At 65.0% G+C, this 56025-nt stretch carries 55 protein-coding genes and 2 pseudogenes (2 of these 57 running past the window's edge); 23 read left to right on the plus strand and 34 right to left on the minus strand.

Features of this window, described 5'->3' with window-relative positions:
• Nucleotides 1-190 carry the final stretch of a DUF1415 domain-containing protein gene (locus Q0319_RS09725; protein WP_296464594.1) on the plus strand. The gene continues 371 nt to the left of window position 1, outside the view, so only the last 190 of its 561 coding nucleotides appear in the window; its start codon lies beyond the left edge, outside the window; its stop codon occupies nt 188-190.
• Nucleotides 191-193: 3 nt separating this feature from the next.
• On the opposite strand, the gene bioB is transcribed toward Q0319_RS09725, so the two are convergent.
• Nucleotides 194-1189, minus strand: a complete 996-nt coding sequence (gene bioB / locus Q0319_RS09730; RefSeq protein ID WP_299452020.1) for a biotin synthase BioB — start codon at nt 1187-1189, stop codon at nt 194-196.
• A 363-nt stretch (nt 1190-1552) separates the two neighbouring features.
• Between bioB and Q0319_RS09735 the strand changes: the two genes are divergently transcribed.
• From Q0319_RS09735 to Q0319_RS09750, 4 genes are all read left to right on the plus strand, one after another.
• Complete coding sequence (locus tag Q0319_RS09735; protein ID WP_296464600.1) at nt 1553-1834, plus strand: HU family DNA-binding protein; 282 nt, start codon at nt 1553-1555, stop codon at nt 1832-1834.
• Nucleotides 1835-1942: 108 nt separating this feature from the next.
• Nucleotides 1943-2407 carry a MarR family transcriptional regulator gene (locus tag Q0319_RS09740; protein ID WP_299452022.1) on the plus strand — a complete coding sequence of 155 codons (465 nt, stop codon included), beginning with the start codon at nt 1943-1945 and terminating at the stop codon, nt 2405-2407.
• 136 nt (nt 2408-2543) lie between these two features.
• The gene (locus tag Q0319_RS09745; protein WP_299452024.1) at nt 2544-3545 is read left to right on the plus strand and encodes a tripartite tricarboxylate transporter substrate binding protein; all 1002 of its coding nucleotides are present in this window, start codon (nt 2544-2546) and stop codon (nt 3543-3545) included.
• A 4-nt stretch (nt 3546-3549) separates the two neighbouring features.
• Entirely contained in the window at nt 3550-4734 is a 1185-nt protein-coding gene (locus Q0319_RS09750) for an FAD-dependent monooxygenase (protein ID WP_296464609.1), read from the plus strand.
• Nucleotides 4735-4758: 24 nt separating this feature from the next.
• Here the strand turns inward: Q0319_RS09750 and Q0319_RS09755 are convergent, their stop codons facing one another.
• The 3 genes from Q0319_RS09755 to Q0319_RS09765 form a co-directional block, all read right to left on the minus strand.
• Nucleotides 4759-5664, minus strand: a complete 906-nt coding sequence (locus tag Q0319_RS09755; protein ID WP_296464611.1) for a LysR family transcriptional regulator — start codon at nt 5662-5664, stop codon at nt 4759-4761.
• 25 nt (nt 5665-5689) lie between these two features.
• Complete coding sequence (locus Q0319_RS09760; protein ID WP_296464613.1) at nt 5690-6664, minus strand: tripartite tricarboxylate transporter substrate binding protein; 975 nt, start codon at nt 6662-6664, stop codon at nt 5690-5692.
• A 95-nt stretch (nt 6665-6759) separates the two neighbouring features.
• Nucleotides 6760-7590, minus strand: coding sequence for an alpha/beta hydrolase (locus tag Q0319_RS09765; RefSeq protein WP_299452027.1), 831 nt, complete (start codon nt 7588-7590; stop codon nt 6760-6762).
• A 161-nt stretch (nt 7591-7751) separates the two neighbouring features.
• On the opposite strand from Q0319_RS09765, the gene Q0319_RS09770 reads away from it, so the two are divergent.
• The gene (locus Q0319_RS09770; RefSeq protein WP_296464619.1) at nt 7752-8441 is read left to right on the plus strand and encodes a TetR/AcrR family transcriptional regulator; all 690 of its coding nucleotides are present in this window, start codon (nt 7752-7754) and stop codon (nt 8439-8441) included.
• Here Q0319_RS09770 and Q0319_RS09775 read toward each other — a convergent pair.
• The 23 genes from Q0319_RS09775 to Q0319_RS09885 all read right to left on the minus strand — a co-directional run bounded on the left by Q0319_RS09775 (nt 8438) and on the right by Q0319_RS09885 (nt 32618).
• The gene (locus Q0319_RS09775) at nt 8438-8851 is read right to left on the minus strand and encodes a hypothetical protein (protein WP_296464623.1); all 414 of its coding nucleotides are present in this window, start codon (nt 8849-8851) and stop codon (nt 8438-8440) included. The two genes, Q0319_RS09770 and Q0319_RS09775, sit on opposite strands and share 4 nt — an antisense overlap.
• Nucleotides 8852-8862: 11 nt before the next feature.
• Nucleotides 8863-9594: an SDR family oxidoreductase gene (locus Q0319_RS09780; protein WP_299452030.1), complete on the minus strand. Its 732-nt coding sequence runs from the start codon at nt 9592-9594 to the stop codon at nt 8863-8865.
• A gap of 57 nt (nt 9595-9651) precedes the next feature.
• The gene (locus Q0319_RS09785; RefSeq protein ID WP_296464629.1) at nt 9652-10620 is read right to left on the minus strand and encodes a tripartite tricarboxylate transporter substrate binding protein; all 969 of its coding nucleotides are present in this window, start codon (nt 10618-10620) and stop codon (nt 9652-9654) included.
• Nucleotides 10621-10676: 56 nt separating this feature from the next.
• Nucleotides 10677-11405 (minus strand): enoyl-CoA hydratase/isomerase family protein, encoded by a 729-nt coding sequence (locus tag Q0319_RS09790; protein ID WP_296464632.1) that lies wholly within the window; start codon nt 11403-11405, stop codon nt 10677-10679.
• Nucleotides 11402-13771: a xanthine dehydrogenase family protein molybdopterin-binding subunit gene (locus Q0319_RS09795; RefSeq protein ID WP_296464636.1), complete on the minus strand. Its 2370-nt coding sequence runs from the start codon at nt 13769-13771 to the stop codon at nt 11402-11404. Before Q0319_RS09795 ends, Q0319_RS09790 begins: the two co-directional genes overlap by 4 nt.
• Entirely contained in the window at nt 13764-14264 is a 501-nt protein-coding gene (locus tag Q0319_RS09800; RefSeq protein ID WP_296464638.1) for a (2Fe-2S)-binding protein, read from the minus strand. The genes Q0319_RS09795 and Q0319_RS09800 overlap by 8 nt, the downstream gene beginning before the upstream one ends.
• The gene (locus tag Q0319_RS09805) at nt 14261-14713 is read right to left on the minus strand and encodes a carbon monoxide dehydrogenase subunit G (RefSeq protein ID WP_296464641.1); all 453 of its coding nucleotides are present in this window, start codon (nt 14711-14713) and stop codon (nt 14261-14263) included. The genes Q0319_RS09800 and Q0319_RS09805 overlap by 4 nt, the downstream gene beginning before the upstream one ends.
• Before the next feature lie 54 nt (nt 14714-14767).
• Entirely contained in the window at nt 14768-15562 is a 795-nt protein-coding gene (locus Q0319_RS09810; protein WP_296464644.1) for a xanthine dehydrogenase family protein subunit M, read from the minus strand.
• 127 nt (nt 15563-15689) lie between these two features.
• Nucleotides 15690-16853, minus strand: coding sequence for an acyl-CoA dehydrogenase family protein (locus tag Q0319_RS09815; protein WP_296464647.1), 1164 nt, complete (start codon nt 16851-16853; stop codon nt 15690-15692).
• Nucleotides 16854-16868: 15 nt separating this feature from the next.
• Nucleotides 16869-18971 carry an acetate--CoA ligase family protein gene (locus tag Q0319_RS09820; protein ID WP_299452035.1) on the minus strand — a complete coding sequence of 701 codons (2103 nt, stop codon included), beginning with the start codon at nt 18969-18971 and terminating at the stop codon, nt 16869-16871.
• A 17-nt stretch (nt 18972-18988) separates the two neighbouring features.
• Nucleotides 18989-19834 carry a p-hydroxycinnamoyl CoA hydratase/lyase gene (locus Q0319_RS09825; RefSeq protein ID WP_299452038.1) on the minus strand — a complete coding sequence of 282 codons (846 nt, stop codon included), beginning with the start codon at nt 19832-19834 and terminating at the stop codon, nt 18989-18991.
• 174 nt (nt 19835-20008) lie between these two features.
• A complete protein-coding gene (locus Q0319_RS09830) occupies nt 20009-21139 on the minus strand; it encodes an enoyl-CoA hydratase/isomerase family protein (RefSeq protein WP_299452041.1) in 1131 nt (376 codons plus the stop codon).
• 18 nt (nt 21140-21157) lie between these two features.
• Nucleotides 21158-21673, minus strand: coding sequence for a disulfide bond formation protein B (locus Q0319_RS09835; protein WP_299452044.1), 516 nt, complete (start codon nt 21671-21673; stop codon nt 21158-21160).
• Between the two features lie 18 nt (nt 21674-21691).
• Nucleotides 21692-22396: a MarC family protein gene (locus tag Q0319_RS09840; protein WP_296470118.1), complete on the minus strand. Its 705-nt coding sequence runs from the start codon at nt 22394-22396 to the stop codon at nt 21692-21694.
• 24 nt (nt 22397-22420) lie between these two features.
• Nucleotides 22421-23185: a uroporphyrinogen-III C-methyltransferase gene (cobA, locus tag Q0319_RS09845; RefSeq protein WP_296470120.1), complete on the minus strand. Its 765-nt coding sequence runs from the start codon at nt 23183-23185 to the stop codon at nt 22421-22423.
• Nucleotides 23186-23243: 58 nt separating this feature from the next.
• On the minus strand, nt 23244-23756 hold the full coding sequence (locus tag Q0319_RS09850) for a DUF934 domain-containing protein (protein ID WP_296470122.1): 513 nt from the start codon (nt 23754-23756) through the stop codon (nt 23244-23246).
• Nucleotides 23749-25479: a nitrite/sulfite reductase gene (locus Q0319_RS09855; protein WP_299452049.1), complete on the minus strand. Its 1731-nt coding sequence runs from the start codon at nt 25477-25479 to the stop codon at nt 23749-23751. The genes Q0319_RS09850 and Q0319_RS09855 overlap by 8 nt, the downstream gene beginning before the upstream one ends.
• 302 nt (nt 25480-25781) lie before the next feature.
• Nucleotides 25782-27299 (minus strand): amidophosphoribosyltransferase, encoded by a 1518-nt coding sequence (gene purF, locus Q0319_RS09860; RefSeq protein ID WP_296466868.1) that lies wholly within the window; start codon nt 27297-27299, stop codon nt 25782-25784.
• 26 nt (nt 27300-27325) lie between these two features.
• Entirely contained in the window at nt 27326-27814 is a 489-nt protein-coding gene (locus tag Q0319_RS09865) for a CvpA family protein (protein ID WP_296466871.1), read from the minus strand.
• On the minus strand, nt 27811-28566 hold the full coding sequence (locus Q0319_RS09870; RefSeq protein WP_296466874.1) for an SPOR domain-containing protein: 756 nt from the start codon (nt 28564-28566) through the stop codon (nt 27811-27813). The genes Q0319_RS09865 and Q0319_RS09870 overlap by 4 nt, the downstream gene beginning before the upstream one ends.
• Nucleotides 28567-28623: 57 nt before the next feature.
• Nucleotides 28624-29949, minus strand: a complete 1326-nt coding sequence (folC, locus tag Q0319_RS09875) for a bifunctional tetrahydrofolate synthase/dihydrofolate synthase (RefSeq protein ID WP_299452053.1) — start codon at nt 29947-29949, stop codon at nt 28624-28626.
• Between the two features lie 33 nt (nt 29950-29982).
• A complete protein-coding gene (gene map / locus Q0319_RS09880) occupies nt 29983-30756 on the minus strand; it encodes a type I methionyl aminopeptidase (RefSeq protein WP_296466880.1) in 774 nt (257 codons plus the stop codon).
• Between the two features lie 26 nt (nt 30757-30782).
• Nucleotides 30783-32618: a DUF2207 domain-containing protein gene (locus Q0319_RS09885; RefSeq protein WP_299452056.1), complete on the minus strand. Its 1836-nt coding sequence runs from the start codon at nt 32616-32618 to the stop codon at nt 30783-30785.
• Nucleotides 32619-32971: 353 nt separating this feature from the next.
• On the opposite strand from Q0319_RS09885, the gene Q0319_RS09890 reads away from it, so the two are divergent.
• A complete protein-coding gene (locus Q0319_RS09890) occupies nt 32972-34099 on the plus strand; it encodes an FAD-dependent monooxygenase (RefSeq protein WP_296466886.1) in 1128 nt (375 codons plus the stop codon).
• 5 nt (nt 34100-34104) lie between these two features.
• Nucleotides 34105-34908 carry an IclR family transcriptional regulator gene (locus Q0319_RS09895; RefSeq protein ID WP_296466943.1) on the plus strand — a complete coding sequence of 268 codons (804 nt, stop codon included), beginning with the start codon at nt 34105-34107 and terminating at the stop codon, nt 34906-34908.
• On the opposite strand, the gene Q0319_RS09900 is transcribed toward Q0319_RS09895, so the two are convergent.
• A complete protein-coding gene (locus Q0319_RS09900) occupies nt 34870-35619 on the minus strand; it encodes a GntR family transcriptional regulator (RefSeq protein WP_296466946.1) in 750 nt (249 codons plus the stop codon). The genes Q0319_RS09895 and Q0319_RS09900 overlap by 39 nt on opposite strands.
• Nucleotides 35620-35762: 143 nt before the next feature.
• On the opposite strand from Q0319_RS09900, the gene Q0319_RS09905 reads away from it, so the two are divergent.
• Genes Q0319_RS09905 through Q0319_RS09915 form a run of 3 tightly spaced genes read left to right on the plus strand, consistent with a single transcriptional unit; the run spans nt 35763 to nt 38118 of the window.
• Complete coding sequence (locus Q0319_RS09905; RefSeq protein ID WP_296466949.1) at nt 35763-36206, plus strand: carboxymuconolactone decarboxylase family protein; 444 nt, start codon at nt 35763-35765, stop codon at nt 36204-36206.
• A gap of 16 nt (nt 36207-36222) precedes the next feature.
• Nucleotides 36223-37104 (plus strand): amidohydrolase family protein, encoded by an 882-nt coding sequence (locus Q0319_RS09910; RefSeq protein ID WP_299452060.1) that lies wholly within the window; start codon nt 36223-36225, stop codon nt 37102-37104.
• Nucleotides 37105-37155: 51 nt separating this feature from the next.
• Nucleotides 37156-38118, plus strand: coding sequence for a tripartite tricarboxylate transporter substrate binding protein (locus Q0319_RS09915; RefSeq protein ID WP_296466955.1), 963 nt, complete (start codon nt 37156-37158; stop codon nt 38116-38118).
• Between the two features lie 31 nt (nt 38119-38149).
• Here the strand turns inward: Q0319_RS09915 and Q0319_RS09920 are convergent, their stop codons facing one another.
• Both Q0319_RS09920 and gor read right to left on the minus strand, forming a co-directional pair.
• Nucleotides 38150-38995, minus strand: a complete 846-nt coding sequence (locus Q0319_RS09920; RefSeq protein WP_299452063.1) for a 3-keto-5-aminohexanoate cleavage protein — start codon at nt 38993-38995, stop codon at nt 38150-38152.
• Nucleotides 38996-39005: 10 nt separating this feature from the next.
• Complete coding sequence (gor, locus tag Q0319_RS09925) at nt 39006-40361, minus strand: glutathione-disulfide reductase (RefSeq protein WP_296466960.1); 1356 nt, start codon at nt 40359-40361, stop codon at nt 39006-39008.
• A gap of 133 nt (nt 40362-40494) precedes the next feature.
• Here gor and Q0319_RS09930 point away from each other — a divergent pair, with 133 nt between their 5' ends.
• The 4 genes and pseudogenes from Q0319_RS09930 to Q0319_RS09945 all read left to right on the plus strand — a co-directional run.
• The gene (locus Q0319_RS09930; RefSeq protein ID WP_296466963.1) at nt 40495-41616 is read left to right on the plus strand and encodes a class I SAM-dependent methyltransferase; all 1122 of its coding nucleotides are present in this window, start codon (nt 40495-40497) and stop codon (nt 41614-41616) included.
• A gap of 46 nt (nt 41617-41662) precedes the next feature.
• A complete protein-coding gene (locus Q0319_RS09935) occupies nt 41663-41965 on the plus strand; it encodes a Dabb family protein (RefSeq protein ID WP_296466966.1) in 303 nt (100 codons plus the stop codon).
• Nucleotides 41966-42217: 252 nt separating this feature from the next.
• On the plus strand, nt 42218-43480 hold the full coding sequence (locus tag Q0319_RS09940; protein WP_299452068.1) for a VWA domain-containing protein: 1263 nt from the start codon (nt 42218-42220) through the stop codon (nt 43478-43480).
• A 75-nt stretch (nt 43481-43555) separates the two neighbouring features.
• A pseudogene (locus Q0319_RS09945) lies at nt 43556-43933 on the plus strand (aminotransferase class I/II-fold pyridoxal phosphate-dependent enzyme); the annotation flags it as partial.
• 33 nt (nt 43934-43966) lie between these two features.
• Here the strand turns inward: Q0319_RS09945 and Q0319_RS09950 are convergent.
• Nucleotides 43967-44797 carry an IclR family transcriptional regulator gene (locus Q0319_RS09950; protein WP_296468892.1) on the minus strand — a complete coding sequence of 277 codons (831 nt, stop codon included), beginning with the start codon at nt 44795-44797 and terminating at the stop codon, nt 43967-43969.
• Between the two features lie 147 nt (nt 44798-44944).
• Here Q0319_RS09950 and hmgA point away from each other — a divergent pair, with 147 nt between their 5' ends.
• The 3 genes from hmgA to Q0319_RS09965 are packed head-to-tail and all read left to right on the plus strand — an operon-like array spanning nt 44945 to nt 48589.
• Entirely contained in the window at nt 44945-46270 is a 1326-nt protein-coding gene (hmgA, locus tag Q0319_RS09955; RefSeq protein WP_296468890.1) for a homogentisate 1,2-dioxygenase, read from the plus strand.
• Nucleotides 46267-47556, plus strand: a complete 1290-nt coding sequence (gene fahA / locus Q0319_RS09960; RefSeq protein WP_296468888.1) for a fumarylacetoacetase — start codon at nt 46267-46269, stop codon at nt 47554-47556. The genes hmgA and fahA overlap by 4 nt, the downstream gene beginning before the upstream one ends.
• A 58-nt stretch (nt 47557-47614) precedes the next feature.
• Nucleotides 47615-48589, plus strand: coding sequence for a tripartite tricarboxylate transporter substrate binding protein (locus Q0319_RS09965; RefSeq protein WP_299452072.1), 975 nt, complete (start codon nt 47615-47617; stop codon nt 48587-48589).
• Nucleotides 48590-48651: 62 nt separating this feature from the next.
• On the opposite strand, the gene Q0319_RS09970 is transcribed toward Q0319_RS09965, so the two are convergent.
• Nucleotides 48652-49593 carry a LysR family transcriptional regulator gene (locus Q0319_RS09970; RefSeq protein WP_299452075.1) on the minus strand — a complete coding sequence of 314 codons (942 nt, stop codon included), beginning with the start codon at nt 49591-49593 and terminating at the stop codon, nt 48652-48654.
• A 191-nt stretch (nt 49594-49784) separates the two neighbouring features.
• On the opposite strand from Q0319_RS09970, the gene Q0319_RS09975 reads away from it, so the two are divergent.
• The 5 genes from Q0319_RS09975 to Q0319_RS09995 all read left to right on the plus strand — a co-directional run bounded on the left by Q0319_RS09975 (nt 49785) and on the right by Q0319_RS09995 (nt 53960).
• Nucleotides 49785-50750: a tripartite tricarboxylate transporter substrate-binding protein gene (locus tag Q0319_RS09975; protein ID WP_299452077.1), complete on the plus strand. Its 966-nt coding sequence runs from the start codon at nt 49785-49787 to the stop codon at nt 50748-50750.
• Nucleotides 50751-50766: 16 nt separating this feature from the next.
• Nucleotides 50767-51387: a cupin domain-containing protein gene (locus Q0319_RS09980; RefSeq protein ID WP_296468883.1), complete on the plus strand. Its 621-nt coding sequence runs from the start codon at nt 50767-50769 to the stop codon at nt 51385-51387.
• Nucleotides 51384-52352, plus strand: a complete 969-nt coding sequence (locus tag Q0319_RS09985) for an alpha/beta hydrolase (RefSeq protein WP_299452081.1) — start codon at nt 51384-51386, stop codon at nt 52350-52352. Before Q0319_RS09980 ends, Q0319_RS09985 begins: the two co-directional genes overlap by 4 nt.
• A gap of 93 nt (nt 52353-52445) precedes the next feature.
• Nucleotides 52446-53408: a tripartite tricarboxylate transporter substrate binding protein gene (locus Q0319_RS09990; RefSeq protein WP_296467322.1), complete on the plus strand. Its 963-nt coding sequence runs from the start codon at nt 52446-52448 to the stop codon at nt 53406-53408.
• A 261-nt stretch (nt 53409-53669) separates the two neighbouring features.
• The gene (locus Q0319_RS09995) at nt 53670-53960 is read left to right on the plus strand and encodes an RcnB family protein (protein ID WP_296467319.1); all 291 of its coding nucleotides are present in this window, start codon (nt 53670-53672) and stop codon (nt 53958-53960) included.
• A gap of 132 nt (nt 53961-54092) precedes the next feature.
• Here the strand turns inward: Q0319_RS09995 and Q0319_RS10000 are convergent.
• Together Q0319_RS10000 and Q0319_RS10005 are read right to left on the minus strand one after the other, a co-directional pair.
• Nucleotides 54093-54821 (minus strand): annotated as a pseudogene (locus Q0319_RS10000) (YoaK family protein); the annotation flags it as partial.
• A gap of 92 nt (nt 54822-54913) precedes the next feature.
• On the minus strand, nt 54914-56025 hold the 3' portion of the coding sequence (locus Q0319_RS10005) for an amylo-alpha-1,6-glucosidase (protein WP_299452086.1). Its footprint extends 1105 nt past the window's final position; 1112 of the gene's 2217 nt are visible here — the last part of the coding sequence; the start codon falls outside the window, past its right edge; the stop codon is at nt 54914-54916.

A 56025-nucleotide genomic window follows, 5' to 3' on the forward strand; every position in this document is an offset into this window, starting at 1 on the left:
CGCCGACACTGATCCCGACGACATCGCAAACTACACCAACCGTTCCCCCTACCCCATTCTTCACCTGTTGCGCGAGGCCAGCGTGGAACGCGCGGTGGAAGCGTTTCCCGAGGCTGAGCGGATTTACGAGCGCAACATCGCCACCCTGCGCGCATTGGGGCACGAAGGCTGGAAGAAACTCGGGATATGAGGCCTACCCTGCATCCACCCGCATGCCCAGGCGGTGCAGCAGGTTGCGGTCGGCTTCTATTTGCGGGTTGCCAGTCGTCAACAGGCGGTCGCCATAAAACATCGAGTTCGCGCCTGCCAAGAAGCACAACGCCTGCAATGCCTCGTTCATTTCCTCCCTGCCGGCCGACAACCTGACCCTGGCCTCGGGCATCGTGATGCGGGCCACTGCAATGGTGCGCACGAATTCGAACGCATCCAGGGGCGGAGCGTCCGCGAGCGGGGTGCCTTGGACGCGGACGAGATGGTTGATGGGTACGGACTCCGGATACGGGTCCAGGTTCGCCAGCTGGACGATGAGGCCCGCGCGCTCCCGGCGCGACTCGCCCATGCCGACGATCCCCCCGCAGCAGACCTTGATGCCAGCCTCGCGGACGCGCTCCAGCGTATCCAGCCGGTCCTGGTAGGTCCGCGTGGTGATGATCCTTCCGTAAAACTCCGGCGCCGTGTCGAGGTTGTGGTTGTAATAGTCCAGTCCGGCCTCGCGCAGCTGCTGGGCCTGCGCGTCTTTCAACATGCCTAGCGTGACGCAGGTTTCGAGCCCCAGTTGTTTGACGGCCTGGACCATCTCGCATACGGCCTCGACCTGGTGCGCCTTGGGGCTGCGCCAAGCCGCCCCCATGCAGAAGCGGGTCGCACCGTTGTCTTTGGCCGCCTGCGCCGCCGTGAGCACGTCATCCAACGGCAAGAGCTTCCCAGACTCGACACCGGCATCGTACCGGGCGGATTGCGGACAGTAGCCGCAGTCCTCCGGGCACCCCCCTGTCTTGATCGATAGCAAGGTGGACAGCTGGATCGCATTGGCGTCGAAATGCCGCCGGTGGACGTCCTGGGCCCGGAAAAGCAGGTCGGCGAAAGGCATCTCGAACAACGCCATCACCTCGTCCACATTCCAGGCCGAGCCATTGCGGCGGGATGGAACAGCAGAGGAAGCCGGGACAGGGACGGGATCGATTTGCATGAAGCACTCCTCGAGTGACGCATGAGGCAAAGCCGGAAGCGACACATGGTAAGCAAAGCCAGCCGGGGCTTCAAACGGAAACCCTCCGTCTTTTTCTGCGAAGATCGGCGATCTTGCCTCCAACCCCGCGAATTTTGGCCAAGCAGCAGCTATTTCGACGTTAAACCGTCGTTGCAATTTTGTTCACCAGATGTATCGAGGGCGCGTTACCCTCCCGGGGAACGTGCCCTTGCGCGCGCTGCGCAAGACGACGTCTCCCCCGTGCCGGACTTGCATTTCTTCTCCAAGATTGCTTGAATGCCGGCTCTGTGCATTGGCAGCGGTCCATCGGTCCGGTCTGCCATAATTTTTTAAGGAGTACGCATGCGCACCAAGAAGGAACTGATCGACGCTCTGGCCGAGCGCACCCAACAACCCAAGAATGTTTCCGAGGCCTTCATCGATGCGCTGGGCGATGCCCTGCGCGAGTCGCTGGCCAAGGGCAATGAGGTCGTGCTGCCGGGCGTCGGGAAGTTCTCGGTCAAGGAAAAGGCCGCCAAGACCGGCCGCAACCCCCGTACGGGCGAGGCCATCCAGATCGCCGCCCGCAAGGCTCCCGCCTTTACCGCTGCCAAAGTCCTGAAGGACGCCGTCGACGTCAAGTAAGCGTCGGAACATTGCATCGAAGCCTGCCGGCTTCGGTGCTCTCCGCTGGTCCGCATATATAAGTCTGCCTTACACTGGCGGCAATTCGTCGTTCCACGGAGTCATTTCTTGTCCACCGAGGCTTCATCCGACCCTTTCGGCGGTCCGAGCACCACCTACCTGATTTCTCAGGTTCACCACCCCCTGCGCAATTTCAGCGACGCGCTCCTGAGGCGCTACGGCGTCACCGGCCTCCAGTTCACGGTGCTTTCCGTCGTCGCGCATCGGGAAGGGTTGTCGTCTGCAGATCTTTCCCGCCGGTTTTACGTGACCCCGCAATCCATGGGGCAGCTTCTGACGACGCTCGAAGAGCGCGGCCTGCTCGAACGCCGGGAAGACAGCAACAACCGGCGCATCCTGCGCATCACCCTCACGCCTGCGGGCCGCGAGGTGGTCGAGACCGGCACCCGCGACATGGCCAAGCTGGAGGAAGATGCCTTCCGCAGCCTAAGTCCCAAGGAACTGAAGACCCTGCGCAGCCTGCTGCGCACCGTCATCAGCGACCTGCGCAGCCGATGGGACGAGCTGCCATGACCGTCCGGCGCGCGGTTTCGCGGGGCCGCCATTTTTCTATCGAAAACGGTTGTGATTCCATAATTATTATGTGATTCATTTAGCTCCGCGCTTCATCCTATAGTGCCCCTCGGCAAGAACAACCGAGGAGACCCTGATGAACGCACGGACTAAAGCGGCATCTCCGTCCCGCCGCATGTACCTGGGCGCACTGGCTGCCGCGACGCTGGCCGTCACTTGCGCCTCTGCGCCTGCCCGCGCGGCCGAGTTCCCGACCGGGCCCATTACCATCGTCGTCCCCTTCCCGCCCGGGGGCCCCACCGACACGACGGCGCGGTTGGTGGGCAAGGCGCTTGCCAAGCAGCTCGGACAGCCCGTCGTGGTCGAGAACCGGGCCGGCGCCGGCGGCACGGTCGGATCCACACACGTGGCGCGCTCCAAGCCCGACGGCTATACCTTGCTTTGGGCGAGCACGAGTAGCCTGGCCGTGGCGCCCGGCCTGTACCGCAATCTCTCCTACTCGCCCCTGGAATCCTTCGAACACATTGGCCTCGTCGCGCGCAGCCCCATTCTCCTGGTCGTGCGCTCGTCCCTCGAGGTCGATTCGCTGCAGGCGCTGACAGCCTACTCGGCCAAGAACAAGGTGTCTTACGGCTCGGCCGGGAACGGCTCGATCAATCACCTGACCGGCGAATGGTTCAAGGAGGTTTCGGGTGCCAAGCTGCTGCACGTGCCCTATAAAGGCGGCGCGCCGGCCTTGGCGGACATGCTGGGCGGACAAATCGAGATGACGCTGGAAACGATTACCGTCGTGCGTCCCTACCTCGAGTCAGGCCGCGCCAAGGTCTTGGCCACGGGAGGCGCCACGCGTTCCCCGGACATGCCGGACGTTCCCACCGTACGGGAAATTTACGGGCACGACTTCGAGTCCTATTCCTGGACGGGGCTCGTCGCACCGGCTGGCACGCCTGCCGACGTGGTCCGCAAGCTCAATGCCGCGCTGCACGCCGCCCAGGATGACCCCGAACTTGTCGGCCAAATGAAAGCCGGAGGACAGGACGTCATCAAGACCACCCCCGCCGAATTCAAGCAGTTCCTCACCAACGACACGCGTCGCTGGGCCGAGCTGATCAAACGCACCAACACTTCTGTGGATTGAACTCATGCGCATCGTCATCGCCGGGGGCGGCCTGGGCGGACTCACCGCCGGCCTCTCCCTCCTCAAACAAGGTTTTCAGGTACGCATCCTCGAGCAGGCGCCCGAACTCAAGGAAGTCGGTGCCGGCATCCAGCTCGGGCCCAACGCGGTCCACGTCCTGTTCGCGCTAGGGCTGGAAAACGACCTCATGCCGCTGGCGTGCGAACCCGAAGGCAAGATCGTGCGCCTGTGGAACACGGGCCAGACGTGGACGCTTTTCAACTTGGGCGATGTTTCGCGCGAGCTCTACGGCTATCCGTACCTGACCGTGCACCGTGCCGACCTGCACAGCGCCATCGCCGCGGGCGTGCGGCGCGCCGACCCCGACGCGATCGTCCTAGGCGCGAAGTTCGTGCGCTATGAAGAACGTGGCAAGGACATCGTGGTTCACACTGCGGACGGTCGCAGCTTCGAATGCGACGTCCTGGTGGGCGCCGACGGGGTCCATTCCCAGGTCCGCCAGCAGCTATTCGGGGCCGACAGCCCGCGCTTCTCGGGCCTCGTGGCCTGGCGCGGCGTAATCCAGGCCGAGAAGCTGCCCGAACGGCTGCGCAGGCCATTGGGCGTGAACTGGGTGGGACCGGGTGCGCACGTTATTCACTATCCCCTGCATGCCTTCAAGTTGGTCAACTTCGTGGCTGCCGTGGAGCGTTCGGACTGGCAGGTCGAGTCGTGGACCCAGCAAGGCACGACGGAAGAATGCCTGAACGACTTGAAGGGCTGGAACGAGGACGTGCACATCCTGGTACGGGCCATCGACATCCCCTACAAATGGGCGCTGATGGTGCGCGACCCCATGCAAACGTGGCGCCGCGGCCGCGTCACGCTCTTGGGCGATGCCTGCCACCCGACCCTGCCCTTCCTGGCCCAAGGGGCAGGCATGGCCCTGGAGGATGGCTACATCCTGGCGCGCGCGCTACGCACCTATGGCGATCCGGAAGAAGCGTTGCAGCGCTACGAAGACGCCCGGAAAGACCGCACCGCGGCCGTCATCAACGGCTCGAATGCCAACGCCGTGCGCTTCCACAACCGGGAACTGGCCCATGCCGAGGGCGCCGCGGCCTACGTAGACCGCGAATGGAGCGAAGATCGCGTCAAGGAGCGCTACGAATGGCTCTTCACGTATGACGTGGAGACCGTGCCCGTATAAGCGAGCAACTCAGCCGCGGGGGAATCACTCCCCCTCCATCACGACCTTGAAGATCGAGGCGAAGCGGGCCAGCGTTTCCGGAAGCGGGGCGCCGGCCCGCATCACATAGCTGAAGTCAAACGACACCTCCGGCGTAATGCGGCGCGATTCGACCGCATAACGCGCGCACGCGCTTTGCGAAAATGCCGGAACGATGGCAATGCCGAACCCCTGTTCGGCCATCCCGAGGGCGGTATCGAGGTGTTGCACCGCCATCCGCGAACCGACGTCGATCTGGCGCTTGTATAGCGCGTTCTCGGTCAATTGATGGATCGGGCTGTCCTCGGTGAGCCCGATGTAGGGTTGGCCGCGCAGGATCTCCCAGGTCGTATCGTCCGCGCCGGGGGTGGAGGGAACGGGTTGGTACCGCCCCGGCGCGTACACCGCCAGCAGCCCGGATGAGGTCAAGGGCTTGCGCACCAGGCCCGATACCTTGGTGAAGAATGCGCCGAACGCCGCATCGGCTTCGCCCGTTTCTGCCAGTTGCTGGATTTCGAGCGGGCTGCCAGCCACGATTTCGATTTCCACGCCGGGATATTCGGCAAGAAAGCGCTTGAGCGTTTCCGGCACGACGTTGGCGGCCATGAGGGGGGTGAAGGCCAGCCGCAGCGTAGTGCCCTCCTGGCGCCCCATTTCCTTCAAGCGGGCGGCGGCAGCAGTCAGTTCACGCTCGACCAGCTCGGCAGAAGGCAAGAACGCCTTGCCGGCCTCGGTCAGCACCACGGCCCGCGTGGTGCGTTCGAACAAGCGGGTATTGAGCTGCGATTCCAGTTCGCGGATGGTGGCGCTCAGCCCCGCCTGGCTCAGGTGCAGCCGCTGGGCGGTACGGGTGAAATTTCCGGATGCCGCAACGCCCAGGAAGGCTCGTAATTGGCGCAATGAAATATTCATGCGCCAATTATTTCACTTTTTCACATCAGTCCAGCTTGATCCCCGCCCGCTGGACGATCTTGCCCCATTTCTCCATGTCCCGTGCAATGAGGTCCCGCAGGCCCTGGGGAGTGGTCGGCGTCGCATCGGCGCCCGCCGCGCGGGCCTTCGCGATCACCTCGGGGTCTTTCAGCGCGGCCGTGATCGCCTCGTTCAGCCGCTTGATGATGGGCTCCGGGGTGCCGGCCGGCGCGGCAATGCCGAACCATCCCATGGCTTCATACCCCTTGATCCCGACCTCTTCCAGCGTGGGCACGTCAGGCAGCGAGAACGAGCGCTCCGTGGTCGTGACCGCGAGGGCCTTGAGCCGCCCCTCTTTGATCAGGTGCACGGAGCTCGGCGTATCGCTCATTGCCAGCGGAATCTGGCCGGCCATGGCGTCGTTCGTGGCCGGGCCCGTGCCCTTGTAGGGGACCAGTACGGTCTTGACGCCCGCCAGTTCGTTGAAGAGTTCGCTCGCCAAGTGCATGACGGTGCCTTGCCCACCGTGGCCGATGGACAGCTTGCCGGGATTGGCCTTGGCGTCGGCCACCACCTCCCGGATATCCTTGTAGGGAGAGTTGGCCGGTGCGACCAGCACGAACGGCGAGGAGGCGACCAGGCTAACGGGTGTGAGGTCCTTGACGGGATCGAACGACAGGTTGCGGTACAGCACGCTATTGATGCCAAGCGCGCCGGCCCCACTGAAGACGACCGTGTAACCGTCCGGGGCAGACCTTGCCACGTACTCCACGGCGATGTTGCCGCCCGCGCCGCCCTTGTTCTCTACGACCACCTGCTGCCCCAAATGCTTGGTCATGATGGGAGCCATGACGCGCGCGATGAGGTCGGTACTGCCACCGGGTGGGAACGACACCACCATCCTGATCGGTTTATTAGGAAAATCGCTTTGCGCCTGAACGCCCGATGCGGCGAACGCCGCCGCGACGGCCGCGGCCAAAAGAATGCTCTTTTTCACCATTGTCTCCTTGTAGAACTAGAGGCCTCATCCGGCAGCATGCCGCCGAGACTCTCCCTTTATCTTGATCAAGCTCAACTTTGAGCAACCATGATGAATCATCCCTGCAGATTACGCATTAGGGCATTTACCATCATCGCATTGACTTCATCGGCTGCCTCGTAGATCGCCCAGTGCCCGGCGCCGCGCACCATGTCGAAGGTGGCATGCGGCAGGATTTCCCGCAGCGCCCGCCCCTGCGCCTCCACGTCGCCGCCCCCGTACACGTCGTGCTCGCCGGCGATTCCATGCACGGCACAGCGCAGCGCGGAAAAGGCTTCGAGCTGGCGGCTGGCAAGCAACGGCCGCGCATCCAGCCGGCATCGCTCCACATTGTTGGCCTGGATCGCCACGGCTTCGTCGTCGATCCGGTCAGGATTCCCGAACATCGAGACAGCCAAGTTGTGCCGGTGAATGTGAGCTCGTTCGACGGGATCGTCGATGCCGCGCCAACGCAGCAGCTCCGGCCCCTTGGGCACCATGGGCCGGAAGGTCCCGCGCAGGAGCGTGATCTGCCGCACGCGCTCGGGCTGCTGCAGCACCATGCTTTCACCCAGCACCGACCCGAGGGAAAATCCGGCAATCGCGACCGGCCCTTCTCCGGCCAGTTGATCGATGCCTTCCCACAGCAGCGCCGCGAAGCGTGCGCAGGAAACCTCTCCCTCCGGCAATTCGGAATCGCCGTGGCCGGGTAGGTCGGGCGCCAATACGGTGAAATGCCGGGCAAGCGCCGACACATTGCGCTTCCAGTGGGTCCACGAACCAGCCGTGCCGTGTATCAGCACGAGCACAGGGCCCGTTCCCCATTGCCGCCATGTCATCCGCCTTCCACCGCACATTACCTCGTGGACGGTAGCCAGGGACTCCGGGTCTACGACGCTTGCATCCAAATCAGCCTCCTCCGGCCATTGACCTCTTGATTTAATCATTTAACCTTATATAAGGTTGCCTTACTTAGTCAAGTCCCCATAGGGGCCGCGCGCACCTTTTCTTCTAGAATAAGCGGCCGTTTACACATGCCTTTGGCTTCCCACGTCGCGTCCTTTTCTTCATGAAAAACCCGTCTGTAGCGCCCGCAACTGCTTCCGAACTCGGCCTGCGAGAACGCGGCAAACTCGACAAGCTTCGTCGCATCAAGCAGGCCGCGCGGGACGTATTCCTGGAAAAGGGATATGAGGCCGCCACCACGCGAGAGATTGCACAACGGGCCGAGGTCGCCATCGGCACCATCTTCGTGTACGCGGAGGACAAGCGCGATCTGTTGATGATGATCGTCAACAACGACCTGGACGCGATCACCGAGAAAGGGGCCAAGCTATTGCGGCGGGACGAACCGTTGATCGACCTGCTCATGGCGTTTTTCGGCCTGCGCTACCGCTATTGGGCGAAGCATCCGCAAATATCGCGGCCGGCCGTCCAGGCCACGTCGGACTTCCTCTCGACCAATCCCGACCGGGGGGACGAGACCCGCCGGTTTTACGCGCGCCGGGCCAATATTTACGCCTTGCTGGCCGACGTCGTGCGCCGCAAGCAGGAACAACGTGACATCGGCAGCCAAGCCGACCCGGACCTGATTGCCGCGCTGTTCGTCACAATCTACCTGACCGAGGTTCGGCGGTGGCTCAGCCAGCCCGCTCCCAAGCCCTCGGCGGGATTGGCGTCGCTGCGGTCCCTGCTGACACTGGCGATCGAAGGATTGAGCCCTGCCGACGCCGAACGTCGGGCGCTACAACAGACTTAGGGTGCGAGCTGCCCGCCGCCCAGGAGGTCGTAGGAGTCCAGCAGCGCATAGACGATCTCAGGCTTTCTTTCGAAGCAGCGGCGTATGGCGGCCGGGATCGCTTCTCGCGTCTTGCGGCAAAGCCCCGGTTGCGCCTCGACTTCGATACTGATCCCGCGCACGGTGCGCACGCCGCGGACGCTCGGGGTGATATGGAGCACGATGCCCAATAGCGCGTGCATGCGCGCTTCCATGTGCTTGAGGTCTTCGAAGCTGGAGATGCTCTCCAGCCTCGCCACCAGGCGCTTTTCCTCCTCCCGGGTCAAGCGCAGGATGCGGATGTCTGCATTCGGATCGGCCAGCAGTCGATCGCGGTCGCAGATGCATGCGCCCGGCGGACACTCTTTGCGGATGGGGAACGGGGCGTTCATGCCCCCGAATTTTATCCCCTCCCCAGCAACGGCATGGAGAGCGGAAACATCGTGCTCTCGTACAAATTGACGTCGTGGGGCAACGTCGCCATCACCGCGGCCACGCGCGCCACGTCTTCAGCCTTCATCAGGTCGCCCGGTTCGAACTTGCGGCCGGACTTGGCAGCCAACGCCGATTCGGTCACCCCGGGATGAAGAATGCTGACCGCGATGCCATGGTCGCGGCCGTCGAGCGCCAGGGCGTGGGTCATGCCCGACAGGCCGTGCTTGGTCGTAGTGTACGGAACCGAATTGGGCCGGGGTACCTTGGCGGCGACGCTGCCGATGTTGATGATGCGCCCACCTCCCTGAGGCTTCATGATGCGGAAGGCCTCTCGGCTGCAGAGGAAGGTTCCCGTGAGGTTCACGTCCACCACCTGGCGCCACGTCTCCAGGCTCATCTCCTCGATGGGCTGGCTGGTCGTCACCCCCGCGTTGTTCACGAGCACGTCCAGGCGGCCATGCGCCTCCATCGCGCTCGCGAACAAGCGCCGCACGTCATCTTCGCGGCTGATGTCCGCGACGCAGACCAATGCCTCGCCCCCCGCTTCCCGCACCCGGTTGGCGGTTTCCTCCAGCGCCTCCCGTTGACGGGCGGCCACCACGACTTTGGCGCCGAGCTCTCCAAATGCGATGGCGATCGCTCGGCCTATACCCGAGCTGGCGCCAGTCACGAGGGTCACCTTGCCTTCGAGGCTTACCATGACGAAGTCTCTCCCCATGCAAAAAAACGGCGTGCAGACTTGCACGCCGAAGGTCATTCATTCCGCGGTCATGCCGGCGGCGCGTATGATCTTGCCCCACTTCTCGGTGTCGACCGCCACCACGCGCGCGAGCTCGTCCGGCCCGCCCGGATAGGGTTCGGCTCCGATGCCGCGCAGGAAGCTCGCCATCTGCGGGCTGGAAATCACCTTGTGCAGGGAGGTGCTCAACTTGTCGCGCACGCTGTCAGGCGCATTGGCCGGCAAGAAGATGCCGAACCAGCCGGAGAGGTCGTAGCCTTCCACGCCGGCCTCGGCCATGGTCGGAACGTCCGGCAGGGAGGTCAAGCGCTTGCTGCCCGTCACGGCCAGGGCCTTGATGCGTCCGCCCTTGACCTGCGGAACAGCCAGCGTCGCGTCGGCGAAGATGAAGGTGGTGCGCCCGCCGATCAGGTCCGTCATGGCCGGCGGCACGCCTTTATAAGGGACGTTGACCGCGTCGACCTTGGCCAGCGTCTTGTACAGCTCGCCCGCAACCTGCCCCGTCGCATTGCCGCTGCCCCACGAGTACTTGCCCGGCGCGGCCTTGAGCATGGCCGTCAGCTCGGCCACGGAATTGACCTTGGTGTGTTCCGGCGCGATCACGAGCACGAAACCCAGGCTGGCCACCGTCCCGACCGGAATGAAATCCTTGATCGGGTCGAACGGCAGTTTCTTGAAAAGGTGAATATTGGCCGCGTGCGTGGAATTCGGCGTGAACAGGATGGTGTAGCCATCCGGCGTGGACTTCGCGACGAAATCCGCCGCCAGGTTCCCGAGCGCGCCGGCCTTGTTCTCGACAACCACCGGCTGCCCCAGTTCTTTCTCCAGGCCGGCCGCCACCTGGCGCGCGACGTTATCGATGCCGCTACCGGCGGGATAGCCGAGCAACATGCGCACCGGCCGCGTCGGATACTCGGCGGCGGCAGCCGGCATGGCCGCTCCGAAAGCACAAATCATAGCCAGCGAGGCCAAGGTCTTTTTCACCATAGATATCGTCTCCTTGTTGTGTCTCGTTGCCATGCGGGGCGCGCCCCGCACGCGACTCAGCGTTCAAACTTTGCCGACAGCGCCGTCCCCGAGAGATGACCGGCAAGGCTGCTCGACGCAGCGGGGGACAGTCCCGGCGCCAGTTCCAGGAATTGCTTGACGGCCCGTACCGTGACAGCGCTGCAGCCGAGCACGGTCGCCGCGATCGCATCGGCGCGTCCTTGCAGGGCATCGCGCGGCACCACCTCGCTCGCGAGCCCAGCCTGCAGCGCCTGCGGGGCACCGACTACGTCGCGAGTCAACACCATGCGGGCGATGGTCTTGATCGGCACCCGGCCCGTGAGCGCAGACATCACCAGCGCAGGCGGAATGTCGCGCTCCATTTCCGGAATCTGGAATTGCGCATCGTCGGCCGCCAAGGTGATGTCGCAGACACCCGCGAGCGCACATCCCACCCCGTAGGCCCGTCCCTGCACGACGGCCAGCACCGGCACCGGCGTATTCTTGAGGGCGTCATAAAGCGCCAGGGCCGGCAAGGCGACCTGCCGGCGGAGGAACTCCCCCGTCGGGGCCGAGCCGGGCTTGGGCATGGGCGATACCCGCCCGGCGCAGAAATCCTCCCCTTTGCCGGAGAGCCGCACGAGGCGCACGTCCTCATCCAGGTTCGAGACGGCATCGATGATGATGCCGCCCATCTCCGCGCTCATCAGGTTGCCGTTCTCAGGCGTATTGAGGACGATGTCCAGCAGGCCGCCGCTGCGCTCGATCAACACGGGCGCGCTCATTGCCGCGCTCCCTGCGCACGCCGTATGGCCTCCCAGATGGCCGGCGGTGTCGCGGGCATGGGGAGCTCCTCCTTCCAGCGCTCGCCCAGCGCGCTCGCCAGCGCATCGGAAAGGGCGTTGAATATGGCGGCCGTGGCCGGCGTGATGCCGCTTTCTCCCCCGCCCTTCACCCCGAGGACGTTGCCGCGGGTCGGGTCCTCGGTGAGCTCGACGTCCAGCCTCGCCGGCATCGATCCGGCGCGGGTCACTCCGTAGTCCATGTACGAACCGCTGAAGACCTGGCCGGTGTCCGGGTCGATGTGATAGTCCTCAAAGAAGGCCTGGCCGATGCCCTGCGCCAATCCGCCGTGGACCTGGCCCTCGACGATCTGCGGATTGATGGGGCGTCCGACATCGTCGATAGAGGTATAGCGGACGATCTCCACATCGCCCGTCTCCGGATCCACCTCCAGCTCGCAGATCGCCGAGCCGGTGGGATGGGCGGGAATGCGGCCGTTGAACTCGGCGGTGGCGCGATACTTGCGCGCGTCCACGTTGCCCGGCATGCCGTCTTGCTCGATGCGGGCCGCCACCTCGAACAGGCCGACCGTGCGGCCGCTCGCCGCATCGACATACCGCCCTTCCTCGAAGCGCACGTTCGCCGGGTCGCATTCCAGCAGCTTCGCCGCGACGGGCTTTCCGGCATCCCGCAGTTGTGCCGAGGCTTCGACCAGCAATTGGCCGCCCAAGCGCATGGAGCGATCGGAATGGGAGCCCCCCCCCACCTTCACGAAGTCGGTGTCTCCCGTGCGTATGACGATGGCCTCGAGCGGAACGCCCAGTTCGTCGGCCAACACCTGGCGGAACGTGGTTTCATGCCCCTGGCCGGTGCTCTGGGTGCCGATCACGCAGTCGATCGACCCGCCCGGCTCGACGGTGAGCTCCACGCGTTCGCGCGGTGCACCGACGGGAGACTCCACGTAGTTCGCCAGACCGATGCCGAGCCACTTGCCGCGCGCTCGCGCTTCCTGCTTGCGCGCCGGCGCATCCTGCCACTCGGCCACCTGCAGCGCGCGCTCCATGTTGGCGGCAAACTGCCCGCTGTCGTAGGTCAGGCCCATCGGGCTGTGATACGGCATTTGCTCGGGCCGGATCAGGTTCCGGCGGCGCAATTCGATGCGGTCGATGCCCAGCTCGCTTGCCGCGATGTCGAGCATGCGCTCCATCACGTGCGTGGCCTCGGGCCGGCCGGCCCCGCGGTACGGACCGGTGGGCGGCGTATTGGTCAGGACCGCCGTCACCGTCGCCGCCGCGGCGGGAACGTGATAGACGGTGGTCATGATGCGGGATCCGTTGGCCAGCGGCACGTACGAGACCGTATGCGCGCCTACGTTGCCGATGATTTCGTTGTCGATGGCGAGGATATGGCCTTCTTCGTCGAAGGCCATGGCCGCGCGTATGACCTGGTCCCGGCCTTGGTAATCCGCCAGGAAGGCTTCGTTGCGATCGCTCGTCCACTTGACCGGGCAGCCCGCCCTGCGTGCGGCCCACAGTATCGCCAGCTGGTCTGGATTGACGCAGCTGCGCGGGCCGAATCCGCCGCCGACGTCGTACGACACGACCCGCAGTTTCTCGGGGGGAATGCGCAAGGCGTCGGCCATGCACATGTGCTGGCGGTTCACGCCCTGGCTGCCGGCGATCAATAGGTATTCCCCGGTGGACGGGTCATAGCTGGCCAGCACGGAGCGCGGCTCCATCTGGCAGTTGACGATCCGGCTGTTGCGGAACTCGCGGCGCACGACATGCTTGGCGCGCGCGAAAGCACTGCGGACGGCCTCGTCGTCCCCGATGCGCGACTGGAAGCACAGGTTCCGGGGCGCGCCTTCCCAGAGCTGGGGCGCGCCCTCTTCCATCGCACGCACCGCATCCACTACGGCCGGCAGCGGCTCATAATCGATGTCGACCAGCTCGCAGGCATCGCGGGCCTCGCGCACCGAGCGCGCGACCACGAGCACCACCGGCTCGCCGACGTGCCGAACCCGGTCCACGACCAACGGCAAGTGCCGCTGGTTGAAAATGGAACCGGTAAGCGAATGGGTGAAGGCCCGCTCCTTGAACTCCACGGCCGCGGCAGGATTGGGTATGTGGTCCATGCCCTGGTGCCCGTCGTCGAGGTAATCCTGGCCGCGCAACACGGCGATGACGCCCGGCGCGCGCAGGGCCGCCTCGATGTTGATGGAGCGGATCCGCGCATGGGGGTGCGGCGAGCGCACGAAGGCGCCATAGGCCTGGCCCGGAAGATTCACGTCGTCGGTGTAGCGCCCCTTTCCGCTGACGAGGCGGATGTCTTCGACCCGGGGCAAGGGTTTGCCGACCAGTTTATCCATGGCGCGCCTTCCCCAGCGGCTTGCCCGCTGCGATGCGCGCCTGTGCGGCGTGCTTGACGGCGCGGATGATGTTGACATATCCCGTGCAGCGGCAGATGTTGCCTTCCAGCGCACGATGGATGTCTTCGTCCTCCAACGATCCGTCGGTATCCAAGTAGTAATCGATGGCCATCATCATGCCCGGAGTGCAGAAACCGCATTGGAGCCCGTGGCAGGCAACGAAAGCCTGCTGGACCTCGCTCAAGGCTTCGGGGCTGCCGAGCCCTTCCACGGTCACCACTTCGCCGCCGCTCGCTTGCGCGGCCAGCACGGAACACGACTTGACTGCAACGCCATCAAGCTTGACGGTGCATGCGCCGCATTGGCTCGTGTCGCAGCCGACGTGCGTACCCGTCAAACCCAGTTCACGACGTAGAAATTCCACCAGGAGCGTGCGGTCATCGACTTCCCGGCTGACCGGTTGACCGTTCACGCAAAGTTCAACCTTGATCATGCCTGCGCCTTCTCACCCACCGTGGCGCTGAAGCGCCGGAAAAACTCTTCGGCCAGCTTGCCCGCGACGGATCCGATCATCCTCGACCCGATCTGGGCCAGCTTGCCGCCCACCTGGGCCTGGGCGTTGTAGGTCAGGACAGTACCCTCGCCGTCCTCCTCCAACACGACGTCTGCCACCATCTTGCCGAACCCGGCCATGCCACCATCGCCCTGCCCCACGATCTTGTACTGTTCCGGGGCCTGCTTGTCGGTGATGGTCAGCGTGCCTTTGAACCGCGCCTTGACCGGACCGATGGCGGCAACCACCACGGCCGCGTATTCGTCGGCCCCCGTCTCGGTAAACGACTCGCACCCCGGCACGCAGGCTTGCAGCACCTCGGGGGTATTCAGATACTTCCACACCACCTCACGCGGCGCTTGCAGCCGATGCGATCCCTTCAGTTCCATGCTGTCTCCGACTCATGCGGCGCCGGCACGGCCGGCGCCCTAGGTTCTGCTCGATCAGGCGGCGGGCTTGAGGTCCGCCAATGCCCTTCGCGTCAATACGCGAACGAGGTTCGCGCGATATGCGGCGCTGCCCGCGCGGTCGTCGTTCAGGCCATCCTCTTCCAGGGGGGCTTCGTCCACCGACCCGCCCTCGGCGAGCGCGCGCTCTGCCTCGCGCCAGCGGAATACGCACGCCCCCGCGCCGGTCACCGCCACCCGCGGGCCGGCATCGGTTTCCGCGATGAAAACGCCGGCCACCGCGTAGCCGGTGGCCTTGTGGCGGTATTTCACGTAGGTGCTGCGCCGCGGCACAGGAAACTCGAACCCGACGATGAGCTCATCCGGTTCGAGCGCGGTCTCGAACATGCCGAGGAAAAAGTCGTCCGCCGCGATGCGGCGTTTGCTGGTAACGACGGTGGCGCCCAGCCCCAACACGGCCGCCGGATAATCCGCGGCAGGATCGTTGTTGGCTACCGACCCGCCTATGGTGCCGCGGTTGCGCACCTGCGGATCGGCGATGACGCCGGCGAGCCCCGCCAGGCCGGGAATCGCATCGCGCACGAGCGGCGAGGCCGCCATCTCGGCGTGGCGCGTTCCGGCGCCCACGGACAGGACGCCCTGGGAAAGCGACACGCCTTGCAGCTCGGGCAAGCGCGACACATCGACCAGGTGCGACGGTGCTGCCAGGCGCTGCTTCAGCGTGGGGATCAGCGTCATGCCTCCCGCCAGTGGGCGAGCCTCGGATTCGCGAGCCAACCAGTCCAGCGCTTCCTGGAGGGAAGCCGGTCTCACATAGCTCAGGGGATACACACAGTCTCCATTCTCTTATTGCAAAAAGGCCGGGGATTGCCCGGCCTGAGCGAATCGCCCACTAATGTAGAAGAAACCGTCGCTGGGCTGAAACACCTAATTGCGATGGGTTAACAAGCAATTTCTATCAGTCCTGATAGCGCTTCAACATGGCCCGGGCGATCACCAATTGCAGCACTTGGCTGGTGCCCTCGTAAATGCGCAGCGCCCGTGCGTCCCGATAGAGCCGCTCGACGTGATGCTCGGCAACGTAGCCCGATCCGCCGTGGATCTGCAGCGCCCTGTCGGCGATGCGGGACAAGGCCTCGGAGCAGAAATACTTGGCCGCGGCCGCCAGCGAGCGCGCATCGCCTCCGCGCTGCAAGGTCTCGGCGGCCTGCATCACCAGGGAGTGCCCCGCCAGATACTCGGTTTCCGAGTCGGCCAGCATCGCCTGAATGAGCTGGAAGTTGGCGATGGGCTGGCCGAACTGCTTGCGCTGCACCGCGTAACGGGCGGCCTCGTCGATCAGCCGGCGCGCCATGCCGACCGCCGAGGCGGCGACGCTGATGCGGCCGCTGTCGAGCACCTGCATGGCGATCTTGAAGCCCTGCCCGAGCCCGCGCTCGCCCCCGATCACGTTCGAGATCGGCACCCTGACGTCTTCGAAGATTACGTCGCTGATGGGAGAGCCCCGCTGCCCCAGCTTCTTTTCGGCCTTGCCAATGTGCAGCCCCGGGGTATCGCGTTCGACGATGATGGCGCTGATCCCGCCCGCGCCGGGGGTGGATGGGTCCGTCCGCGCCATGACGGTGAAGACGTGGGCGCGCGTGGCGTTGGTGATGAAGCGCTTGGTGCCGTTGATGACCAAGGTGTCGCCGTCACGCTCAGCCCGGGTTTTCAGGTTGGCGGCGTCGGAGCCCACGTCGGGCTCGGTCAGGCAAAAAGCTGCCCTGAGCTCGCCACTCGCCAGCCCTGGCAAATACTTGCGCTTCTGCTCCTCCGTCCCAGCAAGCACGATGCCTTTGCTGCCTATGCCGACGTTGGGCCAGAACACCAGCCGGAATGCCGGCGAGGTGTAGCTGAACGCCATCTGTACTTGCAGCTCCTGCATCAAATCGAGCTCGCACCCGCCGTACTCCTCGGGAATGCCCAGGCCGAAGAGGCCCATCTGCTTCATTTCCTCGATGACCTCGGGGGGGACCTCCTCGTTCTCCTCCACCTGCCGTTCCAGCGGCATCAGCCGCTGGCGGATGAAGCGGTCAATGGCGTCGAGCAGTTGGGGAAAGGTTTCCTGATCGAATGCCGACATGGAATTCCGCTCCATTCATTGATTGACGAACAATGCGTCGAGCGCGACCACACCCTCTCCCGCCGGCAAGGCGATGAGCGGATTGACGTCGATCTCGGCGATTTCCGGATTGGCGAGCATCAGGTCAGCGAGCTGGCGCACGACCCGCGCGACCGCCGCGACGTCCACGGGCGGCTTTCCACGCAGCCCCGAAAGCAGCTTGGCTCCCTTGAGCCGTCCCAGCTCCGCGGCGATCTGTGCTTCAGTCAGGTCCGGCGCGAGCAGGCGCACGTCGTGCAGCGCCTCGATCCAGATCCCGCCCAGGCCAGCCATCATCACCACGCCCCAATTCGGGTCGCGCCGGCCGCCGACGACCAGCTCGAGGCCGGGCCGCGACATGGCTTCGACCAGCATGCCATCCAGCTCCAGGCCTGGACTATGCTTGGCCACCGCCGCCGTCATGGCATGCCAGGCGGCCTCCAGGGCAGCCGCGTCGCGCAGCCCGACGGCCACGCCGCCGGCGTCGCTCTTGTGCATGAGCTGGTCGGCCTGTGCCTTCAGCACGACGGGGTAGCCAATCTCGGCCGCCCGCTGCAGGGCCTCATCGAGGGTGCGCGCCAATCCTCCCTGGGGAACCGGAATGCCCAGCTTGCGGAGTACCTCTTTGCCCTTGTACTCGGCCATCGGGCCCGACGCCAGCCCGGGCAGGCGCAGGCCACCGCCCTGGGCGCGGACCGCCGCCGCGGCGTGCAATTGCCCATAGCGGTGGACGTGCGCCATCGCCCGCATCGCCCGCTCGGGAGAGCGCAGGAACGGCATCCCGCTTTCACGCACCTTGGCCAGGAACTCCTCTCCCAGCGGCGAGCTGTCGCCCATGATGACGAAGCAGACGGGTTTGCGCGACTTCTGCATCACGGGCAGCAGCGAATCGGCCTTGGCCACCTGCTGCTCGGGCGAGCCGCCCATGAGCGGCATGATGAGGCTGCCGACGCCGGGGTCGTCCAGGATGGCCTGCGCCGACTGGCCGAAGATCTCCGGCTTTTGCATGCCCATCGCCGTCAAGTCGAGCGGGTTGTCCGGCGCCATGAAGTCGGGAAGAATCGCCGACAATTTGTTCATGGTCTCGGGCGAGAACTCCGCCAGCGGCAGGCCGACGTCTTCGCAGAAATCGAGCGAGACGCCACGCAGCGCGCCGGAGTTGGACGCCACGGCAGCCTTCCCCTCCACCACCGGCTCGGGGTATTTGGCCAGGATCGCCGTCACGTCGAACAGTTCGTCCATGGTGTTGACCACCACGACGCCTTCGCGCTCGACCAGCGTGCGCATGACTTCGAAGTCGCCGGCCAGCGCGCCGGTATGGGATTTCGCGGCTTCCCGCGCGCGCTGGCTGCGGCCGGGATGCATCAGCACCAGCGGCTTGCCCAGCTCCCTGGCCCGCGCGGCCACCTGCAGGAACTTGGCCGGCTGGCGCAACATCTCGACGAATACCGCAAATGCATCCACGTCGGGCGCGTCGACCAACGCCGCCAGGAAATCCTCCGCTCCCAGCACGGCCTCGTTACCCGTCGAGATGGAAAACGAAACGCCGAGCCCCCTGCCATGGAACGCTTGGCGCAGGTTGCCATTCATCGCGCCGCTCTGGGCCACGATGCCGATGCGCGGCCCGCCCTTGGCCGAAACCGGCCGCACCGGCTCGAACGTCAGCGGCGCAGCGTCCGCGAAGTTGATGAAACCGAGGCAATTGGGGCCCAGCACGGCGACGCCATGGTGCCGGGCGATTGCGGCGAGCTCGTCTTGTGCGGCCTTCCCGGCTTCGCCCAGCTCGGCGAAGCCGGAGGCAAAGACGACAGCGCCGCCCACCCCGCGCCGCCCGCAGGCGGCGATGGATTCACACACCGCAGCCTGCGGCACGACCAATACCGCCGCATCGACGCCTTCCGGCAATTCGTCGATGGATTTAAAGCAGCGGATACCATTGACTTCGTCGCGGCTGCGGCTGACCAGGTGCAACTGGCCCGCATAGCCGAAGCGCTTCAGGTTGGCCAGCAGCAAGCCGCTGACCGAAGCCGGATCTGGGGAAGCGCCGACGACCGCGATGGACTGGGGCCGCAACAAGCGGTCCAAGGCAAAAGAGGACATGCGGATTTCCTGATCGATCAGCGTTGATACGGGCCAAGTCCGGGCTTGAATTTTTTCTCGTCGAGGAACTGCTTCATCGCGGTTTCGCGGCCGCGCTCGGGGTCTTGGAAGGTACCCTGGTCGACCTTGGCCATCAGGTAGTCACCGGCCTGCTCCCAGGTCATTTCGGCGGCATAGCGGTGGGCGATCTTGGCCTGGCGCAGGACGGTCGGATTCTTCTGCATCAAGACCTTGGCCAGCTCTTTGGTGCGCTCGCGCAGCTTCGCAAGGGGAACGGCCTCGTTGACCAACCCGATTTCGGCCGCGCGGCGACCGTTGAAGGTCTCGCCCGTCATCACGTAGTACATCGCCTCGCGTTCACGCACCAGGGTGGCGAGCGCCCGGCTCACGACGCCCGCCGGGATGATGCCCCAGTTGATTTCGGACAGGCCGAAGGTTGCCTCTTCCGCTGCGATGGCCAGGTCGCACGACACCAGGGGCGTGAATGCGCCGCCAAAGCACCAGCCGTTGACCATGGCAATGGTCGGCTTGGAATAGAAGCGCAGCTGGCGCCACTGCCACAGCGCATTGGCGCGGAAAAGACGCGTGCGCTCCTTGGGATCATTGTCCGTCGCGCGGAAATATTCGCGCAGGTCCATCCCCGCCGAGAACGAGTCGCCGGCACCGGTCAGCACCATCACTTTGCAGCGGTCGTCGGACTCGAGCTCCTCGAGGATGCGCACCATGTTGTAGACGATGCCGGGGTTGATCGCGTTGCGCTTCTCGGGCCTGTTCAGCGTGACCCAGGCGATGCCGTCTTCGAAATCGACGAGGACGGGCGGCTTATCGGCATTGGCCTGCGAGGTGGTGTTGTTGGTCGTCATAGATGTCTCCTCGATGAGTTGAAACGATACTGATCTCGTGAGACATACTATATAAAGCTTGTTTATATAAATCAACCTGTTTTTGTGAGCGAACGCCGCGCCCGGGGTACGCCCCTTTGGCGAAAGGCACGTGAACCAGGGGCGGGCGCCCTTGCCCCCGCTCCCCGAAGCGAATCAGGCCCCCAAGGCCAGCAGGGACGGCGGCACGCCGATGGCTTCCATCTCCCGGAACACGGCATCCACCCAGGCTGGACCGACGTCCGCGCCGTGCGCCTGCTTCCAGGCCGGGCATTTGTCTTTGTCGATCAGCAGAGCGCGGATGCCTTCCCGGAAATCTCCACGGGTACAGCACCAGATAGCGGCCCGGTACTCCATCGCGAACACCTGTGCCAGCGACAGGTGGCGCGCCCGGTGCTGCAATTCCCAGGCCAGGCGCGCCGTGCTGGGCGCCCCGGCCGCCAGGCTCGCCTTCGCGCCCTGGAGCCAGGAATCCTCGCCGTCGTAGCGCAAAATGGCAGCCAAGACGTCATCGAGCGCCGGCGCCCGGCATAGCTCGGCAATGAGGTCGAGGTTGAGGCGTAAGGGCCCAGAAGCCGGCTCCGGTAGGCATCGGCAGGAGTCCAGGACCTCATGCAGCAGCGAGTCGTCCCGCCGGCGATCGCCGCTCCACGCTTGCCCGGCCAGGTCGCGAAACACCTGCGGCTTGCGCGCCTGCGGGATGTGGTAGTCGGCCCAGCCGACATACAAGGCGTCCGCGGCATGAATCGAGGCGCCGGTCAAGGCGAGGAAGCGCCCCGTTTTTCCCGGCATCCGGCCCATGGCCCAGGACATGCCTACGTCGGGAAAGAGGCCGATGGCGATCTCGGGCATGGCCAGGCGCGAGGTTTCGGTCACCACCCGGTGGCTGGCGCCTATCATCAGGCCCATCCCGCCTCCCATCACGATGCCGTTGCCCCAGCACAGGAAAGGCTTGGGGTACGTGTGGATGAGGTAATCGAGCGCATACTCCCGCTCGAAAAAGCGGGCGATGTTGGCGGGGATGCCCTGGCCGTCCCATGCCTGCATTTCGCGATACACGCTTTGCAGATCGCCCCCGGCGCACAATGCCCTGCCCTCGGCCTCCAGCACCACGATTGCCACGGTGGGATCGACCGCCCATGCCTTCAATCGCTCCGACAGTGCATCGACCATCTGGAGGGACAAAGCATTGAGCGTGGCCGGCGCGTCGAGCGTGGCAATGCCGATGCGCCACCCGCCGGTGGCGGCGACTTCCTGGAATCGAACGGTAGCCGGTGCGAAGCTCATGGCCGTGCGCGCGGGAAATCAGGAAACCGTGCCTGCCGCCTGCGCGTGCGCGCCCCGGCGCATGAACAGGGCCGCCACCCCAGCCGCCGCCAGCACGGCGAACAGCAATCCGCTCCACACTTCATAGCGCACGCCCAGCAATTCCACGGCGGCGTCCGCGCAAGTGGCGTAAATCCCGAACACGGAGGGCCAGGCCGCCTCCAGGCCGGAAGCGGTCATGAAGCGATCGGCAAACGTCTGCGCGCAACTGAGCGACTGCGAGGCCACGTTGTGCTGGTACCCCGCGGCAGCCAGGCCGCCCAGCGCCAGCACAGACGCGATTCCGGCACATACCTTCTGCGCCGCCGCAATCCTGCGCAAGGCCAGGCCTACGAGCGACGCCAACGCGGCGGCCAAATAAATCACGCGCTGCAGGACGCACCAGGCGCAAGGCTGCATATCGAAAACGTGTTGCGACACCAAGGCGACGGCGACTGCCGCCAAACCGGCGACGGCGACGAAGGCGAGCAGTCGATCAACGGACAATGTTCTCATGGATGACGCGAAGCTTCCTCAAGGTAGACGTAACTCAGCCTGGCGCAGCAGACCCAACATCAATTCCGAAGCGCCTTCCCATACGATCTGCACGCCCAGGCACAACAGGATGAACGCGGAAAGCCGCAGGAAAACGGCCGTTCCCGAGTCTCCCAGCAGACGCAGTAGCTGCGGTGCATACCTAAAGCACAGCAACACCGACGCGGCCACCAGCGCCAGTCCGAACACAGCGCCGACGATGCCGGTGGCGCTCATGGCGATCGAGGTTGGATCGTGCAGGCTGGCGCCGACCGTAATGGCCGCTGCGATCGAACCGGGGCCGCAGGCGATGGGAAAAGTCAGGGGATAGAAGACGCGGCGATTGGCCATTTCGGCGGTAAAGCCTTCGGCCATGCGCGCGGAACGCTCGGCGTCCCCGTCGCTGGAATTGAGCAGCCTCCAGGCGCTCGCCACGACCAGCAGGCCGCCTCCGACCCGCACGATGGCAAGCGAAATACCGAAGAAATCCAGCACCACGGAGCCGATGAGCATGGCGGCGAGCAGCAGCATGAACACGTTGCGTGCGATCTTGCGCGCCAAGACCTCCCGCACGCCCGGGGTTGCGCCCTCTGTCAGGGACAAAAAGATCGGCGCCGTGGCCGTGGGATTCAAGATGGGGACCAAAGTTGCCAGGGCGAAAAGAAAGCTCTTGCCCAGCGCCAGCCCATAAGCTTCGATCAACATGATCGAAGTGTATGGGAAATGACTTCAGGCCGCAGCGTTTCGCCGCGGCGCATCCTCAAGGCGCCATGGCGGGGCTTGGGCGATCAGCTCCGCATACACGTCGCCAACTAGGATCAGCGCCGGCCCGCCGCCCAATTGGCGGGCCGCCTCGGGCAACCTGGCCACCGTCGTCGGCAAAATGCGTTCGCCAGGCAGGCTGGCGTTCTCGACCAGCACGGCGGGCCGGCTTCCCGGCACTCCGGCCGCTGCCAGGCCGGCGACGATGGCCTCGGCCTGGCGGCTCGCCATGTACAAAACCACCGTATCGGCCCCACGCGCGGCGTCGGCCCAGGCATGGCCGGGCTCTCCCTGTCCCACCGATGGCGTCAGGAATACGACGCTGCGGCTCAACCCTCGCCGCGTAAGCGAAATGCCCACGGAGGCGCTCGCCCCGAAGGCGGCGCTGATGCCCGGAACGGCCTCCACCTCGATGCCGGCTTCGGCCAGGGCGGAGATTTCTTCCTGCGCCCTGCCGAACAGCATCGGATCCCCGCCTTTGAGGCGGACGACACAGGCATGGCGTCGTGCGGCATCGACCAGTTGCTTGTTGATGAAGTGCTGGGCCGTGGAGAGCCGGCCGCACCGCTTGCCCACGGCGACCTGCCGGGCCTGAGGGGCCAAGGCCAGCACCTCTTCATCGACCAGGGCGTCGTGGAAGACGACGTCGGCCTGCGCGAGGATGCGGGCCGCCCGCAACGTCAGCAGGTCTGCGGCACCGGGGCCCGCGCCCACCAGGTATACCTTGCCCATCGTCAGCTCCACCGCTCCAGGCGGCCCGCTACGCTGGGGCGGATCGCGGGGGTACCCTTCATGCGACAGCCTCTGGAAGCGGATAGCTTTTCTGGTAGGCTGCCGAGAACGTCGCAAGCGCCTGGAGGGCCGCTTGCGGATCATGCCCCGGCTTGACGGCGAAGCTGTCGAACCCCGAACGCGCCTGGTAATAAACGGTGTCGATCATGACGTCGCCGACCGCCCGCAGCTCGCCCGTCCACCCGTAGCGCGTACGAAGCAGGTAGGCGATGGAATATCCCCGGCCGTCGGTATAGGCCGGGAAATCGATCGCGATCAGCGCCAACCCGCGGGAATCGATGCGGCCGCCGTCGGCCAGCGCAGCCGGATCATCAGCCGGGCCGAGCAGCACCCCAACCGGCCGGGCGCGTTCGCGCAACTGGGCGGAAGCGGCTTGCCAGACCGAAAGCGGCACGAGCCAATCGCCGGCCTCCGGCGGCAGCGGCTGCCCTTCCGTCGGCTCGAAGCGCTGCCAGGTGTCGACCTCCAGCCGGCCATGGCGAATGAGCGTGGGCGTCTTGGAATCAGGCATGGGCCACCTCCGCAACGGCCTTGGCCGCCTTGCGCTCGGCATACACCCGTTCCTTGAACGGTTCGATGCCCACCCGCTCCACGACATCGATGAAGCGCTCTTCTTCGCTGTCGCGCAGCGTGAGGTAGGTTTCCACCAGCTTGGCGACGACATCCGCCACCTCCTCTCGCGCGAACGAGGGGCCGATGACCCGCCCGATCGCCGCGCCGCCTCCCCGCGTCGATTCGATGTCCGGCAAAGGCTTGGCGGAACCACTCTGGCGGCCGCCGAGCGTCACCTGGTACCACTCCTGCCCTGCCTTGTCCACCCCGAGGATGCCGATGTGCCCGACATGGTGGTGCCCGCAGGAGTTGATGCAACCCGAAATGTTCAGGTCCAGCTCGCCGATCTCATACAGGTAGTCGAGGTCGTCGAAGCGACGTTGAATGGCCTCGGCCACGGGAATGGAGACAGCGTTCGCGAGTGCGCAGAAGTCTCCGCCCGGGCACGCGATGATGTCGGTCAGCAGCCCGACGTTGGGTGTCGCCAGGCCGAGCTCGTCGAGCGCTTTCCACAAGTCGTAGAGCTGGCTGCGCGAGACGTCGGCGAAGACTAGGTTTTGTTCGTGCGTCACGCGCATTTCGCCAAAACTGTAGCGATCGGCGAGGTCTGCGACCGCATCCATCTGGTCCGCGGTAATGTCGCCAGGAGGAACCCCCGTGCGCTTGAGCGATAGGGTCACGGCCGCATAGCCCGGCACCTTGTGCGGGTGCGTATTGCGGCGCAGCCAACGTGCGAACCGCGGGTCGCGGCTCGCGTATTCGGCGGAAACGTCTGGCCCCGGATCCGCTTCGTAAGGCGTGACCGTGAAGCGCTCGGCAATGGCTTGCACCTGCTCGGCCGTCAGCGTCTCCGGACCGTCCTTGATCGCTTTCCATTCGCGCTCGACTTCCTCGGCGAACCCTTGGGGCGTCAAGTCTTTGACCAGAATCTTGATGCGCGCCTTGTATTTGTTGTCGCGCCGTCCGTAGAGGTTATAGACGCGCAAAATGGCCTGGAGGTAGGTCAACAGATGCTGCCAGGGGACGAAGGGATTGACCAAATGCCCCACGAGCGGCGTGCGGCCCAGGCCACCGCCGACCCAGACGCGGAAGCCGACTTCGCCGTCTTGCTCGACGGCCTGCAGTCCGATGTCGTGGACCCCTACTGCGGCCCGATCCGTCACCGCGCCGCTGACCGCGATCTTGAACTTGCGCGGCAGGAAAGCAAACTCAGGATGAAACGTGGACCATTGGCGTATCAATTCGCACCAGACCAGCGGATTGACGATTTCGTCAGGTGCGATGCCCGCGAACTGGTCCGTCGTCGTATTGCGGATGTCGTTGCCGCTCGTCTGGATGGCATGCATCTGCACCTTCGCCAGTTCCGCCAGGATGTCTGGCACGTCCTCCAGGCGCGGCCAGTTGAACTGAATGTTCTGCCGGGTAGTGAAATGGCCATACCCGCGGTCCCATTTGCGCGCGATATAGGCCAAGGTGCGCAGCTGGCGGGACGCCAGCATGCCATAGGGAATGGCGATGCGCAGCATGGGCGCGTGCCGCTGGATATATAAGCCGTTTTGCAGCCGCAGCGTGCGGAATTCGTCCTCGCTCAATTGCCCGTTCAGGAAGCGCCGCGTCTGGTCACGAAACTGCGCGACGCGCTGATCGACCAGCAGTTGGTCGATGGGTTGATACTGATACATGCAGCAAGCCTCTAGAGGTGGCCGGATGGCGGAAGGCGGAGGCCGGCGCTCTGCCGGCGGCGGGCGTAGGTATGCGCTTAGGACACGCCCAGACCGCAGCTTACAAATACCGCGTGATGATTAAAACGACCGGTTCGTAATGTGCATATATCGGAATTTGTCTAAGAAGCGCGCGACAGCAAAACAAGCGCTTATATTCGACGCCCGGCTGTGATGCCTGGCCAGGATTACCGACAGGCCGAAAAAAAGCGCGCACCTGACGATGCGCGCCTTCGCACCAACGTTCACACCAGACTCTTCGGTCAAACGTCGTTCGGGGCGTATCCCAGATTGACCTGCAAGCCCCCCGGCGCCACTTTGTCGCGGTTGTTGCGCACGTGCTCGATGTGGTCCAGGTACTCAGGCGTCACATCGCCAGTAATGTAGTGACCATCGAAGCACGAGGTTTCGAACTGGGTGAGGTTGGGATTCATGTCGGTTACGGCCTGCCGCATGGCGGAGAGGTCTTGGTAGACCAGCGCATCGGCGCCGATCACGCGCGCGATTTCCTCATCCGTGCGTCCATGTGCGATCAGCTCGCTGCGCGTGGGCATGTCGATGCCGTACACGTTGGGGAAACGCACGGGTGGCGCGGCAGAAGCAAAGAACACCTTGTTGGCGCCGGCCGCCCGGGCCATCTCGACGATCTCGCCGCTGGTCGTGCCGCGGACGATGGAGTCGTCGACGATGAGGACGTTCTTGCCTTTGAATTCCTCGCTCATGGCGTTGAGCTTTTGGCGGACCGATTTCTTGCGCACCGCCTGGCCGGGCATGATGAAGGTCCGGCCGACGTAGCGGTTCTTGATGAAGCCTTCGCGGTAATCGAGGTTCAGTCGCGCGGCCAGCTGCATCGCGGCGGGACGGGCCGAGTCCGGGATGGGCATGACCACGTCCACCTCGCCCAGGCGCAGGTTGCGGGCGACTTTGTCCGCAAGGTACTCGCCCATGCGAAGCCGGGCACCGTACACCGAGACGCCATCCATCAGCGAGTCCGGACGGGCGAAGTAGACATACTCGAAAATGCACGGGCTCAGCTGCGGGTTGTCGGCGCACTGGCGCGACGACATCCGGCCGTCGCGGTCGATGAAGATGGCCTCTCCCGGCGCCACGTCGCGCTCGAGCTTGAAGCCCATGCCCTCCAGGGCGACCGACTCGGAAGCGATCATCCACTCGACGCCGGAGTCGGTCTCGAGCTTGCCGAGGCACAACGGCCGGATGCCGAACGGATCGCGGAACGCCAGCATGCCGTATCCGGCAATCTCGGCCACCACCGCGTAGGCCCCCCGCACGCGGCGATGAACGGCCGCGACCGCCTTGAAAATGGCGTCTTCGTCCAGCGACACCCCGGTGGACGAACGATGCAGCTCGTGCGCCAGCACGTTGAGCAGCACCTCGGAATCGGAGTTCGTGTTCATGTGCCGGCGATCGACGCGGAACAGTTCCTCGCGCAGCGACTCCCAGTTCGTCAGATTGCCGTTGTGGGCAAACGTAATGCCGAATGGCGCATTGACGTAGAAGGGCTGGGCCTCTTCCGCGCTGGAGCTTGAGCCGGCGGTCGGATAGCGGACTTGGCCGATGCCCGAATTGCCGGGCAGCGCACGCATGTTGCGCGTGCGGAAGACGTCCCGCACCAGGCCATGCGCCTTGAACATATTGAACGTATTGCCCTGCGACGTGGCTATGCCCGCCGCATCTTGACCGCGATGCTGCAACAGCAGCAGGCTGTCGTAGAGCAACTGATTAACCGGTGCGCCCGAGACGACACCGACGATTCCACACATGAGAGCCTCTTTTCAGCAGCACAAACTTAATAGCGGATCCAGTCCGCAAACTGTTCCGGCAGGTACGGCTTGACCGCACGCGCACCCTCTTCGGCGTACGGCGACAAGACCGCCTCGGTCCACCACGACTCCTTGGGCAAAGGCGTAAACCCCGCTGCAACCACCAGAACCAGCACGATGACCACGCCGCGCACCAGGCCGAACAACGCACCCATGCCGCGGTCGGCGAGGGACAGCCCCGTCGCCTTGATCAGCATTCCCAACGCAAGATTGACGACACCTACCGCGAGGAGCACCGCGATGAACACGCCTGCATAGGCAACCACTGCCCGCAGGCCCGAATTCTCGACCAAGCCCGCCAGCCAGTCGTACGCGGCGGGACCGTAGCGCACGGCGCCAACGAACGCCGCGACGTATGCGATCAGGGACAGCACCTCTTTGACGAATCCGCGAAAGAGGCCGATTACCACCGACGCCCCAAGTATCAGCAAGACGCCGTAGTCGAAATGGGTCACAGCGGCACGATGGAACTACTAAAGCCTGCCGACGTGATGCGCGCCCGCGCTGCATCGGCAGCCTCGCGCGTGGCGAACGGACCGACCCGGACGCGGAACACGTCACCCTTGCTGGTCCGGACGCGCTCGGTAAAGCTCTTGATGCCCGCGGCGCTCAACCGGTCGCGCATGTCGTTGGCGCGCTCCTCGGTGGAAAACGCCGCGATCTGCACGGCAAAGCCGCCCTTGCTTTCAGACTTGGGTGCCGCCTCGGCCAGGGCCCCACCCTCCAGCAAAGCGCGGGCACGCGCCGCCTCGGCCCGGGCGGCATCGCTCTGCGACGGACGCGTGGGCGCACTCGCCGCCGGCTTGGGCGGCTCAGGTTGGACAGGCGCCGGCTTTGGAGGTTCAGGTTGCGGCGCCGGCTTGGCGGGCTCGGGCTTAGCGGGTACGGGGGCGGCGGGCACAGGCGCGGCCGGCTTTTCCTCGGCGGGCGGCTCCGGCTCGGGCGCCTTGGCCACTTCCGGGGCGGCATGCCGGTCGGGAATCTGGATGGGGATATCGTCGGGCAACAGGGGCGGCTCGGAATCGAGCACCATGGGCAGCACGACTACCGCTGCCAAGACCAGCGCGATGGCGCCGACCAGCCGGCGCCGCGCACGCCGGCGCGCTTCCTGTGCGGGATCCTGCGATTCGCCGCCGGCTGCATAACCGGCGCGGCTGGACTTGGCCGTCGTGGAGGCCGCCTTTTTCTTGCGCTCGAGCAATCCCATTGATACGTCCGGCTAAAACACGCGGCGGTGCCTCGGGTAGCGCCTGCAAGGCCGGGCTCAGCCCGCGTGGGCAGCCTTGGCCGTGCGCATGGATGCCAGCACACCCGCCACGGTAAGGAAAGATCCGAAGACCAAGATTCTATCACCCTCTCCCGCCCTCTCTTGCGCTGCGGCAAAAGCCGCGGCCGGATCGGCATGGACTTGGATGGACGACTCCTTGTCTTCCTTGACCCCGAGCGCGCGCAAACGCGCTGCGAGCTCTTCCCCGCCCAAGCCGCGCGGCCCCGGCAAGCCGGCGCACAGCCAATGGTCGACGCGTCCGCCGAGCTTGGCGATGACGCCATCGACGTCTTTGTCGCCCAGCATCCCGAACACCGCGTAGGTGTAGGGAAAAAAGCCCATGTTGTCGAGATTCTGGGCGAGTACCGCCGCGGCATGAGGATTGTGGGCCACGTCCAGGATCACCGTCGGCCGGCCAGGCAGGATCTGGAAACGCCCTGGCAGCTGCACCTGCAGCAGTCCGAGCCGCACGGCCTGCTGGGGCACCGGCAAGCGGTCGCGCAGCGCCTCGAGCGCAGCGAGCGCCGCCGAGGCGTTGAGAAGCTGGTTTGCGCCACGCAGGGCCGGATAGGCCAACGCATTGCGCCGCTGGGCGCGACCGCCATAACTCCACTGCTGCTTGTCGCCCGCATAGTTGTAATCGCGCCCGAAGCGCCAGAGGTCGGCGCCTATGCTCTCGGCATAATCGATCAGCGATTGCGGTGGCACCGGGTCGGCGCAGATGGCCGGCTTGCCGGGCCGGTAGATGTGGGCCTTTTCCCAGCCGATCTTCTCCCGGTCATCGCCCAGCCACTCGACGTGGTCCAAGTCCACGCTCGTCACGATGGCGCAATCGGCATCCACGACGTTCACGGCATCGAGGCGCCCTCCCAGGCCGACTTCGAGGATGACCGCGTCGAGGCCGGCACCGGCGAACAACCGAAGGATGGCAAGGGTCGTGAGCTCGAAATAGGTCAGCGAGACCTCCCCGCGCGCCTCGTCCACCGCAGCGAACTGCTCGGCCAACGCCGCGTCGCTCGCGGGCTCGCCATTGATGCGCGCGCGCTCGTTGAAATCGAGCAGGTGCGGGGAGGTATACAGCCCGACGCGATAGCCCGCCGCCAGCAGCATGGCCTCGAGCATGGCGCAGGTCGATCCCTTGCCATTGGTGCCGCCGACGACGATGGTGACCGCGTCGAGCTTCAGGCCGAGGCGATCGGCCACGGCCCGCACCCGTTCCAGCCCCATGTCGATGGGGCGGGCATGGATGGATTCGAGATAAGCCAGCCATTGCGCGAGCGGGCTTTGCGCGTTGGGACGGGAGACGGGGGAAGGAGACGACATGAGGAGGGAAGGACCGGAAAAGCAAAAGCGTAACTATAGAACGCTCTTGCCCGGCCACGCGGTGAGAATGTCGTAGCCGTCGTCGGTCACGGCGACCATGTGCTCCCACTGGGCCGAGAGCGAGCCGTCCACGGTCACCACGGTCCAGTCGTCGTCCAAGACCCTGACTTCATGGCGGCCGGCGTTGAGCATGGGCTCGATGGTAAACACCATTCCTTTCTTGAGGCGCAGTCCGGTTCCGGGCTTGCCGTAATGCAGGACCTGCGGCGCCTCGTGGTACTTGCGGCCGATGCCGTGGCCGCAGAAATCGCGCACCACCGAGAAACCGGCATCTTCCGCATAGGCCTGTATCGCGGCCCCCACGTCGCCCAGCGTGGCGCCGGGCCTGACCGCGGCGATGCCGCGCATCATGCTCTCCAACGTCACGTTGACGAGGCGCTCGGCCTCGGGGGAAGGCTTGCCGACGAAATACATCCTGCTGGTGTCGCCGTGCCAGCCGTCCTTGATGACCGTCACGTCGATGTTGACGATGTCGCCCTCGCGCAGCACATCCTGGGGCTTGGGGATGCCATGGCAGACGACATTGTTGATGGAGGTGCACAGCGTCTTGGGAAACCCGTGGTAGCCGACGTTGGCCGGGATCGCTTTTTGCACCTTGGTGATGTATTCGTAGCAGCGGCGGTCCAGTTCTTCAGTAGAGACGCCGGGCTGCACGTACTCACCTATCATCTCGAGGACCTCGGCCGCCATGGCGCCCGCAACGCGCATTGCTTCGATTTCTTGCGGGGACTTGATCGTAATGGCCATGCGGAAGACTCCATGTTTGTTCGATTTTAGCGCCGCCCACCGGCGGTTTCCCCGCCCTGCACGCCTCCCGCCCCACGCACGGCCGTCGCCGCCCATCGATCGAGCGAGGCCATGACACGATGCGGACGGACCAACACGTCGAGCGAACCACCGTACCGAGCCTGCATGTCGGCAAGCGTCGCCGGGGTCGCCGAGTGCGCCTGCGCATGCGCGGCCGACCAACGGCGCTCCACGTCCAAGGCAAGCGCATAGGGCAAGTAGCGCTCGTACCGGGCAAGCACGGCGTCCGGGGCCAGGGTGTCGGAGGCTGGCTCAGGATGCGCCAAGAACTGCCGGAAACCATCCACTTGTGCGCGCAGCGCGCGACCTTGGTCGGTATAGCCTTGCAGCCCCGCTGCACCCATGCACACCACGGCAAGGAGCACGAGCGGCGTGAGGCCCACGAACAGCAGGGGCCATGACTCCGCGTGCCTGTGGATCAGCACCACGCCAGCGACCAAGCACGCTACCGCCAATGCGCCCAGGACCAACCTGCTTGGAAAGCTCGTGGCGCCAGAGCGCCATTGCGCCTGCACGGCGAACAACGCGGGCACCGCCGGCAACGGCACGAGCATGCTCCACGCCTCCCATGCAAGCAGGCTACCCTCGCGCACGAGCGCCAACCCCACGAGGCCGGCAGCCAGGAGCAACCAGAGATAGAACGCCTTGCGTGCCCAGCCGTCGGCCTTGTAGAAAAGGACGCGTCCGTAAGTTTCCTCCAGGCGCTTGCGCTGCGCGTCTTGTGCCTCGTCATAGCAATGACGGTAGAGACCGTCCAGCCGCAGCAGGCTGCGCCCGCCCGAAAAGAATCGACTGAGCATGCCGTGGAGCAGCCCGTCCTGCCGGGCATCGCCGCCGGCCTGGTTGGAGAGGCGCTCTAGGTAGCGGCCATCCTCCTGGACGCGCAGCCTGACCGAGCGGCGCGCCAGCAATTCCATCATCCCCGACAAGAAAGCCCAGCGGTCATACTCCTTGCGGTACACATAGCGCAGCGCCGGCGCGGAAAGGCCTTCCGGAGGTTCGGAAACCGGCGCCTGGTTGCGCCGCACCCGGGCTCCGACCCGCAGCCACGTTGCCCCGTAGTAGAGCAAGATCAGCACCGCGCCCAGCGCGGCCGCCCAGATCTCGGCCCGGTCCTGGACGCCGTGCCACCAGGCGCGGACCGGGCCAGGCCGCTGGACGAACCCGGCCGGCCAAGCCAATTCGACGGCCATGTTCTCGCCGGGAGCCAGTCCGCGGGTAGACACGAACACTGCGCGGCCCGGCTCCCGCTCCACGAGCTCGCCCGGGCTGCCCCCGCCCTCTCCCGCCACCTTCGCGTCTTCGATGGGAGCCTCTTCCGGCAGGACGACGCGCACGCGCACCTTGTCGATGGGCAGGTTCCAGGCCCCGCCCGTGGCATCCCAGGCGAGGCGGTCCTGCCCGCCCGCTGCCTGCAGCTGGCGCGTCACCCGATAGGTCAGCGTATATTGGTATTCCCCGGGCCGGAACACCACATCCTGGCGCCCCGTCGCGATGCGCACGCCGTCTTTGAGGCGAGAGACGGCAAACGACTCGGGGCGCCCGTCCCGCCTCACCGACACGACATCTAGCCTCGCGTTGATCCAACTGCCATCTGCCCGCCGGTAGAGCTGCGCGAAATCCCGCTGCAAGCCGTACCGTATCTGCTTGCCGATGGAGCGCACGCGCAGATTCTCGGTAACCAGCAAATCGCCGTCCTGCTCGACCTTGATGTCGCTGAAGAACTCGAGAATGCGCTCGTCGGCCCACGCCTGCCCCACGGCCAAGAACAGCCAGCAAAGCGCCGAGAGCCAAATCCTCATGCGCGGCCTCCCATGCGGCTGAACGCGTCGCTGCCCAGCTTCCCGCCGGCGCCCACCGCGTGCAACAGCCCGGCATGGATGAAAAAGCAAAACAAAAAATGCCCCCACGAAATTGGCCTGCTTCCAGACATGACACCAACCCTGCTGTTTTGGCAGGACTGTACCACCGGCCACGGCCGCCCAAAGCGCAAGAGCTCACTTGTTTGCAGATCCGTCCCCAAGGTTTCCGCCGCGTCGCCGTCGGCCCAGACAGGGCACGGCGCGCACACCCCATTGACAGCTACGGAATCCATCAATAGAATTTTTTGAACTACTTGTTCATTTTTGTACATACATCCTTCAGGAGTATTCCCATGGCATCGCCCCTCATCGGTATCAGTGGCGCAGGCATAGGCGGATTGGCGGCGGCGATCGCTTTGCGCAAGCTCGGCCTGGAATCCGTGGTTTTCGAGCAGGCGCCGCGCTTTGCGCGCGTGGGCGCAGACATCAACCTCACGCCCAACGCCGTGCTTGCCCTGGACGGCCTCGGCGTGGGGGATGAATTGCGCAAGACCGCTGCACGCCCCACCCATCGCATCAGCCGCACCTGGGATACGGGTGAGGAAACCTCGCGCCTGGAAATGTCGGAAGCCGCAGAGAAACGCTACGGCGCGCCCCAGCTCACCATGCACCGCGCGGACCTCTTGTCCGCGCTCGAACAAGCGGTGCCGGCCGACACCATCTACCTGGGCAAACGCACCACGCGCATAGAAGAAGGCGCAGACGGCATTACCGTCCACTTCGAAGATGGGACCTCCCAGCGGGTCGATGTGCTGGTCGGAGCCGACGGCATCCATTCCACCGTTCGCAAATACCTGCTGGGGGACGAGTATCCGGAGTTCACCGGCGTCGTCGCCTACCGGGCTGTCGTTCCCGCATCGAAATTGGAAGGGCTGCCCAACCTCGGCGCGTTCACCAAATGGTGGGGGCCCAACCTCGATACGCAGATCGTCACTTTCCCGCTCAACCGTGGGCGCGACATTTTCATCTTCGCCACCATCCCGCAAGACAGCTGGCGCCACGAATCTTGGACCATGCCCGGCAGCGTCGACGAGCTGCGTGCCTCTTACGCGAACTTCCATCCCGAAGCACGCGCGCTGCTCGATGCCTGCGACGAGGTGCTGAAGTCTGCCTTGTACGTCCGCGACCCGCTGCCCTCCTGGTCCCGCGGCAACATTACGCTCCTGGGCGACGCCTGCCACCCGATGATGCCCTTCATGGCGCAAGGCGCCGGCATGGCGATTGAAGACGCGGTCGTCCTCGCTCGCCAGCTCGCGCATACGCCGGACGATCCAGCCGCAGCCCTGAAGCGGTACGAAGCGGCCCGCCTCGACCGCACGGCGAAGATCCAGATCGGTTCGCGCAGCAACAACTGGCTCAAGGAAGGCGGAAATGCCGATTGGGTCTACGAATACAATGCCTGGGGTGTCCCCCTGGCCTGATCCCCATGCCCCGTACCGCCGAAGCGCTCGACGACGAAACTCCCGCCAAGACCCAATTGGTTTCTCCCGTGCAGCGGGCGTTCCGCCTGCTGCGCTATGTCGTCGAAGGCGGCAGCACGTCGAATTTGAGCGAGGTCGGACGCTCCATCGACGTCAACCGGGTGACCGTCATGCGGCTGATCGCCACGCTCGAGCATGAAGGCGTGCTCGAGCCCCTTCCCCAGGGAGGCCACCGCATCGGCCTGGCCTTCCTCAAGCTGGCCACGGCCGCGACGGCGGCCAACGACATGCTCGATCTCGGCCGACGCGTGCTGTCGACCGTTCGCTCGCGGTTGAACGCCTCGGCTTACTTGGCGACGCTCGACGGCGGCCATGTCGTCTACATGTTGCGTGACATGCCCGAAGCAGGCCTGGTGAGCAACATCAAGGTGGGCAGCCGGGTGGCCGCGCACCTGACGACCCCGGGCCGTGTCTTGCTGGCTTGGCAACCGAAGGCCGCGCTCGAGGTCCTCCTGTCCGGTGAACCGCTTGCCGCCGCCGATGCCCGCAAGCTGAAAGCCCAAATCACGGCTGACCGGGAGCGCATCTGCGCCTGGAGCTTTTCCGGCTTCGAGCAGGGCATCAACTCCTGTGCCGCACCGGTGTTCGGTCCGCTCGGCGATGTCACCGCCGCCATCAGCGTCGCCGGCCCGGAAAATGCGCTCGGCGCAGGCGAGGACTCCCGCGCGCTTGCGGAACGGGTCGTCATCGAAGCTGCGCGCGACCTGTCTTCATTGCTGGGCTGCCGGACTTACCCGCCGGCGGGTTGAGCGCCGGGTTGCCTGCCCGGACGGCGTACCGGCCTCGGGCAACACGCTCAAGAGATTGGCCCCCGTACGCGACAAGTGCTGGCGCAGGATCTCGCATGCACGCTCGGCGTCGCGGTCGAGCGCCGCATTAAAAATCGCCTCGTGTTCGGCTGGCACATTGCGGTCTGGCGAGTTCGTCGCCAAGAACAAACGCCGGTAGCGATCCCCGAGGTCATGCAAGGTATTGCAAAAGCGCAGCAACAACGGCATCCCGCAAGCCGAGAATAGCGTGATGTGAAAGGCCCGGTGAGCCCGCTCCCAAGCAGGCAACTTGTCGCCGCTGCGGTCGACGGCCTCCAGTCGGCTCAAGCGGTGATACGTCGCCACCAGGGCATCTTCCCACTTTTCGTCGCCCCGCTTGATCGACTCGGCGAGCGCCATCACTTCGAGGTTCAACCGCAAAGCCGTGACCTGGCGGAAGTCGTCCGCCGACACTGGCGCGACCCGATAACCCTTCTTGTCGGTCGTCACGACAAGGCCGTCAGAGACCAATCGGGTCAATGCTTCCCGCAGCGGACTCAGGCTGACGTCGTAGTGTTCCCGCAATTCGTCCAGGCGCAGCTTGCTGCCCGGCAACAACTCCCCTCCCAGAATCGCATTGCGCAGCGCTTCAACCAAAGTCGTTGACAAGGTCGGACCGCTGGCGGGTGTCGTATCAAGGAGTGTGGTCATGCTGAACTCAAACAGAAAAGGAGCGAAGTGCAGTTCACATTCTAGCCGGTTCCACGCCGTCTCCCCCAAATAATCGATTTATCCTAAAAACGTGAGTTTTCAAAAATAATCGATTACTATTGCATGATCGATAAGGAGATGAGATGGCCCGACCCGATCCTCAATTTGTCCAAGATACGTTCGGCCCCTACGCCGACCCGCAGGCCAGCAAGGAACAGCGCGCGCAAAGCTACCGGGAAATGGCAGGGTTCCTTCCCCCCCGTGTCGAGGCACGCCTAGACGTCACCGGTGCGCTGGACCCCGTCATGGTCGACCTCCAAGAAAAAGTCCGCGCACATGCCCTGGAGTCCTCGGTCTTCGACGAAAAGCAAGTCCAATTGCTGATCTTCGGCATGCTGGTCGTCGAATTGAGCGACGCAGCCATCATCCATGGCGTCGCCGCCCGCCGGGCCGGCGCGACTTGGCAGGAGCTGCAATCGGTGGTGAACCTGGCCTACGTTTTCCGGGGGGTGTCAGCCGCCAATCGCGGCGCGGAAATGCTCATACGCATCGCAGAGCGCGAACGGGAACTGTCCGCTCAAGACTGACTGGGAGGAGACCGCCATGCAACCTTGCCAAGGCCCTGACCGGGCGACCCGCAAGCCATCCTTTGCCGTCCCGCGGGGCGCATGCGATTGCCATGCGCACATTTTCGGCCCGCGGGAGCGCTTTCCTTTTTCGCCGGAGCGCAGCTACACCCCCGAGGACTGCACCGTCGATCAATACCGGGATTTGCTTGCCACCTTGGGCTTCGACCGAGGTGTCCTGGTCCAAGGCGGCGCGCATGGCACGGATAACTCCGCCATGCTGGACGCCCTCGAGAAACTGGGTCCGCGCATCAAGGGCATTGCCGTGCTGCCGCCCGGTACTCCCTTGCGTGAACGCGAAGCCCTGCACCAGAAAGGCGTGCGCGGTTTCCGCATGTCCACGGTCGTGTCGGGCGGCGTGGGCTTCAACCAGCTCGAAGCACTGGCTGCCGAGGCCGAAGAAATGGGATGGCACCTGCTCCTCCATTTCCATCGCTCCGAAGAGCTGGTTGCTGTGGCCGACCGTTTGCGGCGCCTCAGATGCCACTACGTACTGGATCACCTTGCGCGCATCCGCGCCGACGAAGGCATCGAATCGGCCGCATTCGCCACGGTCATGTCGCTGCTCGAGACAGACCGCTGCTGGATCAAACTGGCGAGCCTGTATCGCCTGTCGAGCAAACCCTACCCCCACGAGGACATGCTCCCCATGATCCACCGCGTCGTGCAAGCGCGGCCGGATCGCATGATCTGGGGAAGCAACTGGCCGCACCCCATACACACCGGCCCCATGCCCAACGACGGAGACCTCGTGGACCTCATCCCCCTGTGGGTACCCGACTCAGAGCAGCGCCGGCAAATGCTGGTGGACAACCCGGTGACGCTTTATGGGTTCACCCCGGCCGATCTGCCCGAGTGACCCGACGCCTGCCCTCACATCATCGATCACGACATACCCTGGAGACTACACATGAATTTCCATCCACGCGCGCTTACCGCTCTTGCCCTAGTCGCCGCCTCGGCCTGCGCGCATGCGGCCTATCCTGAAAAGCCCATCACCTTCGTCGTGCCTTTCCCGCCCGGGGGCACTACCGACATCATTGCGCGGACGCTGGCGGCCCGCGTCGGCGCGGAGCTGAAACAAACGGTGATCGTCGAAAACCGTCCGGGAGCAGGTGGCAACGTAGGCGCGCAAAGCGTGGCGCGTGCCCAGCCCGATGGCTACACGCTGCTGCTGTCCACTGCCGGCCCCCTTAGCATCAACCAACATCTTTACAAGAATCCTGGGTACGACCCGGTGACGAGCTTCGCGCCCGTCGCGCTCCTGGCGGCCGTGCCCATCATGCTCGTGGCGAACCCGTCGGCCCCGTTCAAGACCGTCGCCGAACTCATCGACTACGCGCGAAAGAACCCGAATAAGCTTTCCTACGGATCACAAGGCAACGGCACGACCAGCCACCTCACGATGGAGCTGCTCAAGACCCAGGCAGGCATCAACATCCAGCACATCCCGTATCGGGGTAGCGCGCCTGCGGCGACCGACTTGATGGCAGGCGTGGTGCAAGTCATGTTCGACAACTCGCCGAGTACCCTGCCCTACGTCAAGGCTGGCAAAATGCACGGCTTGGGCGTCGCGTCGCCAAAGCGGGTGAAAGGCATGGAGGATCTGCCCTCCGTCTCCGAAACCTTGCCCGGATTCGCTTCGGAAGCGTGGTTCGGCCTGGTCGCGCCGGCCGGAACGCCCGAGGCAACGGTCGATTTGCTGAACAAGACGATCAACAAGGTTCTCGCCAGCGCGGAATACAAAGAGGAACTCGCGAAATCGGGCACCCAGCCCCTGGGTGGCACGCCAGCCGACTTTGCACGCTACCGGGACGCCGAAACGGCCAAATGGGGAAAAATCGTCCAGGCGGCGGGCATCAAACTCGACTGATCCGCACCGCATCGACGATATCCCGGCCCGGCTACTCCCTTCCGTGGAACCGGGCGCGGACCTGCGCGGCCGTCGCCAGGGGCCGCCCCAGCGCGGCCGCCACCTCGGCAACTTGCCGCACGAGCGCCGCGTTATCAGGCGCCGTGGAGCCGTCGCGCAGATAGAGATTGTTCTCGAACCCAACCCGAACATGGCCGCCCAGCGCCGCGGCGGCCGCTGCACACGCGTGCTCGTGGCGGCCGAACGCACACATGGCCCACGGATACGCGTGGTCGTAGGCTTCGAGGAAAGGCAGGAGATCCGTCGGCGACGAAACCTGTCCGGCGCTGTAGCGCCCCAGGACGAACAATATGAACCAGGGGGCATCCGGTACCACGCCACGGCGCCGGTAATTCATCCAGCGCTCCACGTCGCCTACGTCGTACAAGATCACCTGGGTCATCACGCGTTCCCGAGCCAGCCACGAAAACAGCGACTCGACGCGCGCATCGGCCTGCGGCCCCAGGGCAATCTCGCGCAGCCCGACCGATACGGCCTCGGGCTTGACCGCCATGACGGCGGCTACCTGTTCGTCGGGGGCGTACACCCCGGCCGCCTCGGTCGTGATCTGGATCACGAGTTCGTTGCCGACCGCCTGCCTGACCGCTCGCGTGGCCGCCAAGTATGTGTCCGGCTCCAGGCTGTGCGACTGATCGGCCTTGCGCACGTGCATGTGCAGCATGGCGGCGCCCGCATCCAGGCATTGCTTCGCCGTCTCGGCCAGCTGGCCGGGCGTGACGGGCACGGCAGGATGATCAGACGTTTTCTTATAGGCACCATTGGGCGCCACGGTCAAAATCAGTGGGGCATCGAGCTCTGCAGGTGCTGCTCCTTGCATGGTATTCCCCTTAGGCTCCAACCGGTTCGCGCATGGTGACGAACTCCTCGGCTGCCGTCGGATGCAGCCCTATGGTCTGGTCGAATTGTCGCTTGGTCGCACCGCATTTCAATGCGATGGCCAAGCCCTGGATGATCTCGGGCCCATCGGGCCCGACCATGTGGCATCCCAGCACGCGGTCGCTGGCGTCGTCCACCACTAGCTTCATCATGGTCTGTTCATCCCGGCCGCTCACGGTGTTCTTCATCGGCCGGAAACGCGAGCGATAAACGCGCACCTTGCCATAGCGCTCCCGGGCCTGCTCCTCCGTCAGGCCGACCGTCGCAACGGGCGGCTGGCTGAATACCGCGGCCGGTACGTTTTCCGCATCCGCCCGCATGGGGTTGGCGTTATACAGCGTCTCGGCCAAGGCCCTCGCCTCTGCGATGGCCCAAGGCGTCAGGTTCAGGCGATCGGTCACGTCGCCGACTGCATAAATGCCCGGCACGTTGGTCTGGGATGAAGCGTCGACCTTGATGGCCCCGTTCTCCCCTAGCTCTACGCCGCAGGCTTCGAGCCCGAGCCCGCGGGTATTGGGCGCACGCCCGGTCGCCATCAACACCTGGTCGACCTCCAACACTTCGCCGCCGTCCAGCTCCACAGCAATGCGGTGGCCTCGACGCTCGAGCCTGGCCACGCGCGTGCGCGGGCGGATGACGATGCCGCGCCGCTGCAGGGCACTTGCCACGGCCTCCCGGACGTCGTGGTCGAATCCTCCCAGCACCTGGTCGCGCCGTATGGCCAAAGTCACGTTGGCCCCGGCGCCGCGGAAGATGCCGGCAAACTCGAGGGCGATGTAACCGCCTCCAACGATGAGGACGTCATCGGGCCGTTGGGCGAGCGACAATGCCTCATTGGACGTAATCGCCAGCTCGATGCCCGGGATCTCGGGCAACACCGCATGGCCGCCGGTGGCGATCAGGATGCGCTCGGCCGTATAGCGCCGCCCGCCAATCTCCACGGTATGCGGATCCACCAGCGTGGCCCGGCCTTCGAGCAGGGTGACCCCGGCCTGATCCAACATGCGCCGGTACACGCCCTCGAGCCTGTCGATCTCGCGGTCCTTGGCCGCCACCAAGGCGCCCCAATCCAGGCTCGCGCCCTCGATGCTCCAGCCATAGCCCGCGGCATCCTCGAACGCCTCGGCGAACTGCGTGCCGTACATCAGCAGTTTTTTTGGCACGCAGCCGCGAATGACGCACGTGCCGCCCACGCGGTCGGCTTCGCAGATTGCCACGCGCGCGCCGTACGAGGCCGCGCGGCGCGAACCGGCCACGCCGCCCGATCCGGCTCCAATGGTGATAAGGTCATAGTCGAAGGCTGGCATGAGGCACGTCCCCGGCAACTGAGTCATCGATACATGGGCATGGATGATAACGCCGCGAGGCGATCGCTGCCGGCATTCTCGCTCGCGCTTGGGTTAGACTCGACCGACTTTCCGCCCTTGGATGTGCCACACCGTGACAGCCGCCCCCGACAACTTGCAATGGAACGCCCCTGGGCCGAGACAGGCGGCATGGCTGTCTGCCAGTGGCCATCCGGTGCCACGGCGCGTGGTCGAAGCCGATGACGGCATGCCGGCCGACACGGCTTATCGATTGGCATGCGAAGGCACGGCGCTGCTGTGGCGGGGCGACTTCCAGAATGCCCGGCAATTACTGCAGGCCATGGCCCGGCGATGGGATCGCAAGCCATTCAAGCCGGGCGAGACGATCACGCAAACTTTCCACCTGTACCGCCAGGCGCAACTGCAGCGGGCGCGGGTGCTCGGCATGCTGCTCGTGCCCATCGAGGCCGGCTTCGCCATTCCGCTGCGGCGCGCGCCCGACGTGCGCCAGGCTTGCCGCGAAGCCTATGGCGAACTTCATTCCGAAGCCGTCGTTTCGCTGCGTGAGCTCCAAGGCGTGATCGGCGCCCACGAATGGCGCAAGAAAGGCGTGCCCGTCCCCGCCTTGAATGCCCGCATCCACCCGCACTATGGCGTTTTTTCCCCGGTCCGGGGCGAATACGTGGAGCTCGTGGCGCAGGCGCCCTTGCCCCGCGCGGACTGCGCGTTCGACATCGGCACGGGCACCGGCGTGCTCGCCGCCGTGCTCGCCCGCCGCGGCGTGCGCCGCATCATCGCCACGGACACCGATGAGCGCGCCTTGGCCTGCGCCCGCGAGAACATCGACCGCCTCGGGTTGGCCAGCCGCGTGCGCATCGAGCAGGCTGATCTATTCCCCCACGGACGGGCGGGACTCATCGTGTGCAATCCGCCCTGGGTGCCTGGCCCGGCGCATGGCAACCTCGACCGCGCCGTGTACGACCCGGACAGCCGCATGCTACGGGGTTTCCTGGCGGGTCTCGCGGATCACCTGGAACCGGACGGGGAAGGCTGGCTGATTCTTTCCGATCTCGCCGAGCACCTTGGGCTCCGTTCGCGCGCCAGCCTGCTCGACCTGGTCGACCGTGCGGGCCTGCGCGTGATCGACCGCCTGGAAACCCGGCCGCGCCACCCCAAGGCCCAAGCCGCGGCGGACCCGCTTCATGCCGCACGGCTTGCGGAAACGACTGCGCTTTGGCGACTCGCCAAGCATTGATTACCGGAGAAATTCGTTACCCCCTCACTTTGCACCAAGGACTTGCATGATCAAGCACATTGCCATGTGGCGGCTGAAACTGGATGAAGGCGAAACCCGCGAAGCCGCCTTCGAAGTCATCCGCTCGACCATCGCCGCGCAGCGCGGCCGCATCCCCGGCCTGCTCGAATCCGAAGCGGGGCTGAACTTCAGCACCTCGAGCAAGGCCATGGATGTCGTCGTATATACCGTTTTCACCGATCGCGAAGCATTGCGCGCCTATCACACCCATCCCGTGCACCTGGAAACCCGCGCCAAGGTCGATCGTTACCTCAGCTCGGGATGCATGGTCGACTACGAAATCGACTGACACCCCGGGGGGCGCCCGCCCCTGCCACGCTGCCTCGCCCCGCCGCCCCCCCTGGCCATTTGGCCTAGGCCGTCGACACATGGCTTTAGGCGTATTTATCAATGCGCCGCGCCCACCTACCATTTCCCCCGAGCGACGCGCTAACCAGGCGTCGCTCCGCGCTCTGCCGTATCGAGAGCGGCTTTGTGCAGGCCGCCCTCGATGCGGCCTTTGTCAATGCGGTCCCAAAGGACGCGAGAGGGAGAACAAGCAATGAAAGTGTTTTCGAAGCGCTGGCTGATGACCCTGCTAATGGCCGGGTTCCTGGCCGGCTGTGGCGGTGATGGGGGAGGCACGACCGGCAGCGCCGGCGGAGGCTCCGGCGGAGGAACGGGCGGTACCCCTGGTGGTGGCGGTGGCCCTGTCACGGAGCAACCTGGTCCAGATCCCTATGCCGACAGCACGGCCACGCCGCCGGCGCCCATCGTCGACCCGACCATTACTGCCGCGGCGACGATTGCGCCGCGCGACGACGACAGCGGGCTCTTCGACATCAATATCGCGGGTTTCGCCTCCCCCTCGTCCAAGATTCTGTCCGCCCGCCAGCTGTCCATGCGGTCCGGCCCGAACAAGTCTGCCGCCGCCCGCGCCAACCTCACGCGTGCCGGCGTGCCCGACCTCGAAGCCGACGACTTCGTGATCGTCGAGGACGGCGTAGTCAAGGGACATACCATGGTCCGCATCGGGGAATCCGAGGCGCGGGCCAAGGCCGACGTGGTGTTCGTCTTTGACACGACGGGCAGCATGTCCTCCGCCTTGGCCAGCGTGCAGGCGTCCATCCTCGAGTTCGCGGACTTCCTGGAGAAAAGCGGGCTCGACGTGCGCCTGGGGGCCGTCACATTCGGGGACGCCTTCGATACCCGCACGCCCTCCTCGACCGGACTCGGCACTGGCAGCACGGCGCCACCCTCCTTCGACAATATCGACCGGCAGGTATTCGCGCCGACGGACGATTTCGCGAAATTCAGGCAATTCATTTCGGAAGAACAGGCGCTCGGTGGTGGCGACAATGCCGAAAATGCCATGGGCGCGCTCCAATACGCCTTCGACGAATTGCCCTGGCGCGAGGGCGCCCAGCGCGTGATCATCGTGATCACCGACGTGTACGCCCACAACGACGTCACCTACGGGGGCGCGAACATCAGCGGACGCTGGATCCCGCCTGCTGCCGCAGACCTCATCGCCAAGCTCAAGGGCAAGGCCGTCGTGCACGTCGTCTCGCCCGAGTTCGTCGCCTCCCCCGGCTTGTATACGGACATGAAGGTCTTCGCAGGCGCGGACGGCACGGGCGGTGCGTACTATGCCTGGAGCAGCGGCACCTTCAGCCTGATCGACCTGCCCATCGCGGAAGTGGCCGCCAGCGGGTACATCGTGACCTACCGGCCCAAGCGGGACGGCAAGGCGAAGACCTTGCGCGTCGTGATCGATGACGGCGAGGATATCCGCGGCGAAATCAACCTGGACGTCGAGTACTGACCGGGTTTGGCCCGTACCGGCAGCCCTTTTCCCCAGTTGCCGGTACGGCGCGCCGCGTTCACCCCGCAAAACGTGATCGCGACTAGCTTCGGGGGTGGGCGCCTCGCTGCCGACGTCCTCTACGCCGCGCTGACCGCCAGCGGCTATCGCCGCCACATGGAGGCCGTGCGCGCGCGGCTGGGCGAGGCCCGCGAGCGAACCATCGCCCGCCTCGGCAAGCTGGGCATCACGCCGTGGCTGGTTCCCGAGGCGGGCATGTTCGTATGGTGCCGGCTCCCCGCAGGCGCCGATGCCGCGGAGGCCGCGCGTTTCTGCCTCAGGCAGGGCGTGGTGCTTGCGCCTGGCAATGCATTCAGCCAATCGCAGCTCGCAGGCGACTTCCTGCGCTTTAACGTCGCGCAATCCACCGACGAACGAATTTTCACGACGTTGGCGCGTGCGCTGGGTGCATGAAGGCCCATCGGCCCCCGATAGCAGGAAGGCCGCCTACGCGGCCCGTCCGCGATAGCCCAACCGAGCCGACAGCGCGTCGGCCGCTTCCCGGACCGCCGTCGCGATCGGGCCGTCTGGAGCCGTGTCAAAGCGTGCGCCATTGCCCAAGGCGGTCACGGCCAACACCATCTTCGAGTCGTAGTCGAACACTGGCGAACTCACCGAGTTGACGCCGGGAAGCACGTCGCCCGCCACCGACCCCACGCGCGTGGCCCTTACGCGATCGAGCAGGGCTTGGACTTCGTGCATGGTCTGGGGGTAAGCGCCGCCTGCCGCCCGTTCGCGCAACTCCTCTTCGATCAAGCCCGCCGTCAGGTGGGGTTCCATGAAGGCCGCAAATACCCGGCCCGTGGCGGAAGACAACAGCGGCAGGACGGACCCCGGACGCACGTTCACCATCACCGGGCGCGGCGAATCGCGCCATTGGACGACAGTGGGGCCGCGGTTGCCCCACACCGCCGCCAGCACGGTCTCGCCCAGCGATAGGCTGAGCTCGTCCAGCAGCGGCGACACTAGGCGTACTGCATCGAGCAACGCGAGGCTGGCCAAGCCTATGCGCAGCGACGCCCGGCCCAGCGCGTAGCGTCCTTGGGCATCTTGCTCGACGTATCCGCACCTGACGAAGCTGGCGAGATAACGATGCACCTTGGCCGGATGCATGTTCGCGGCCTGCGCGATTTCCTTGAGCATGAGCGGGCGGAGGGCGTCCGCGAACACGTCCAGGACGGCCAATCCCGTCTCGAGGGCCTGCACGCCATTACCCCGACTGGCGGTTTCTGCTGCGCCTTCGGGCGCGGTTTCTGCCGTCTTGTCACCGGCTGCCATGTTTACCCCGGTCGGAATTACGTTTAACGTAATGCTAACACGCTCAACGTAATAACTTGACGTGGAGACCGACCAAATTTACGCTTATCGTAAGTAAATTACTTCTTCCGTAATAGCGGCAACCACTACTCCTTTTCTTGGACCGCCATGAACGCACCCATTCACCTCGTCGAAGTCGATTCCGGCTACATGTCCGGCTTCGGTAACGAATTCGCCACCGAGGCCCTGCCCGGTGCCCTGCCCGTGGGGCGCAACTCCCCGCAGCGCGCACCCTACGGGCTGTACACCGAGCAGATATCCGGCACGGCATTTACTGCACCGCGCAGCCACAACCGGCGCTCGTGGCTCTACCGCATCCGGCCCGCTGCCGTACACCAGCCCTTCGAACCCATGGAGAGTCCCCTCCTGGTGGGTGATTTTGCGCAGGTGCCGGCCACTCCCCCCAATCAATTGCGCTGGGATCCCTTGCCCATGCCGCAGGCGCCCACCGATTTCATCGAAGGCTGGATCACCATGGCCGGCAACGGATCGGCCGAAGCCATGCAAGGCTGCGCCATCCACCTTTACGCGGCCAACCGTCCCATGCAGGATCGCTACTTCTACGATGCGGACGGCGAACTGCTGATCGTTCCGCAGCAAGGGCGGCTGCACATCGCCACCGAGTTCGGCGTCATTGATCTCGCCCCCCAGGAAATCGCCGTCGTCCCGCGCGGCTGCCGTTTCCAGGTAAGCCTGCCGGACGGCGAGGCACGCGGCTACATTTGCGAGAACTTCGGACCGCTGCTGCGCCTGCCCGACCTCGGCGTCATCGGCTCGAATGGCCTGGCCAACCCCCGCGACTTCCTCACCCCCCGCGCACGCTACGAAGACCGGGAAGGCAGCTTCGAGCTCATCGCGAAGCTCGGCGGCCGGCTCTGGCGCGCCGCAATCGATCATTCGCCGCTGGACGTCGTCGCCTGGCACGGCAACTATGCGCCCTACAAATACGACCTGCGCCGCTTCAACACCATCGGTTCGATCAGCTACGACCATCCCGACCCGTCCATCTTCCTGGTGCTGCATGCGCCAAGCGACACCCCGGGCGTGGACTGGCTGGACTTCGTGATTTTCCCGCCCCGCTGGCTGGCGGCCGAAGACACCTTCCGTCCGCCCTGGTACCACCGCAATATCGCCAGCGAGTTCATGGGCCTGGTGCATGGCGCATACGACGCCAAGGCGGAAGGCTTCGTGCCGGGGGGCGCCAGCCTGCACAACTGCATGTCGGGCCACGGGCCGGATGGCGATACCTTCGAGAAAGCCTCTCGGGCCGACACCAGTAAACCGCACAAGGTCGACGACACGATGGCCTTCATGTTCGAAACCCGCACCCTCATCAAGCCCACGCGCTACGCGCTGGAGAGTGCCCAATTGCAAAGCCGGTACTACGAGTGCTGGCAGAATCTCAAGAAAAACTTTTCCCCGGAGACCCGATGAGCCATTCCGACCCGACCGTCGACCCTACCCTGAAAAGCTGGGTCGAATCCGCCAACACGGCCGACACCCACTTTCCCATCCAGAACCTGCCCTATGGGGTCTTCAAGCCCACGGCCGACGCGCCGCCGCGGGTCGGCGTAGCCATCGGCGACCAGGTCCTGGACTTGTCCTGCCTCGAGCAGGCCGGCCTGCTGCGCACGCCCAAGCCCTTGTTCTCCAGTGCGAGCCTGAACGCCTTCATGGCTTGCGGCCGCGAAACCTGGCGCGACATACGCAAGCAGGTCAGCCACCTGCTTTCCGCCGGCACCGCCACGCTGCGCGACGATGCCGCACTGCGGTCGCGCGCGCTCGTGCCCCAGGCGCAAGCCACCATGCTGCTGCCGGTGGAAATACCGGGCTACACCGACTTCTATTCCTCCAAGGAGCACGCGACCAATGTCGGCGCGCTCTTCCGGGACCCCAAGAACGCGCTGATGCCCAACTGGCTTGAAATCCCGATCGGCTACAACGGCCGCGCGTCATCGGTCGTCGTCAGCGGCACGCCCGTGCGTCGTCCCAACGGGCAGATCAAGCTGCCCAACCAAGAGCGCCCGGTTTTCTCGCCGTGCCTGAAGCTCGACTTCGAACTCGAAACCGGCTTCTTCGTCGGCGTGCCCAACGACCTTGCCGATCCCGTGCCATGCCCTGAAGCCGAGTCACGCATTTTCGGGATGGTGCTGCTCAACGACTGGAGCGCGCGCGACCTGCAGGCCTGGGAATACGTCCCGCTCGGGCCTTTCAACGCGAAAAGCTTCGCGACGACGATCTCGCCCTGGGTCGTCACCCTCGATGCGCTCGAACCCTTCCGGACCCAGCAACCGCGCCAAGACCCGGAACCGCTGCCTTACCTGCGCCATGAAGGCCCGCACGCCTTCGACATTCACCTCGAGGTCTCGCTGCGCCCCCAAGGCGGCCAACCCGCCACCCTGGCGCGCACCAACTTCAAGTACATGTACTGGACGATGGCCCAGCAGCTCGCCCATCACACCGTTTCCGGGTGCAACACCCGCGTGGGCGACTTGATGGGATCGGGCACGATCAGCGGTCCCGAGCCAGGGTCCTACGGCTCGTTGCTGGAACTGACGCTCAACGGCAAACAACCGGTAGACATCGGAGGGGCCACCCGCGCCTTCATCGAAGACGGCGATGAAGTCACTCTCACCGGCTGGTGCCAGGGCGCAGGCTACCGAGTCGGTTTCGGTTCATGCTCTGGCGTCGTATTACCCGCCCTGCCCATCGCCGTCTGAAGCCTTCTCCGGCCGGATCCGGTCGGTTCCGGCCCGCAGACCAACCAAGGAGACAAACATGAAATACACGTGGACGACGCCCCTGGTCGCAACGGCGCTGGCCTTCTCTGCCGGCATCGCGTGCGCGGCGGAGACCTATCCGTCCAAGCCCATTCGATGGATCGTGCCGTACGCCGTGGGCGGCGGCTCAGACTTCCTGGCCCGTACCATCGGTGCCCGGCTTTCTGAAATCGTCAAGCAACCGGTCGTGGTCGACAACAAGCCGGGCGGCAACACCGCCATCGGGGCTGTCGAAACCGCACGCGCCGCGCCCGACGGCTACACCGTGCTGTCGGCCGACAACGGCACGCTGGTATTCAATCCGGCCCTGTATAAAAACCTGAGCTACGATCCCGCGCGTGACCTCGCGCCCGTCACGCTCATGGGCAAGTTCCCGATGATCCTCATCGTGGGGCCCAATACCGACTTCAAAGACGCCAAAGACTTCATCGCCAAGGTCAAAAGCCAGCCCGGCAAATACAGCTACGCCTCCGCGGGAGCCGGTAGCCCCCACCACCTCGCCATGGAGCTGCTGAAAGAGCGCACGGGCATGCGCATGCTTCACATTGCCTATCGCGGCGCGGCCCCGGCCTTGGTCGACGTAGCCGGCGGACAGCTCCCCGCCATGATGACGGACCTCGCAGCCGGCAATGCCTTTATCAAAGGCGGGAAAGTCCGTCCGCTCGCAGTCGCCAATCCAACCCGCCTAGCTCAATTGCCCGACGTTCCCACGTTTGCCGAACTCGGCATCCAAGACGTCGAGGCTTCGGCGCAGGTAGGCATGGTCGTGCCGGCCAACACGCCGCCGAACGTCATTGCCGAGCTGCAAAAACACGTCGCGGCCGCCATCAAGACGCCCGAGGTGCATAACAAGCTGGTCGATTTCGGCATCGAGCCCGTGGGAAGCACGCCTCAGGATTATGCAGAGCTCATCAAGCGCGAAAGCGCGCTGTGGCAAAAACTCATCCGGGACCTGAAGATTACGCTGGACTGAGTCCCGGAAACGCCAAGACCAAGCAAGCGGCGCGCTCCACGCCGCTCGCCTAGCCCGCGACCTCAGGCTGCCCGGTTCGATGCCCCCGCATCCACCAGGGCGGCCGCCTCTCCCACCAATGCCCTGAACCACTTGTGCACGGCACTGCGCTGCGTTCGCTCGTGCCAATACAGGTAGTTCCGGACTGGAGGCAAGGCGCCCGGAAATGCCACGATGCGGATGGGAAAACTCTCCCGGATCCTGAGCGCCATGCGGCGAGGAACCGTGGCAACGACGTCCGACACCATGAGCGTCCCGAGCAGGGACATCAGCCCCTGAACGTGGATGCGCACGTTCAATTCGCCGCCCTGCTGGCGAACGAACTCATCGATCACGCGCCCCGAGGTCGTTCTTCCGTTTCCTTGCAAGCGGGCGTGGGGCAGATCCATGTAAGTCGATAGCGCGAGCGGGTCGGTCAGCGCCGCATTGTCCGGCCCGCCGATCACCACGATCTCGTCGTCGAACAAAGGCACCGCGCGAACCGAGTGCTGGGGATCGCGCACCCACCCCAGGCGGAAATCCACTTCTCCGGACGCGAGCAGCCCGGCGATGCGCCGTTGGTCTGGGGGACGGACGGTCAGCGTGATGCCCGGGGCCTTGTCACGCAGTATGCGCGCCAGGTGGGGCAGCAGCAAATGCTCGAGATACTCGGGCGCGGTCACGACGATCTCGCGCTGCAGGCCTTCCAGGTCGACCGTGTCGAGCGGCGCCTGCAAATCGGCCACGCCATCGAGGAAGCGTTTCACTTCCCGTTCGAGCGCGAGCGCCCTTTCGGTCGGAAGCATGCCGTCCTTGCCGCGGACCAGCAGTGGGTCGCCAAACACCTGCCTGAGTTTGTTGAGCGCATGTGTGATCGCCGGCTGCGACACCCCGACCACGAGCGAGGTGCGCGTGACGCTGCGCTCGTTCATCAACGTCAAAAAAATCTGCAGCGTCCGAAAGTCGATATTGGTCAACTGATGCATGAAATCCTCACCCGCCAGAGGCCGCTCCCCCTGCAACCAAGCCTTTATTAGCCGGCGTTTATTTTCGTCATAAGCCACCGCCTCCTTCGAAAGCGCCTTGCCCGGCGTAACATGCGCCCAGCTTGCCATGCCGTGCCGCCCTTCGAGATGGTGCGGCGCCGAAAGATCAAAACAGTACCAAGGAGACGAACATGAAGAGAGTCTGGGCTGCAGCAATGTTACTGGCAGCCTTTGCCGCCCCGGCGGCCGCCGACACGCCCTACCCCGTCAAACCCGTAAAACTCGTGCTGCCTTTCCCGACCGGCGCTACCTTCGTGGTGGGACAGATGCTAGCCGAAACTCTGACGCGCGAACTGGGCGAAGCCGTCGTCATCGAGAACAAGTCCGGCGCAGGCGGGCGGATCGCCATGGAACACGTCGCCCGCTCACAGCCGGACGGTTACACGCTGCTGCTGACCTCCCCGACCCTGACGATCACGCCGGCGATCAACTCCAACCTGCGGTTCGACCCCCTCACGGATTTCGCCCCGATCGCGAAGGTCTCCGAGGTTCCCAACGTGTTCGTCGTGAATCCCCAGAAATTCGGGCAGATGGACTTCAACGCTTTGCGCAAGCAAATCACGAGCGACCCCGGAAAGTTCAGCTACGGGTCCGGAGGAGCCGGCTCGTCGAACCACTTGGCGTTCGAAAAATTCAAGGCGCTCACCAACACCGACATTCTGCACGTTCCCTATCAGGGGGCTTCGCAAGCCGTCACGGCGGCAGTTGGCGGACAGATCGACATGGTGATCAACGGACTGCCTAACTCGGTACCGCTGATCAAAGGAAAGCAGCTCAAGGCCATGTTCGTATTGACGCGCGAACGCCAGCCGCTGCTTCCGGACGTTCCCTCGGCGGTCGAGGTGGGCTTGCCTGAAATGGTCATCACCACCTGGTATGGCGTGCTCGCGCCCAAGGGAACGCCGAAGGCCATCGTCGACAAAGTGGCCGGCGCCATCGAGCGCGGCTTGTCGGCGCCCAAGGTGCGCCAGAAACTGGCCGACAACGGGATCGATTTCGCTTATTCCGGCCCGGAAGCATTCAGCGCTTTCATCAAGGCCGATTACGCGGATTGGAAAAAAGTCGTCACTGAAGCAGCCATCAACATTCAAAACTGAAGACCCAAGGAAACCCATGAAAACCGAATGCCCATCGCTGGCCGACATGCAGCACCGCATCGCCCGCTTCAAGAATCTCAAGCCGCGTGCTGCGCACTGGAACGACAACCTCGGCATCCCGGCCGAAGCGCTCCGACTGTTCAATCCCAAGGCCAATTACGTGTTGATGGCGCCCGCTTCGCTGCCGGGACGGCTTTCCCCCAACCCGGCCATCGTCGATGGTGACAAGGGAGTGATACGCGTGGGCCTGGCCGTCGCCGCGCCGAATGACGGACCGGAGTTGCACGTCCATTGGAAGACCCACGAAACGTTCATGGCACTCTCCGGGCGCTGGCTCATCCGCTGGGGTGACGAGGGCCAGGAAAGCGTGGAACTCGAGCCGTACGACATGATTGCCATGCCGCCGCGGGTCGCCCGCCAGTTCATCAACATTTCCGACCAGGATGCCCACTTGCTGGTTATCATTCAGGGCCAGCCGGAAGATTTCGATGACGTCGGCCGCCTGCCGTCCATCCGCCAGAAGATCATCGACAAATACGGCGAACAAGTCCTGGCCAACATGGAAGCCAACGGCTGGGATTTCTCCCTCGTGCCGCGCAGCATGCGCAATGCGGAGTCGCTAGAGAACCAAGCATGAACCAAGAAAACGCCCCCTCCAGGACTTGGCTCGACGGCACGGCGCCGATGCCGCCCCAGGCGAAAACCGATCCGGTCGTGGCGGAACTCCAGGACAGGCTCAAGAGCCAGGGGGCCGGCCAAGCCGACCCCACCTCCCAACCGCTCGCCGAGGCCCGCGCGCAGCAAGACCGGTACTTCGCTGCCGTCAATGCCGACCTGCCCGATGTCGCTTCGGTCGAAGACATCACGATCGATGCCGGCAGGGGCAAGCTTGCCGCACGCATCTATCGGCCTGGCGGCGCCAAGAGCGACGCATTCATCGTTTTCGTGCGTGGCGCCGGGTGGTGGGCGGGCGGCCTGGACTCCCACCAGGGCATCTGCCGGGCGATCGCACTCGCCACCGGGCGGACGGTGGTCGCCGTCGACTACCGGCGCTCCCCCGAGCACGTATTCCCCACGCAGCGCGACGACGTCACGAGCAGCGTCGCCTGGCTGCTGGAACACGCAGCCCAGCTCCAGTTGCCCCCCCAGGCACTCTTGTGGGGCGAGTCTGCCGGCGCCTCGCTATGCGTATTGGCTTGGGACCAAATGCGGCGCCAGGCACATGGCGCGCGCGTTCGCGCCTTGGTGCTGTTCTACGGCAACCTGGGCGGTCCCCGGGAAAACCTGCGAGCGCAATCCAAATGGGTGTGGCGCCAATATCTGGGACCGGCGTGGGAATCTCCGCCCCCGGCCGCCGTGCCGTGCAAGGTCGACCCCGAAGGCATGCCTCCGGTCTGGCTGGGCGTCGGCGACGCCGATCCGCTGATCGAGGATTCGTTCCAGTTCGCGAGGCTCCTGCACGAGGCGAAGCGTCCCCACCGCCTGCACGTGTACCCGGGCATGCCGCACGGCTTCACCGTGTATACGCGGCAGTCAGACATCGCCGGCAAGGCCATGGCGGATGCCGCCGACTTCGTCGACGCTGCGCTACAGCCGGCCTGACGGCGCGGAGCGGGCCGGCGGCCGAGCCGCGCCCGCACCCGCGAATCTCCTGCTTTCCGGTATGCTTGACGCCCTCAGAACAGGAGACATCCCATGTTCCGCAAATATATTGCCGTTGCCGCGCTGGCGATGGCTGCCGGCGGCGCACATGCGCAGGCCTACCCCTCCAAGCCCATCCATCTTCTGATCCCCTTTCCTCCCGGCGGCGGGACCGACATCCTCTCGCGCCTCATCGCCAACAAGCTCAATGAGAGCGAAAACTGGACCATCGTCGCCGAAAACCGCGCCGGCGCGGGTGGCACCATAGGCATCGCGGCTGCGGTGCGTGCTGCCCCCACCGGCTATGAAATGGTCATGGGCCAGAAGGACAACCTCGTGGTTGCGCCCTGGCTGTACAAGAGCGTGGCCTACGACCCGACGCGCGACCTCGTTGCCGTCGCGCACGTGGGCTACACCCCTATCGTCATCGTCACGCAGGCAGGGTCCCGTTTCAAGACGCTCGCTGACGTCGTGAACGCCGCCAAGGCTGCGCCCGGCTCGGTAACCTACGGCTCCCCCGGCAGCGGCACGACCATTCACCTGGCCGGAGAGATTTTCAAGGACGCCGCCAAGATCGACATCCGCCACATTCCCTACAAAGGCTCGAATGCGGCCATGATGGACGTGCTCGCCGGGAACGTGGACTTGATGGTGTCGTCCGTGCCGTCCGCCATGGCACAGATCAAGACCGGCAAGCTCAGGCCTCTGGCCGTCACCAGTGCCAAGCGCAGCACCTCGCTTCCCGACGTGCCGACCATCGCCGAGCTCGGCTATCCAGGCTTCGACGTGAGTACCTGGTACGGGCTTTTCATGCCTGCAGGATCGCCTCGTGACGCCGTCACCAAGGTCAACGCCGCGGTGAATAAACTCTTGGCCATGCCCGAGACGCGCGCGGCGATCCACGCCCAGGGCGCCGAGGCCCTGGCGATGTCGCCCGAGGAATTCGGCGAACTGCTCAAGACGGACTACCAGAAATGGAAAGGCATCGTGCAGGCGGCGGGCGTGACGGTCGAGTGACCGCCCACGCTGAAGTCGACTGAAACAGTTCCGCAAGCCCGGGACCGCACCTTGCCCAGCGAATACGGTCTACTAACCATGCCAGCCCGAGGCCGGTACAAGCCGGTCGACCGGCGGGCGTATCAGGAGATCGTCATGAAGTACCAACGTTTGCTGGCAAGTATGGTGTTGGGCGCATTCGTCGCTGTTTCCGGATCAGCCTTCGCCCACGACGGGCCGGGCCGAGGGGGTCCGAAAGGCCCCGGCGGCCATGGAGCCCCCATGAGCCACCACGGCGGCCCCGGCAAGCACAAGCCCCCGGGCCATAGGCCTCACGCCGTTCCTCCCGGCCATGTCCACGTCCACGTGCACACCGACCCGCACTATCGGCCCTGGGCAAAAGGCCAGCGTGTCCCGCTGCCGTACCGGGGCCCCCAGTATGTCGTGGTGGACTGGCGCGGCCACCACCTACCGCCTCCGCCAAAGCACTACCACTGGATCAATGTCGGCGCGGATTATTTCCTGGTCGGCGTTGCCACGGGCATCGTCCTGCAGTCGATACTCGGCCGGTGAGCGGGTCCCGCCCGCACGGCCAGCCGGGCGAGGCCGCGCCTCGCCCTTTCACAGGGGTAGTCCCGCCACGGCATCCTCCACGTCCGCGCCGCGAGCCAGCACCGGTCAATGGTGGCGCAGATAGCCCTGGATGTCGTCGATGACGGGCAGTGCCGCAAGCGTCGCCAGCAATATGGCCAGCGGCACAGTGGACACAAAGCCGAAGTAGGAAAACGAAAGCGCGCCTGCCAGGCCGCCGACGAAGAACAACCCCACCATCGTGCCGAGTATGGCGAGCTTGCTGCGGTCGGCACGCACGAAGTGATCGCGACCGGCATCGGCCGAGACGTTCCAATAGAACAGCTTGCCGAGCTCGATGCCGATGTCGGTCACCATGCCCGTCACGTGGGTGGTGCGGATTTCCGCCCGGGACATCTTGGTGATGATGGCGTTTTGCAGCCCCATGATGTAGCAAAGCAGCATCACGGTAGCGGGAACGGCCAGCCATCGGAATTGCTCCAGGTTACCGCCCAACAGGCCAAAGCACAGCAGCAGCCCGGCTTCGAGCAGCAGTGGCAAGGCGAACTCGCTCGCCAGGTGAGAACGGCGTCCGAAATTGACCAGGACGGCGGAGGTCGCCGCCCCGAGCACAAAAAACAAGAGCGCCGCCAGCCCTTGCAGGAAAACGGCGATCGCGCCCAACGCCAGGTAATCGGCCATGGACGACAAGATGCCGGACATGTGCGAGGTGTACTGCTGTACGGCCAAGAAACCGCCGGCGTTGACGGCGCCGGCAACGAAAGCCAAGTAGTAGGCAAGATGGCGATTTGCCTGCGGGCTGCGCTCGACGGAGGTCAGCCTGCGTAGGTACAACAAGGGCATGATGCGGACCGGAAGAACTATGCTTGGGGCGGCTACCGCGGTGCCGCGCGGAAAACGCTAAAGCATAGATCTTTTTGCCCGCCTCCGCCGGGTCAATTGGTCGTCACCACCCGCAAATCGCCGTGGCGCTCGAGCACGGTCACCACCACTTCGCTGCCTGCACGGCGCAGCGCCACGTCCACCGTTTCATCGCCCAGCGACAGGCGGCGTAACACGACCTCGTCGAGGAATTCAGGCAGTACCGGCCGCTCGAAGCGAATTTCGCGTGCGGCAGTATCGAAATCCAATCCTAGGCAGGACTGGATCAGCGACAACGGCGCGGCGGCCGCCCAGGCCTGGGGCGTGCAGGCCACCGGATAAAAGGTCGGGCTTTGGCTGACTCGCCGCGCGAAACCGCAAAAAAGCTCCGGCAGCCGGCGCAGGTCGATATAGGTCGATGCTGCGAACAGCCCCTCGAAAATGCGCGCGGCCTCCCTGCGAAAACCGTAGCGCGCCAACCCGGCGGCGAGCAGCGCATTGTCGTGCGGCCACACCGAACCATTGTGATAGCTCATCGGGTTGTAGCGCCGCTCGGTCGCCGCCACCGTGCGCACTCCCCAGCCCGAGAAGGAGTGTTCGGCCATGAGGGTCGCCGCGACGCTGGGCGCCCGTTCGGGGTAGGCAATGCCCGTCAGCAACGCATGGCCGGCGTTCGACGTGAGGACTCGACAGGGCCGCTTGTCGCCGTCCAGCGCCAGCACATACGTGCCCAAGGCCTCATCGAAGAACGCTTCGTCAAAGCGCGCCCGCAAGGCCTGCGCCTTGGCCGCCTGCTCGGCGGACACCTTGGGGCGGTCCAGCAGGCTCGCGATCCTGGCCGCAGCGCAACGCGCCCCGTAGACATAGGCCTGGACTTCGGCCAGGGCGATCGGCCCCTTGGCCAGCGAGCCATCGGCATGGAACACGGAATCGTGGCTGTCTTTCCAGCCCTGGTTGACCAGGCCATCGGAATTGCGCCGCCCATATTCGACGAAGCCGTCGCCGTCCCGGTCGCCGTACTCGTCCAGCCACTTGAGTGCGGCCTCGATATTGGGCCAGATGCTGCGGATCAGTTGGAGATCCGCCGTGCGAGCGAGGTAGGCCCCGGCCAGCATGACGAACAGCGGGGTGGCATCCACGCTCCCGTAATAGCGGCGGAACGGCACCTCGCCGAGCTCCGCCATTT

Source organism: uncultured Pigmentiphaga sp., from assembly GCF_937950555.1.
Taxonomy (GTDB): domain Bacteria; phylum Pseudomonadota; class Gammaproteobacteria; order Burkholderiales; family Burkholderiaceae_B; genus Pigmentiphaga.

What these genes read in the sequence shown, in the direction of transcription:
- Q0319_RS09825 (WP_299452038.1), bottom strand. Translation starts at nt 19,834, where the DNA reads ATGACGACCAACAACACCACCTCGCAGGCCAATGCCGATAAGCCGCCC.
- Q0319_RS09900 (WP_296466946.1), bottom strand. Translation starts at nt 35,619, where the DNA reads ATGACCACACTCCTTGATACGACACCCGCCAGCGGTCCGACCTTGTCA.
- bioB (WP_299452020.1), bottom strand. Translation starts at nt 1,189, where the DNA reads ATGCAAATCGATCCCGTCCCTGTCCCGGCTTCCTCTGCTGTTCCATCC.
- Q0319_RS09820 (WP_299452035.1), bottom strand. Translation starts at nt 18,971, where the DNA reads ATGTCCTCTTTTGCCTTGGACCGCTTGTTGCGGCCCCAGTCCATCGCG.
- Q0319_RS09990 (WP_296467322.1), top strand. Translation starts at nt 52,446, where the DNA reads ATGTTCCGCAAATATATTGCCGTTGCCGCGCTGGCGATGGCTGCCGGC.
- Q0319_RS09800 (WP_296464638.1), bottom strand. Translation starts at nt 14,264, where the DNA reads ATGATCAAGGTTGAACTTTGCGTGAACGGTCAACCGGTCAGCCGGGAA.
- Q0319_RS09760 (WP_296464613.1), bottom strand. Translation starts at nt 6,664, where the DNA reads ATGGTGAAAAAGAGCATTCTTTTGGCCGCGGCCGTCGCGGCGGCGTTC.
- Q0319_RS09950 (WP_296468892.1), bottom strand. Translation starts at nt 44,797, where the DNA reads ATGGCAGCCGGTGACAAGACGGCAGAAACCGCGCCCGAAGGCGCAGCA.
- Q0319_RS09855 (WP_299452049.1), bottom strand. Translation starts at nt 25,479, where the DNA reads ATGTATCAGTATCAACCCATCGACCAACTGCTGGTCGATCAGCGCGTC.
- Q0319_RS09835 (WP_299452044.1), bottom strand. Translation starts at nt 21,673, where the DNA reads ATGAGAACATTGTCCGTTGATCGACTGCTCGCCTTCGTCGCCGTCGCC.
- Q0319_RS09840 (WP_296470118.1), bottom strand. Translation starts at nt 22,396, where the DNA reads ATGTTGATCGAAGCTTATGGGCTGGCGCTGGGCAAGAGCTTTCTTTTC.
- Q0319_RS09745 (WP_299452024.1), top strand. Translation starts at nt 2,544, where the DNA reads ATGAACGCACGGACTAAAGCGGCATCTCCGTCCCGCCGCATGTACCTG.
- fahA (WP_296468888.1), top strand. Translation starts at nt 46,267, where the DNA reads ATGAGCCATTCCGACCCGACCGTCGACCCTACCCTGAAAAGCTGGGTC.
- Q0319_RS09795 (WP_296464636.1), bottom strand. Translation starts at nt 13,771, where the DNA reads ATGGATAAACTGGTCGGCAAACCCTTGCCCCGGGTCGAAGACATCCGC.
- Q0319_RS09980 (WP_296468883.1), top strand. Translation starts at nt 50,767, where the DNA reads ATGAAAACCGAATGCCCATCGCTGGCCGACATGCAGCACCGCATCGCC.
- Q0319_RS09785 (WP_296464629.1), bottom strand. Translation starts at nt 10,620, where the DNA reads ATGGTGAAAAAGACCTTGGCCTCGCTGGCTATGATTTGTGCTTTCGGA.
- map (WP_296466880.1), bottom strand. Translation starts at nt 30,756, where the DNA reads ATGGCCATTACGATCAAGTCCCCGCAAGAAATCGAAGCAATGCGCGTT.
- Q0319_RS09790 (WP_296464632.1), bottom strand. Translation starts at nt 11,405, where the DNA reads ATGAGCGCGCCCGTGTTGATCGAGCGCAGCGGCGGCCTGCTGGACATC.
- purF (WP_296466868.1), bottom strand. Translation starts at nt 27,299, where the DNA reads ATGTGTGGAATCGTCGGTGTCGTCTCGGGCGCACCGGTTAATCAGTTG.
- Q0319_RS09890 (WP_296466886.1), top strand. Translation starts at nt 32,972, where the DNA reads ATGGCATCGCCCCTCATCGGTATCAGTGGCGCAGGCATAGGCGGATTG.
- cobA (WP_296470120.1), bottom strand. Translation starts at nt 23,185, where the DNA reads ATGGGCAAGGTATACCTGGTGGGCGCGGGCCCCGGTGCCGCAGACCTG.
- Q0319_RS09775 (WP_296464623.1), bottom strand. Translation starts at nt 8,851, where the DNA reads ATGAACGCCCCGTTCCCCATCCGCAAAGAGTGTCCGCCGGGCGCATGC.
- Q0319_RS09970 (WP_299452075.1), bottom strand. Translation starts at nt 49,593, where the DNA reads ATGCATCAGTTGACCAATATCGACTTTCGGACGCTGCAGATTTTTTTG.
- Q0319_RS09870 (WP_296466874.1), bottom strand. Translation starts at nt 28,566, where the DNA reads ATGGGATTGCTCGAGCGCAAGAAAAAGGCGGCCTCCACGACGGCCAAG.
- Q0319_RS09850 (WP_296470122.1), bottom strand. Translation starts at nt 23,756, where the DNA reads ATGCCTGATTCCAAGACGCCCACGCTCATTCGCCATGGCCGGCTGGAG.
- Q0319_RS09965 (WP_299452072.1), top strand. Translation starts at nt 47,615, where the DNA reads ATGAAATACACGTGGACGACGCCCCTGGTCGCAACGGCGCTGGCCTTC.
- Q0319_RS09995 (WP_296467319.1), top strand. Translation starts at nt 53,670, where the DNA reads ATGAGCCACCACGGCGGCCCCGGCAAGCACAAGCCCCCGGGCCATAGG.
- Q0319_RS09735 (WP_296464600.1), top strand. Translation starts at nt 1,553, where the DNA reads ATGCGCACCAAGAAGGAACTGATCGACGCTCTGGCCGAGCGCACCCAA.
- Q0319_RS09885 (WP_299452056.1), bottom strand. Translation starts at nt 32,618, where the DNA reads ATGAGGATTTGGCTCTCGGCGCTTTGCTGGCTGTTCTTGGCCGTGGGG.
- Q0319_RS09905 (WP_296466949.1), top strand. Translation starts at nt 35,763, where the DNA reads ATGGCCCGACCCGATCCTCAATTTGTCCAAGATACGTTCGGCCCCTAC.
- Q0319_RS09815 (WP_296464647.1), bottom strand. Translation starts at nt 16,853, where the DNA reads ATGTCGGCATTCGATCAGGAAACCTTTCCCCAACTGCTCGACGCCATT.
- Q0319_RS09975 (WP_299452077.1), top strand. Translation starts at nt 49,785, where the DNA reads ATGAAGAGAGTCTGGGCTGCAGCAATGTTACTGGCAGCCTTTGCCGCC.
- Q0319_RS09910 (WP_299452060.1), top strand. Translation starts at nt 36,223, where the DNA reads ATGCAACCTTGCCAAGGCCCTGACCGGGCGACCCGCAAGCCATCCTTT.
- Q0319_RS09805 (WP_296464641.1), bottom strand. Translation starts at nt 14,713, where the DNA reads ATGGAACTGAAGGGATCGCATCGGCTGCAAGCGCCGCGTGAGGTGGTG.
- Q0319_RS09915 (WP_296466955.1), top strand. Translation starts at nt 37,156, where the DNA reads ATGAATTTCCATCCACGCGCGCTTACCGCTCTTGCCCTAGTCGCCGCC.
- folC (WP_299452053.1), bottom strand. Translation starts at nt 29,949, where the DNA reads ATGTCGTCTCCTTCCCCCGTCTCCCGTCCCAACGCGCAAAGCCCGCTC.
- Q0319_RS09750 (WP_296464609.1), top strand. Translation starts at nt 3,550, where the DNA reads ATGCGCATCGTCATCGCCGGGGGCGGCCTGGGCGGACTCACCGCCGGC.
- Q0319_RS09985 (WP_299452081.1), top strand. Translation starts at nt 51,384, where the DNA reads ATGAACCAAGAAAACGCCCCCTCCAGGACTTGGCTCGACGGCACGGCG.
- Q0319_RS09935 (WP_296466966.1), top strand. Translation starts at nt 41,663, where the DNA reads ATGATCAAGCACATTGCCATGTGGCGGCTGAAACTGGATGAAGGCGAA.
- Q0319_RS09770 (WP_296464619.1), top strand. Translation starts at nt 7,752, where the DNA reads ATGAAAAACCCGTCTGTAGCGCCCGCAACTGCTTCCGAACTCGGCCTG.
- Q0319_RS09940 (WP_299452068.1), top strand. Translation starts at nt 42,218, where the DNA reads ATGAAAGTGTTTTCGAAGCGCTGGCTGATGACCCTGCTAATGGCCGGG.
- Q0319_RS09780 (WP_299452030.1), bottom strand. Translation starts at nt 9,594, where the DNA reads ATGGTAAGCCTCGAAGGCAAGGTGACCCTCGTGACTGGCGCCAGCTCG.
- Q0319_RS09920 (WP_299452063.1), bottom strand. Translation starts at nt 38,995, where the DNA reads ATGCAAGGAGCAGCACCTGCAGAGCTCGATGCCCCACTGATTTTGACC.
- gor (WP_296466960.1), bottom strand. Translation starts at nt 40,361, where the DNA reads ATGCCAGCCTTCGACTATGACCTTATCACCATTGGAGCCGGATCGGGC.
- Q0319_RS09755 (WP_296464611.1), bottom strand. Translation starts at nt 5,664, where the DNA reads ATGAATATTTCATTGCGCCAATTACGAGCCTTCCTGGGCGTTGCGGCA.
- Q0319_RS09830 (WP_299452041.1), bottom strand. Translation starts at nt 21,139, where the DNA reads ATGAGCTTCGCACCGGCTACCGTTCGATTCCAGGAAGTCGCCGCCACC.
- hmgA (WP_296468890.1), top strand. Translation starts at nt 44,945, where the DNA reads ATGAACGCACCCATTCACCTCGTCGAAGTCGATTCCGGCTACATGTCC.
- Q0319_RS09895 (WP_296466943.1), top strand. Translation starts at nt 34,105, where the DNA reads ATGCCCCGTACCGCCGAAGCGCTCGACGACGAAACTCCCGCCAAGACC.